The organism is Kitasatospora sp. NPDC127067 (assembly GCF_042724755.1).
In the GTDB taxonomy this organism is placed as follows: Bacteria; Actinomycetota; Actinomycetes; order Streptomycetales; family Streptomycetaceae; genus Kitasatospora; species Kitasatospora lactacystinica.
Genome location: NZ_JBHXEM010000030.1, coordinates 2,156 through 59,826 on the forward strand (window position 1 = coordinate 2,156; position 57,671 = coordinate 59,826).

General features: G+C 75.1%; 18 protein-coding genes (1 of these 18 cut by a window edge). 8 read left to right on the forward strand and 10 right to left on the reverse strand.

Annotated elements, in window-relative coordinates:
- Nucleotides 1–101 precede the first annotated feature (101 nt).
- Genes ACFWJ4_RS15545 through ACFWJ4_RS15570 form a run of 6 tightly spaced genes read right to left on the reverse strand, consistent with a single transcriptional unit; the run spans nt 102 to nt 8,759 of the window.
- Nucleotides 102–3,266, reverse strand: coding sequence for an amidohydrolase family protein (locus ACFWJ4_RS15545; RefSeq protein WP_380543850.1), 3,165 nt, complete (start codon nt 3,264–3,266; stop codon nt 102–104).
- Nucleotides 3,267–3,277: 11 nt separating this feature from the next.
- Entirely contained in the window at nt 3,278–4,153 is an 876-nt protein-coding gene (locus tag ACFWJ4_RS15550; RefSeq protein WP_380543853.1) for a N5-glutamine methyltransferase family protein, read from the reverse strand.
- A complete protein-coding gene (locus ACFWJ4_RS15555; protein ID WP_359898889.1) occupies nt 4,150–5,400 on the reverse strand; it encodes an aminotransferase class I/II-fold pyridoxal phosphate-dependent enzyme in 1,251 nt (416 codons plus the stop codon). Before ACFWJ4_RS15555 ends, ACFWJ4_RS15550 begins: the two co-directional genes overlap by 4 nt.
- Nucleotides 5,397–6,293 carry a prephenate dehydrogenase/arogenate dehydrogenase family protein gene (locus ACFWJ4_RS15560; protein ID WP_380543855.1) on the reverse strand — a complete coding sequence of 299 codons (897 nt, stop codon included), beginning with the start codon at nt 6,291–6,293 and terminating at the stop codon, nt 5,397–5,399. The genes ACFWJ4_RS15555 and ACFWJ4_RS15560 overlap by 4 nt, the downstream gene beginning before the upstream one ends.
- A complete protein-coding gene (pabB, locus tag ACFWJ4_RS15565; RefSeq protein WP_380543858.1) occupies nt 6,290–8,401 on the reverse strand; it encodes an aminodeoxychorismate synthase component I in 2,112 nt (703 codons plus the stop codon). Before pabB ends, ACFWJ4_RS15560 begins: the two co-directional genes overlap by 4 nt.
- 37 nt (nt 8,402–8,438) lie before the next feature.
- Nucleotides 8,439–8,759 (reverse strand): chorismate mutase family protein, encoded by a 321-nt coding sequence (locus ACFWJ4_RS15570; protein ID WP_359899017.1) that lies wholly within the window; start codon nt 8,757–8,759, stop codon nt 8,439–8,441.
- A 214-nt stretch (nt 8,760–8,973) separates the two neighbouring features.
- Between ACFWJ4_RS15570 and ACFWJ4_RS15575 the strand changes: the two genes are divergently transcribed.
- Nucleotides 8,974–10,644 (forward strand): class I adenylate-forming enzyme family protein, encoded by a 1,671-nt coding sequence (locus ACFWJ4_RS15575; protein WP_380543860.1) that lies wholly within the window; start codon nt 8,974–8,976, stop codon nt 10,642–10,644.
- 27 nt (nt 10,645–10,671) lie between these two features.
- On the opposite strand, the gene ACFWJ4_RS15580 is transcribed toward ACFWJ4_RS15575, so the two are convergent.
- Nucleotides 10,672–11,253 carry a GNAT family N-acetyltransferase gene (locus ACFWJ4_RS15580; protein ID WP_380543862.1) on the reverse strand — a complete coding sequence of 194 codons (582 nt, stop codon included), beginning with the start codon at nt 11,251–11,253 and terminating at the stop codon, nt 10,672–10,674.
- A gap of 107 nt (nt 11,254–11,360) precedes the next feature.
- On the opposite strand from ACFWJ4_RS15580, the gene ACFWJ4_RS15585 reads away from it, so the two are divergent.
- The 7 genes from ACFWJ4_RS15585 to ACFWJ4_RS15615 all read left to right on the forward strand — a co-directional run bounded on the left by ACFWJ4_RS15585 (nt 11,361) and on the right by ACFWJ4_RS15615 (nt 19,726).
- On the forward strand, nt 11,361–12,599 hold the full coding sequence (locus tag ACFWJ4_RS15585; protein ID WP_380543865.1) for an MFS transporter: 1,239 nt from the start codon (nt 11,361–11,363) through the stop codon (nt 12,597–12,599).
- A 278-nt stretch (nt 12,600–12,877) separates the two neighbouring features.
- Entirely contained in the window at nt 12,878–14,191 is a 1,314-nt protein-coding gene (locus ACFWJ4_RS15590) for a phenylacetate--CoA ligase family protein (RefSeq protein WP_380543867.1), read from the forward strand.
- Complete coding sequence (locus tag ACFWJ4_RS15595) at nt 14,188–15,552, forward strand: hypothetical protein (RefSeq protein ID WP_380543870.1); 1,365 nt, start codon at nt 14,188–14,190, stop codon at nt 15,550–15,552. Before ACFWJ4_RS15590 ends, ACFWJ4_RS15595 begins: the two co-directional genes overlap by 4 nt.
- 204 nt (nt 15,553–15,756) lie before the next feature.
- Entirely contained in the window at nt 15,757–16,962 is a 1,206-nt protein-coding gene (locus tag ACFWJ4_RS15600) for a cytochrome P450 (protein ID WP_380543873.1), read from the forward strand.
- 15 nt (nt 16,963–16,977) lie between these two features.
- A complete protein-coding gene (locus ACFWJ4_RS15605; protein WP_380543876.1) occupies nt 16,978–17,190 on the forward strand; it encodes a ferredoxin in 213 nt (70 codons plus the stop codon).
- A 257-nt stretch (nt 17,191–17,447) separates the two neighbouring features.
- Nucleotides 17,448–18,686: an esterase/lipase family protein gene (locus tag ACFWJ4_RS15610; protein WP_380543879.1), complete on the forward strand. Its 1,239-nt coding sequence runs from the start codon at nt 17,448–17,450 to the stop codon at nt 18,684–18,686.
- An 11-nt stretch (nt 18,687–18,697) separates the two neighbouring features.
- A complete protein-coding gene (locus tag ACFWJ4_RS15615; RefSeq protein WP_380543882.1) occupies nt 18,698–19,726 on the forward strand; it encodes an alpha/beta fold hydrolase in 1,029 nt (342 codons plus the stop codon).
- 219 nt (nt 19,727–19,945) lie between these two features.
- On the opposite strand, the gene ACFWJ4_RS15620 is transcribed toward ACFWJ4_RS15615, so the two are convergent.
- The 3 genes from ACFWJ4_RS15620 to ACFWJ4_RS15630 form a co-directional block, all read right to left on the reverse strand.
- Entirely contained in the window at nt 19,946–44,167 is a 24,222-nt protein-coding gene (locus tag ACFWJ4_RS15620; protein ID WP_380543885.1) for a type I polyketide synthase, read from the reverse strand.
- Nucleotides 44,168–44,182: 15 nt separating this feature from the next.
- Nucleotides 44,183–55,282, reverse strand: a complete 11,100-nt coding sequence (locus tag ACFWJ4_RS15625) for a type I polyketide synthase (protein ID WP_380543888.1) — start codon at nt 55,280–55,282, stop codon at nt 44,183–44,185.
- A gap of 36 nt (nt 55,283–55,318) precedes the next feature.
- Nucleotides 55,319–57,671, reverse strand: part of the annotated coding region (locus ACFWJ4_RS15630; RefSeq protein ID WP_380543891.1) for a type I polyketide synthase (this coding region is incomplete at its 5' end). The annotated region continues 17,563 nt past the right edge of the window; 2,353 of its 19,916 annotated nt are in view.

Sequence of the window (57,671 nt, forward strand, 5' to 3'; positions counted from 1 at the left end):
CGTATATCAGTAACTTACTCCCTCCCCGCGCCCTTCAAGGTTGGGGGGGGCCCCCCCGGGGTGGGGCCCGGGGGGGGGGCCCGGGCCCCCCGACCGCACGGTCAGTGCTGGCAGCACTGGCGCATGCTCCACTCCGGACGGTGCCAGTAGTGAGCGGGGTCCTGCGAGGCCGACGGCGCGGCCGGGCGAACGGTCACGACGGCCGCCCCGGCCGCCCCGGCCGCCTCCGCCGCCTTGGCCGCCTTGGCCGGCCGGAACGGCGCGAGGATCTCCGGCACCGTGCGGGTGACACCGGCCACCATGACCGACCGCACCGCGGCCGCGGCGCGGATGTCGGTCAGCGGGTCGCCTTCGACCATGACCAGGTCGGCGATCCTCCCCGGCGCCACCGCGCCCAGCTGGTCGCCGTAGCCCAGCGCCCTGGCGGCGTTGCCGGTCGCGGTCATCAGCGCCTCGCGCGGGGTGAACCCGTACTTCACCAGCACGCGCAGGTTCTGGTGCGCGCTGACGCCGATGTCGTCCAGCGGCGCGTCGGTGCCGAAGACGACCAGGCCGCCGCCGCGGTGCACCCGCAGCAGCGCGTCCACCATGCCCTTGGTGATCCGCTGGTCGAGCTCGCTCTCCGGACCCGGCTGCGCGGCGCCGTCGGCCTTGGCCACCAGGCGCCGGTAGTCCCAGTCCGGGAACAGCACCTTGGTGCGCTCGTCCTCCACCAGCGACCGGTCGCCGGCGTACAGCTCGCTGGCGAAGATCATGGTCGACGACACCCACATGCCGCTGGCCACGAGCAGGTCCACCGCGTCCTGCGACATGCGGAAACCGGCGTAGCTCAGCGTGCGCGAGTAGTTCAGCCGGTGGCCGCCACCGGGGTGCTCCATGCCGTCCAGGCCGGTGTGCGCCGCCGGGTACAGATAGTGCGAGGTGACCGGCACGCCCATCGCGTGCGCCCTGGCCACGATGCGCTGCTCGAAGGCCACCGGCATCCGCATGTACGACTTGATCTGGTCGTAGTCCAGCCCTTCGGCGCGGTCCAGTTCCCGCTCCAGCTGCTGGGCGGTGTGGACCGGCCGCATGCAGTTGTAGAAGGCCCGACTGCCGTCCAGCGCCTGTCCCGAGCCGAGGTAGCGGGGGCCGACCCTGGTGCCGGCCTCCATCGCCTCCCGGTTCTCCACCATCTGGTACGCGAGGTCGCCGGGCGACTTGCTCGTGGTCACGCCGTAGGACAGCCACAGCCGCCCCTGCCGGTCGCCCCACTGCTTGCCGCGCATGTTCCAGTGGTTGTGGGTGTCGATCAGGCCGGGCATCACCGTCAGCCCGGAGGCGTCCACGATCCGCGCGCCGCTGGGCACGCCGCCGCCCCTGGGCAGCACCGCCTCGATCGTCGCGCCGCGCACGACGATGTCGACGTCGCGGCGCAGCTGCTCGCAGGTGCCGTCCCAGAGCGCGCCCGCGCGCACGACCGTGGGCTCGCTGACCCGTACCGGACGGTAGGTGAGGTCGGCGGTGATCGTGCGGGCCGCGCCGCCGTCGGGCCCGACGGTGCGCAGCACGCCGTTGCACAGGTAGACGACGGTGCCGTCCGCGCTGATCGACAGCGAGTCGGTGACCTCGTCGGTCAGCTGCTGCGGCTCGCCGGTGATGGTGCCGTCGGCGGCCACCGGGACCCGCCAGGCGAGGCTCTCCGCGCCGAACACCAGGTGCCGGCCGTCGGAGGTCCACAGCGGGCCGTCGTTGTCGCGGGTGCTGATCGACCGGTCCGGCGCGATCTCCTGGTACCGGACCTTGTTGTCGGCCAGGTCCACGGTCAGCACCTGGTTGTTGCCGTTCGAGGTGCGCTTGGAGTACGGCATCAGCGCGGCCAGCGCGATCCTGCCGCCGTCCGGCGACCAGGTCGGCCGGCCCGGCTGGTAGAGCGCGGGCAGCACCTGGCGCACCGAGCGGTCGGCGACGTCGAACACCCAGGTCTGACCGGACTCGTCCTGGTAGGCGATCTTCGCGCCGTCCGGGGAGAACCGCGGCGCGAGCTGGCCGCCGGGCAGATCGGTGAGCCGGTCGGAGCGCCCGGTCGCCAGGTCCAGCCGCCACAGGTTGGCGGTGCCGGCGCGGTCGCTGACGTAGACCAGGGACCTGCCGTCGGGCGCGAAGTCCGGATCGGCCGCGAAGAATCCGTCGTCCACGACCTTGCGGGGCCTGCCGCCGATCGGCAGCAGCCACAGCGCGTTCAGCGCGCGGAACGCCACCTGCTTGCCGTCCCGCGACACCGCGGGGTCGGCCATGCCCTTCGCCCGGCGCGACGCGTCCGACACGAGGTTCCGCCGCTTGCGCTGGTAGTTCCGCGCCGAGTACGGCAGTTCGGCGGTGAACGGGATCTCCCGCACGGCCCCGGAGAGCGAGCGGCGGCGCAGCCGGCCGCCGGAGCTGTAGACGAACTCCTGCGCCGACGTCCACGACACCGGCAGCGGCGGCAGGTCCTCGCCGGTCACGATCGCCTTGGCCCCGAGCATCACCGTGGTCCCGGTGCCGCCCACGCTCAGGTAGCTGACCTGGCCGTCCGGTGCGTAGACCGGCGAGTACACCATGGCGTCACCGGGTACGCCGGGCAGTTGCCTGCGCAGGCCCGAACCCAGGTCCAACTCCTCGATGGCGCCGTCACCGACGACGTAGGCCAGCTTCGTGCCGTCCGGGGACCACACCGGGGCGGCGTGCACCTCGTCGGCGTCGGTGACGGCGCGCTGCTGCCCGCTCGCGAGGTCCAGCACCCAGATCCGGCTGACGTGGTCGCGGTCGGAGGCGAACGCCACCTGCTTGCCGTCGGGCGAGAAGCGCGGCTCCAGGTCGAAGCCCCAGCCGGTGGTGAGCCGGGTGAGCCCGGTGCCGTCGGCGTTGATCATCCACACGTCGTAGGCGGTGTCGAGGAAGGACTGGAACACGATCCGGCGCCCGTCGGGCGACCAGTGCGGCCGGGTCGCGTCGTGCTCCTCCGGCGTGATCCGCTGGGCCCGGCCGCCCGCGGCCGGCAGCAGCCAGATGCCGCCGGCGATGTCCACCGCGAGCCGGCGGCCGTCGGGGGACACCGCGACCCCGACGTTGGCGCTGTCCCGCACGGTCACGCTGCTCTCACCGGGACGGCCGGTCGGCTGCGGCGTCTCCGCGGACGCGGGCACCGCGCCGGCGGTCAGCCACAGCGCGCCCGCGCCCGCGACGACCGCGCCGCCGCGCAGCACCTGCCGGCGGGAGAGCCTCTCGGATGGTGACGTGTGTTCCATGGTCTTCCTCGTTACTTTCTGCGCGCGGTGGTGTACCGGGGGGTGCCCCAGTGGTCCACGCCGTAGCTGATGCCGGTGAAGGCGTCCTGTTCCCGCAGCAGGGACATGACCACGTCGGCCTGCTCGTCGTCGTGCTCGATCGCGACACCGCCGCCGGAACGCAGCAGCCGGGTGGCGGCCGCCACCACCGCGCGGATCACGACCAGTCCGTCCTGGCCGCCGAACAGCGCGGGCCACGGCTGGTGCTCCTGCCATTCCGGCGGCAGCACGACGCCGTCCACCACGAACGGCGGATTGGCCAGCAGCAGGTCCACCGTGCCGTCCAGGTCGGCGAACATCGCGGTGTCGGTGACATTGCCGGCGTGCAGGATGATCGGGGTGTCGCCGAGTTCCGCCTGCCGCGCGGCGTTGCGGCGCGCCCAGGTCAGGGCCACCGGGTCGAGCTCGATGGCGTGCACGGTCGCGTCCGGCCGGGCGTGCGCGACCGCCAGGGCGATCGCCGCCGACCCGGTGCACAGGTCCACCGCGAGCGGCTTGGACACCCCGCTCACCACGTCCAGCCCCCAGGCCAGCAGCGGCTCGGTGTGCTTGCGGGGCACGAAGACGCCCGGACCCACCGCGACCTCGACACCGCCGAGCACGGCACGGCCGGTCAGGTACTCCACCGGCGTGCGGTCGGCCCGGCGGGCGACCAGCTCCCGCAGCCGGGCCAGATCCTCCCGGCCGAGCGTGGCGTCGAGGGGCAGCCGCTCCACGGCGCGGCCCAGCACGTACTCGGCCAGCTTCTCGGCGTCCCCGCGCGGCTGCCAGGCGCCGGCCTCGGCGAGGGTCTTCTCGGCGTCCGTCAGGAACGCACCCAGCGTCGGTTCACCAGTGTCGGCGGTCATCCGTTCCGGACTCCTTCCAGGATGTTCGCGGCCGTCTCCAGATGGCCGCGTTCGTGCAGCGAGGACAGGGCGAAGCGGATCAGACCGGTGCCCTTGGCCACGGTGGGGAAGAAGGCCGGCAGGATGAGCACCCCGGCCTCCTTCAGCGTGGTGGCCGCGCGGAAGGCCGCCTCCTCGGTGTCGAAGTGCGCACCGCGCACCGGGGACCGCAGACCGGCGTTGACGAGCCGGTTGCCGGTCAGCTCGTCGAACACCTCGGTGTTGCGCCACAGCCGCTCCTGCAACGCGGCGACCTCGCCGTCGAGGTGCAGCCGGGCCGAGGCGACGTTCGCGGCCAGCATCGGCAGCATGATCGAGTGCCCGAAGACCAACGGGTTCGCGAACTTGCGCAGCACACGCACGTCGTCCTCGCTCGGCACCACCGCGAACCCGCCGCAGCCGCCGAACGCCTTGGACAGCGAGCCGGCGATGACCACGTTGGGCGGCAGCCGGTCCCCGAGCGCCTCGAAGGCGTAGCCGGCGCCGTGCTTGCCCGCGACGGAGATGCCGTGCGCGTCGTCGATGTAGAGGTGTCCCCCGTGGGGCGCCAGCGCCTCCAGGATCCCGGCGACGTCGATCAGACCGCCCATCGAGCCGACGCCGTCGATCAGCACGATCGGCGTGCGCCCGTCGCGACGGGCGTCGCGCAGCGCGGACTCCAGCGAGTCGGGCGTCTCCAGGTCGAACCGGCGCGCGGGGCCGATCTGGTCGAGGACCCCCCGCAGCACCTGCATCGAGGAGTGCGCGGTCCGGTCCACCAGGAAGGTCGCGCCGCCGGGCGCGATCGGGTAGCTGGGCAGCGCGCCGGCGCCGAGCAGCGGCAGCAGTCCCAGGTGGACGGTCCCGACGGAGGTGAAGGGGACGACCTTGTTGCCGCGGTACACCGTGGAGAGCAGGTCCTCCAACTCGCCGAGGTAGTGCGGGCGCATCCGGTTGCGGGAGGTCGACAGGTGCACGCCGAAGCGGCGCAACGCCTCCTCGGCGGCCGTCACCAGCGCGGGGTGCTCCTCAAGACCCAGGTAGGAGCAGGACACGAACTCCAGTGCCTCGGTGCCGTCCGCCAGGCAGACCACCTTGCCGGGCTTGCGGCCGGTGACCACGTGCCCGGTCAGGCCTTGCTCGAACGCCACGTCCAGGGAGTCGGACGTCTTGTTGATGCGGGACTCGACCCAGTTGGCCGGCTGTGTCTCCTGCTGCGGATGGATCATGTCGCCTCGATTCGGGTGGACGCGGACAGGGCGTCGAACAGGTGGGCACAGGTGTCGCGGTGCTCGTCCAGGGCGGTGCCGAAGAGGTCGCGCAGCCGGCCCTGCGCCGCGGCGAACCCGGCTTCGTCGCCGCCGTCGATCAGGTCGGCCAGTCGGCGCACGGACGCGGCCAGCGCGCCGCGGGCCCGCGCGGCGTCGGGATTGGCGACCTGGATGTCCCAGTACACCTCCGGTGTCCCGGAGGCGATCCTGGCCAGCAGGGCCAACAGGGTCGCGTGCGGCGGCGGGGCGATCACGCCGAGTTCGCCGATGTCGGTGCCGAGTTCCTCCAGCGCCAGCCCGAAACCGAGCACGCTGGCGTGGGTGAGCACCTGCGCGGCGGCGGTGAGCCGGTCGTGCCGCTCGGCGTCGAGCAGCACCGGTCGGCCGCCCCACTCGGCGAGCAGCCGCAGCAGTTCGGCCGCGGCCGGGCCGTCGTGCACCACCACGGTGGCGACCGGCTTGCCGGGCATGCCCAGGGCCGGCGCGAACATCGGGTTCAGGCTGACGGCCTGCACGCCCTCGACGCCCTGGAGCGCGGTCACCACCGCGTCCTTCACGGACAGTGTGTCCACCAGCAGCGCACCTGGACGCAGGTGCGGAGCGATGAGCGGGATCGCGGCCAGCCCCGTGCGCTCGGGCACCGCCAGCAGCACCAGGTCCGCCTTGCCCAGCTCCGCGACCAGGGCGTCACCGGGCGAGGTGATGTCCCCGGCGATGTCGCCACCGGCCGGGTCCACCACGACGACCTCGGCGCCCGAACCGGCCAGCAGCGAGGCGAACATGCCGCCGACCGCGCCGGCGCCGCCCGCCACCAGACAACGCCGCAGCGACCGAACTCCGGCCCCGCTCATGCCAGTCCTCCCAGCGCGGGGCGCAGCGCCGTCGCCGCGACCGCGGTGAGCACCGCGCGCGATTTCACCACGGTCTCCTCGTACTCCTCGTCGGGGTCCGACAGCGCCACGATCGCGCCGCCGACGCCGAAGCTCATCCGTTCGTCGGTGGCGACCAGGGTCCGTATCACGATGCTCAGATCCGCGGCGCCGGACAGCGCGAACCAGCCCAGCGAACCGCTGTAGACGCCGCGCGGCCCCTCCTCCAGCCGGTCGATGATCTCCATGGTGCGCACCTTCGGCGCACCGGTCATGGAGCCGCCGGGGAACGCCGCGCGCACGCAGCCGACCGCGCTCTCCTCCGCCCGCAGCGTGCCGCGGACGGTGGAGACCAGCTGGTGCACCGGCGCGTACGTCTCCACGTCGAACAGCACCGGGACGTGCACCGAGCCGATCTCGCAGACCGTGTTCAGGTCGTTGCGCACCAGGTCGACGATCATCAGGTTCTCCGCGCGGTCCTTCTCGTGCGTGGAGAGGTCCAGCTTGAGCAGCTCGTCCTGGTCGGGGGTGCCGCCGCGGGGCCGGGTTCCCTTGATGGGCTTGGACTCCACGACGCCGTCGGCGCCGATCCGCAGGAACCGCTCCGGCGACGCGCTGAGCACCGCGACCTCGGCGAAGTCCAGGAAGGCCCCGTAGGGCACCGGGCTGATCCGGCGCAGCCGGGAGTAGGTGTGCCGGGGATCGATCTTCTCGTCCACGGTGACCGTGTTGGTCAGGCAGATCTCGTAGGACTCGCCGAGCCGGATCTCGTCGAGGCACTCCTCGATCCGCTTGAGGTAGCCCTCGCGGTCGTGGCGCGGACGGGCGGTCTCCCAGCCGGCCATGTCGGCGGCCTCGGCGCCGGCCAGCACACCCGTGCGGCCCGAATCGTCCACGGCGGACCCGTCGAGCCGGGACAGCCGAGCCGCCGTCCCGTCCAGCCAGTCGAGCGCGGCCGCCTCGTGCTCCGGCGTGCTCAACGCCAGCAGGTACGACCGGTGTTCCACGTGGTCGACGACCAGCGCGCGGTCGGCGAACAGCAGGGCGGCGTCGGGGGTGTCGGCCCGGTGCGCCCGGGAGCCACCGGTCTCGGCCTTCAACTCGTAGCCCAGGTAACCGACGTAGCCCAGGTTGAAGTCGAACGGCAGACCGTCCGGTGTCGGCAGCGACCGCGCGGCCAGACTGTCCTGGAGGTAGCCGAAGAAGTCCCGGTGGACCTCCTCGACCCGGCCGTCCGAGTGGGTGACGGTGACCAGCCGCCGGCCGACGTCGTAGGAGACGTACTCGGCCAGCGGTCCGCTGTCGTCGCCCATGATCGAGAACCGCGAGCGTTCGTGGCGGGTCTCGCTGCTGTCCAGCCAGAAGCTGCGGGTGGAGCCGGAGAACAGTTCCCGGTGCGCCGCGTCCGGGTCCGGCTCGTGCGCCGCCTCGCGCACGTGCAGGCGCAGATCCGGCGTGGCGTCAGCGGGCGCCGGCCGCACGGCCGGTGGAGGCGGGGCGACGGCCGGAGCGGGGCGCGCGTCCATCGCGAGGTCGCGGAAGTTCGCCAGCAGCAGCCTGCCGTGCTCGCTGCTGATGGATTCTGGGTGGAACTGGACGCCCCACAGCGGGTCCGTCCGGTGGCGCAGGCCCATCAGCACGCCGTCCTCGGTCCACGCGGTGCGTTCGAGCACCTCGGGCAGGTCGGTGACGGTCAGCGAGTGGTAGCGCACCACCGAGAACGGCGTGGGCAGCCCGGCGAAGACGCCGTCGCCGGTGTGGTGCACCAGCGAGCTGCGGCCGTGCATGGGTTCGGGCGCGAGGCCGACCTTGCCGCCGAACAGGTTCGCGATGCCCTGGTGGCCGAGGCACACGCCGAGCACCGGCCGTCCCGACTCGAGGACGGCGCGGGAGCTGATGCCGAAGTCACGGGCCCGGTCGGGCCGGCCGGGCCCGGGGGACACCACGATTCCGTCGAACTCGGCCATCCGCTCCGCCGGGAATTCGGCGTCGTTGCGCACCACGACCGGCGCCCGGCCGGTCACCTCGCCGAGCAGCTGGTACAGGTTGTAGGTGAACGAGTCGTAGTTGTCGATCAGCAACATCCGCATTGCCCGGTCTGTCCTTCCTTCAGTGTGGCCGTGGTGCCTAGCTCGCCGGGGTGTTGCCCATGACCAGGTCCTCGACCCGGCAGGTCTCGGCGATGATCAGGTCGTACAGCCGGCGCAGGAAGTCCTGGTCGATCCCGTTGCGCTCGCCGTACCGCGCGGCCCGCTCCTGCACGATGCCGATGCGGTGCGGCTGCATCATCGGGACGCCGTGCTCCCTCTTGTGGTGGGCGACGCGCACACAGACGTCGATCCGGTCGCGCAGCACGTCCAGCAGACGGGCGTCGATGCCGTCCAGTTCGCCCCGCAGTTCCTCGAGTTGACGGTCCGCTCCGCCGGATCGTGCCGCCGAATCCCCCATGGTCACCTGGAATCTCCTCGTGATCGTCTCGCCCACCGAAGGGCTCTTCCAGATGTACCTGCCAACGGCGGTCCGCAGGAGCCCGCGCGGCGGTTGCGGCAACAAACGCGGTCTCGCGCAACAACCGACGTCCACATGCGCAAGAAAGACCTTGTCGCTTCCGGCACGCCCACGGACGATCGGTTCCCGGAAACCATCACCGGAAGGCGCGCCGATGACCTTGTCCGCTCGAACCCTGCTGTCCGCCGAGTCACGTGCGAAGCTCGCCGCGGATCCCCGTCTCGGGGGCGGGAACGTCCTGGAGTCGGCGCTGGCCGTCAGCCCGAACCCGGACCTGCCGTTCATCGCCACCGGCCGGCCGGTCGCCACCTGCGACGGCGGGACGACGACCGAGTTCAGCCTCCGCGGGCTGGACCGGCTCGTGCAGAGCTGGTCGGTCTGGTATCTCGACCGGGGCGTGCGGCCCCGGGACCGGGTCGCGGTCCACATCGAGGACTCCTTCGCGTACTCGGTTCACCTGCACGCGCTGGCGACCATCGGCGCGATCGCGGTGCTGATCAACAGCAAGGCCCCCAAGGAGAACGCGCTCGAACTGATCCGGCGCACCGAGCCGGTCGGCGTGTACACGACCCGCGGCCGGCGCGACCTCCTCGGCCCCGAGCTCGCCGAACTGCCGGGCTCGCGCTGGGTCGTACTGGCCGAGGACGTGCCCGCGCCGCCCCCGGCCGAGCTGGACGCCGCCGCGCGGTTCCGGCACGCGCCCGACGACCCGGTCTCGATCCTGCATTCCTCGGGCACCACGGGCTTCCCCAAGCCGGTGGTGCAGACGCACGCGTCCAGCGTCGCCGGCCCGCGGTTCCGGCTCACGAACTACCTGGACTCGCCCGACGACCTGATGATGGCCGCGCAGCCGCAGTCGCACCTGGGCTCGGTGGTGTACGTCAACTACGCCGTCCTGGCCGGCACGCCCATGGTCGCCCACTACGACCCCACCGGCGCCGACCTGGTCGACGCCATCCGCCGGTACCGGCCGACCACGGTGATGGCCTTCGCGCACGCGTTCACGGAACTGGCCGACGTCGAGGTCACCGACGGCGCGGTCGACTCGGTGGACAGCTGGGTGACCATGGGCGACGCCATCCACGAGGCCCACCTCAAGGCCATCCTGGGCAAGCGCGACCCCGAGCTGCCCTCCGCGGTGTTCTACGACCGCTTCGGCGCCACCGAACTGGGCTGGGGCCTGATGGTGCAGCCGCGCTCGCTGGCCTCAGAGCGCAACGACCGCTGCATCGGCCGTCCCGACGCGCTGTCCGAGGTCGTCGTGCTGCGCCGGGACGGCACCGCGGCGGACCGCGGCGAGATCGGACTGCTGGGCGCCAAGGGCCCCACCATCACCGCGGGGTACTGGAACGACTCCGACACCACCTACCGCAGCCGGCTGTCCGGGTACTGGCTGTCCGGCGACCTGGCGTACCAGGACGAGGCCGGCGACTTCTACCAGGTGGACCGGGCGGTGGACACCATCGCGACCGCGGCGGGCCCCGCGCACTCGGTGCAGATGGAGGAACTCCTGCTCAACGAGCTGCCGGTGATCGTGGACTGCACGGTCGTGGCCGGCCGGCACGGCGGGAACACGGTCGCGGTGGCCCTGGTCGCCGCCCACGGCGAGCACCTTGACCCGTCGCAGCTGCTCGCCTCGGCCAACACCGTGCTCGGCGCGGCCGGCCACCCCACGCTGGCCGTGCTCGAACTGACCCGCTCCGTCACCGACATCCCGCAGGGCGTCACCGGCAAGGTGCTCAAGCGTCAGCTCCGTGAACGCTACGACACGCTCGCGGACTACCTCCGCGCGAGCGACCCCGCCGCGGTGGCCACCACCCTCTAGGGCGGCGACCACCACGACGTGCGGACGTCATCCCCGGGCGACCGGGGTTCCCTCGGCGATGACGTCCGCGCCGGCCCACTCGGTGCCCAGCATCGCGTACACGGCCAGGTCCGCCCGCTGCCCCTTGAGCATCTCGCCCTGCACGAAGAACGCCTCCCGACGCATGCCGAGACGCTCCATCAGCCGCATCGACGAAACGTTGTTCCCGTTGCACATGCCGACCACCCGGTGGAAGCCGTACCGCTCGAACGCCAGCCGCAGCACCTCGCGGCCGGCTTCGGTGGCGTACCCGCGGCCGCCGTGGTCGGGGTTCATCACGAAACCGATCTCGGCGCGGCCCAGTTCGGCGCTCAGCCAGTCCAGGTTGAACTCGCCGATGAGCCGGCCGGACTCGCGCAGCTCCACCGCGACGGCCAGGTTGTCGCCCTCCCCGGCCAGCTCGGACTCCGAGATCCTGGTGGCCAGCGCGGTGCGCGTCTCCTCGCGGGTGCGGGCGTCCCACAGCAGGTACCGGGTCACGTCCGGACGGCGCTGGATGTCGTGCAGGTCGTCGATATCCGCCTCGGTGAAGGAACGCAGCACCAGCCGGTCAGTGACAACAGGATCCACGGGTGAGACTCCGAATTGGATTATTCGATGAATGGTCCAGCGGATACTAGCATCCGAAAATCGGCATTTAGGGGAATCGTGAACACTTTGTTCCGCGGAGTACGCCGGTGATCCGTCGACTGCCGTTGATCGCACTCGTCGCCGCGTGCGGCGTGTCCTCGTGCGGCGCGACGATGACGATGATCGCCCTTCCCTGGTTCGTGCTGTCCAGAACCGGCAGCGGCCTCCAGACCGGGGCCGTGGCCGCCGCCGAAACGCTCGGGCTGGTCCTCTCGGTGGTACTGGTCGGCCCGCTGCTGGACCGGTACGGCGCGTGGCGCGGCAGCATCATGGCCGACCTGGCGGCCTCCGTCGCGGTGATCGCGATCCCGGCCGCGGAGGCACTGGACCTGCTGTCGCTGCCGGTGCTCGTGGTCCTGGTGTTCGGGATCGGCGCCGGTCGAGCGCCCTCCCGCAGCGCCAAACAGGTGCTGCTGCCCGCCGTGCTGGCCGCGACCGGCGTCCGCGTCGAGCGGGGCACCAGCGCGGAGGAGTCCGCGTTGCGCACCGGAGACCTGCTCGGCGCGCCGCTCGGCGGCATTCTGATCGGGCTGATCGGACCCACCTGGGTCCTGCTGGCCGACGGCGCGGCGCTGCTCACCGCGGCGGCGCTGGTGGGCCTCCTGGTCCGGCCCGCGGCCGCCGCCGGGCCCGAGCCGGCCGGCGGCGCGCACGGCTACCTGCGGGAGCTGAGGCAGGCCGCCGAGCACTTCCGGCGCGACCGGTTGCTGCTGGTCATCGGCGTGCAGTGCGCGGCCTTGAACGCCCTCACCGTCGGGCTGCTCTCGGTGCTGCTGCCCGCCTACGGACTGACCGTGTGGCACGACAGCACGCTGGTCGGCGTGCTGATCGCCGCCTCCAGCGGCGCCAGCATCCTGGGCACGGCGCTGTACGGCTGGCTGGGCGACGGCGGCCGTCGGTGGCGGGTGTTCGCGATCTGCTCCCTGGTCTCCGGCGCGCCCGTCTTCCTGGCCGTGGCGGCCGACCCGCACCCGGTGCTGCTGGTGCTGGTGGTCTCGGCCTGCATGATGGCGAACGGCCCGATCAACCCGGTGATCGCCGCGGTCAAGTACGCCCGGGTGCCCGAGGGGCTGCGCGGCCGGGTGTTCGCGGCGTTCCACGCCTCGGCCAACGCGGCCATGCCGCTGGGCCTGCTGCTGGCCGGGGTGCTGCTGGACGCGGTCGGGCCGACCGCCGCGGTGCTCGTGCTCGGCGGGCTCTGCCTGCTCGTTTCGCTGTGGCCGTTCGTGTTCCGGGTTTGGCGCGAGTTGGACGAACCGGAACGTCTCCCGTCGAGGGTCGGATAATTCGCGCAACAAATGCGGCCCTCAGCAAGAAATACCGCCCCATAACGCAAAGAAGCCGGTCGTCCGGTCGTCCGCCGGAATCTAGTGTTCGGGCGTCGACGGAATGGGAATGGGACCACGCGGACGCCCGGTGCGGCCGGCCCGTCGGCGCCGGGGCCGCGCCGGAATCGCACGGCCGGCAGCGGCCGCCCGAGCCAGGACGCGTTGCGCCGCGCGGAGCCGTCCGGGCAGGCACGGCGATCGTGCGCGACGAGATCAGCACACAACGGAGGTTCCCGATGAACACCGGCATTCGGCTCGCCGCCGACCTGGACGCCATCAGCCGGGAGGAGATCGAGCGACTGCGGGCGCACAACTTCACGCGGTTGGTGACCGCGGCCCGGCGCACGCCCGCGGTGCTGCGCCGCTGGCCCGGGCTCGACTCCGTGCACAGCCTGGACCGGTTGCCGGAGCTGCCCGTGCTGACCCCGTCCGCGCTGGCCGACGGCTGTCCGCCGCACTCGGTGGAGTTCCTGATCGACGGCGACCAGCCCGGCATGGTGCTTCGTTCCAGCGGGACCTCCAGCAAGGTCAAGATGATGTACCACTCCTGGGCGTTCAACGAGCAGGTGTCCGCGCTCGGCGCGCGCGGGCTGCGCGCGACCCTGCCCGAGCCGCCCCGCCGGGTGGCGAACTGCCTCTACGGGGCCGAACTCAACGGATCCTTCCTGTTCACCCAGGAGGTCGCTCGGCTGCTCGGCGCGCGGGTGTACCCCCTGGGCAACGTCACCAGCGTCGCGGAGACGGCGAAGATGATCTCCGAGCACGCGATCGACACCTTGGCCGCGCCGCCGGGGTACGGGGTGGACCTGCTCACCGGAACGCCCCCGGACCTGCTCGCCTCGATGCGGACCTACCTCTACATCGGGGAGAGCCTCGGCGCCGGCCGCACCGCGGCGCTCACCGCCGCCCTGCCCGGACTGACGGTCCGCTCGCTGGCCTACTCCACCACCGAGACCGGGCCCATCGGCTACCAGTGCCAGTGGCTGTCCGGCAACGACCACCACGTGCACGAGGACGCGATGGTGGTGGAGATCGTCGACGAGGGGACCGGGCTCGCCGTGGCCGACGGCGAGGAGGGCGAGGTCCTGGTCACGCCGCTGAGCGACACCGGCATGGCCCTGTTCCGCTACGCCATCGGCGACCGGGGCCGGCTGAGCACCCAGCCGTGCCGCTGCGGCAGCCGTGCCTCCGTGCTCACCCTGCTCGGCCGGGCCCGGCAGTCGCTGAACGTGGACTCCGAGACCGTCTCCGCCGACCAGTTGATGTCGCGGCTCGCCCGGTTGGGCATCACCGATCCCGCCGACTGCCAGTTTCAGGTGCTCTGGACCGTCAACCGGTACCGGGTGCGGCTGCTGCTGTCACCGAGCACGCCCGGGGACATCACCGTCGACGCGGTGGTCGCGGCCTTCGCGGACACCGTCGAGCTCAACCAGATCGTCACCGGCCCGCGCTGCCTGGGGTTCACCGTGGAGCACGTCGAGCGCGGCGACTTCGAGCGCACCGAGCGCGGCAAGGTGCCCACCCTCTACCAGCGAACGGTCACCGCATGAACCGGAACCCCTGCCCCGTCACCCGGTCCTACCTGGACGAATGCGCCGCCGAGGGGCGCGACGGCCTGCGCGGGGTCGTCGACCACCTGCGGTTCCCGCCGCACTTCACCGCGGCCTTCGACGGGCGGGTGCTCGGCCGGCCGCTGTTCGTCGAGGAGACCGCGATCCGCGGCGTCGCCGACCGGCTCATGCGGTTCCACGACCTGATCGTCTCGCTGCCCGGCAGGCTCCACGGTGGCGACGTGTTCGCCTACGGCGAGGCGCTCGGGCTCGACCGCCGGTCGGTGGAGATCGTCCGCCGGAACGGACTCGTGCCGCCGATCCCGTACGGCCGGGCCGACCTGCACCGTGACGGCGACTCCTGGCGGCTGCTGGAGTTCAACATCGGCGCCGACCTCGGCGGCATGGAGCGGACCGGCGACATCCCGCGGGCGCTGATGGACGTGCCCAGGTTCCGGGAGTTCGCCGAGAAGCACCGGCTGACCTACCCCGACATCGGGGCGAGCATCGCCCGCATGCTCACCCGCTGCGCCGAGAGCGTGTCCGCCGCCGGCACGCCGGTGGTCGTGATGCTGGAGAGCAACGGCCGGGTGGCCCAGTACCGGAAGTACATGCTGCCCTTCCAGGAGTACATGCGGGGCAAGGGAATCGACCTCCGACTGGCCGAGGTGGGCGAGTTGAGCTCGCCGGGCGGGAAGATCCACCTGGACGGCACCCCGGTGGACGTGATCCTCCGCTACGTGTCGGTGGACCAGATCCTCGCCGACCCCGGGGTCGCCGCGGCCATGGAGCCGGTCTTCCGCGCCCACGAGGAGGGCCGGACCGTGCAGCTGACCCCGATCTGTACCGACCTGCACGGCAACAAGGGCATCCTGCCGATGCTGCACGACCCCCGGTTCCGGGCCGCCCTGGCCGAGGACGAGCTGACCCTGGTCGACGGAATGCTGCCGTGGACGCGGTCGATGGCCGAGGGCACGGTCGAGGTGGACGGCGACGTGGTCGATCTGATCGATTACTGCCGCGCCCATCGGAAGGAACTGATCCTCAAGCCGAACAACGACGCGCGTGGCGGCGGCATCGTCGCCGGCTGGGAGACGTCCGACGGGGACTGGCGGCGGGCCCTGACGGAGTGCGACCGGCGACGGTTCCTGGTGCAGCGCAAGGCCCCGGCGCAGCCGGAGCCGGTGCAGGACGCGGAGACCGGTGAGGTGCGGGACTGGCTCGCGACCTGGGGTGTCTACCTGACCGACGAGGGGTACGCGGGCACCTACATCCGTGCACTGTCCGAGTCCGCCGGCAGCGCGGTCGTCGGTTGGGACGCGCTGCCGCAGCTCACCGCCGTGTTCAGCTACCCGGCCTGATCCGTACTCGTGAGCGAGCCCGGGCGCGGCATTGCCTTAACCTTCATCCATTGCAACGACCCATTGCGTTCGAGTTCAGCGTCATTGCATCAATTTACCGTCACTGAGCTGGGAAGACGTGTTTCATCCGATTGACGTCAAGTCAGAAACAGCCGTAGCTTTCCAGTAATCCGAACGTTCGGCAACGCGAAACGAGGAACGGCCATGGGTGAATCCCCGCACACCGTCACGACCATGCCGGTGGCGCGCCGCCCCGGCTGTCCCTTCGACCCGCCCGCCGAGCTGATCGACGCCCGCCGGCACGCGCCGATGAGCCGCTACACCTTCCCCGGCGGACAGCCCGGCTGGCTGGTCACCGGATACGACCTGGTCAGGGCGGTGCTGGCCGACACGAGGTTCAGCTCGCGCAAGGACCTGATGCTCCACCCGACCATCGACTACGGCGACTTCCAGATCCCGCCGGCGCCGCCCGGGGAGTTCGTCCTCATGGACGAGCCCCAGCACGGCCGCTACCGCAAGCCCCTGACGGGCAAGTTCACCGTACGGCGGATGCGGCTGCTCACCGAGCGCATCGAGCAGGTCACCACCGCCCGCCTGGACGCCATGGAGGCGGCCGGGCCCCCGACGGACCTGGTGACCGCGTTCGCCAAGCCCATCCCCGCCATCGTGATCTGCGAGCTGCTCGGGGTGCCGTACGAGGACCGGGGCTCCTTCCAGGAGCAGGTCGACTCGTTCATGAACGGGGAGACGAGCGACGAGGACATGATGGCGGCCTACGCCTCGACCCAGGAGTACCTGGCCGAGCTGGTGGCCGCCAAGCGCGCCGACCCCACCGACGACGTGCTCAGCGACCTCACCGACAGCGATCTGACCGACGAGGAACTGAAGGGGATCAGCCTGATCCTGCTCGCGGCCGGTCTCGACACCACCGCGAACATGCTGGCCCTCGGAACCTTCGCGCTGCTGCGCAACCCGGACCAACTGGCCGCACTGCGGGGCGATCCCGCGCTCGCCGACCGGGCCGTGGAGGAACTGCTGCGGTACCTGAGCGTCGCCAAGACCTTCATGCGGACGGCCCTGGAGGACGTCGAACTCGGCGGCCGGACCGTCAGGGCCGGTGAGCGGGTGATCCTCTCGTTCAACACCGCCAACCGCGATCCCGAGCGCTTCCCCGATCCCCATGTGCTCGACCTGCGCAGGCAGGACGGCGGACACCTGGCCTTCGGCCACGGCATCCACCAGTGCCTGGGCCAACAGCTGGCCCGCATCGAGATGCGGGTCGCCTTCCCCGCGCTGCTCGACCGCTTCCCCACGCTGCGCCTGGCCGTACCGCCCGAGGAGGTCGCCCTGCGCCCGGAGCTCGCGGACATCTACGGGGTGAAGAGCCTCCCCGTCACCTGGGACGCGTGATCGATGAGGATCACCGTGGACGCCGAACGCTGCATCGGCTCCGGAATGTGCGTCCTGACGGCCGGCGAGGTCTTCGACCAGCGCGAGGACGACGGCACGTCGGTCGTGCGGCAACCCGAGCCTCCGGCCGGGGCGTTGGACGCGGTTCGCGAGGCGGTCGCCCTGTGCCCCGCCTCGGCGATCAGCCTGTCGGCCGACCCGCGGCATCAGGGCGCGTCCGACGCGTGACCGTCCGGTGGAGGAACGGCGAGGTCCTCCGCCCGGCGGGAGCGGACCTCGGCGGCGACCGGTCTCCGTGAAGAGTGGAGCCGGGTCCCGCCTCCGGCCAGGTGGTGGACACCCATACCGGAACGCCGGAGGTATGTGACGCCTCCATAGGGACGGCACTGCGGCGTCCGTAGCGTGTCGCGCACTTGGCCCCCGGTGTGGAGGAGTGAACGCGTATGCGAAGGAACGGGCGTGGCAGGCGAAGAGGATTGGGCTGGGTGCTCGCGGGCGTCCTGGCGCTGATCGGTGCGGCCGTCCCGGCGGGGCCGGCCGCGGCCGCGGTGCCGGCCAACCTGACCCTGGAGGCGACCTACAGCACCGTCGCCAACGGCTGGGACCGGGTCGAGCGCTACCTCGACACCACCACCGGCTTCCGGCAGGAGCAGTACCCGCCGGACGGCCGCGGCGACCAGGACGGCCAGCGGCTCACCTTCTTCGGCGGCGTCAAGCAGCCCTTCTCCGGCCGTTTCCTGCTCTACTCGGCCCCGGGCTGGAACACCGGCTCGCACCAGGTGCCGGTGCTGCTGGTGCACGGCGCCAACGACAACCCGGACCGGGCCTGGGCCAACCCCGGCGAGTCCGGCGGCTACGGCTGCGGCTCCATGTCCTGCCCGAACACCGGGCTGATGCAGAACCTGGCCGGGCGGGGCTACCGGGTCTTCGCGATCGGCTTCGCGCACAAGCAGGGCGACAACCTGATGCAGGCCCAGGAGGTCGGCGACGCCGTCGCGCTGATCCGTGCCAAGCTCGGCGTCCCGCAGGTGGACGTGGTCGGCTGGAGCAAGGGCGAGATGTCCTCGCGGGCCTACGTGTCCTCGGTGAAGCCCTCCTGGGGCCGCCCGTACGCGGGCGACGTGCGCAAGCTGATCACCCTCGGCGGCCCGAACGGCGGCTACGACTACCCGTTCGCGCACGGGTGGGCGCACGACTTCTCGATCTGGCCGCAGTGCGGCGGTGCCGTCAACGCCCCGTCCCCGCACCTGCGCATGACCTGCTACGGCACCTACACCGCGCACCCGGAGTTCTCCTTCACCCCCTCGGGCGGCTACGACAACTACCCGGGGCAGCGGCAGATGCTGGCCCGCTGGGACTCGGTGTTCGGCATCGACCAGACCCAGCAGGACTGGTACACGACCTACTACGGCGGGCAGGGCTTCTACACCGACGGCGGCGGCATCCAGGCCGCGATCAACGCCGGCTCACTGATCGCCCCGCTGCACCAGGCCGGGGTGCCCTCCTCGGTGACGGCCTACCTCCTGGCCGGCGGCACGCCCAGCATCGTCGGGATCTTCAACGAGAACCGCGGGCCCAGCGACGGCGTGGTCTTCGTGGCCAGCGCGCTGGACAAGACCGGCTACGGCACCGTCGGCGGCACCGCGCTGATCGCCCTCGCCAACCACCTGCAACTCGGCTGGGACAGCGCGGCGAGCGCGCAGGTCGCCGGCTGGCTGAACTGAGGACATTCCGGATGATCACCGATCGACTGATCGCCACCGACCGGCTCACCGTGGGCTACGCCGAGATCGCGGGCCGCACCGGGGAACCCGTGGTCCTGGTGCACGGCAACGTCTCCTCCGGCGTCTTCTGGCACTCGACCATGACCGGGCTCCCCGCCCGCTACCGCCCGCTCGCCCCCGACCTGCGCGGCTTCGGCCGCACCGAGCCGCTGCCGGTGGACGCCACCCGGGGCCTGCGCGACCACAGCGAGGACCTGCTCTCCTACCTCCGGGCGCTGGCCCTGGGCCCGGTCCACCTGGTCGGCTGGAGCATGGGCGGCGGTGTGGTGCTGCAACTGCTGCGCGACCACCCGGAGCTGGTCCGCTCGCTCACCCTGGTCAACCCGGTCTCCCCGTACGGCTTCGGCGGCACCCACGGGGTGGACGGGCGGCTCAACTCGCCCGACGGGGCGGGCTCCGGCGCCGGCGGCGCGGCCCCCGATTTCGTCCGGCTGCTGCGCGAGGGCGAGACGGGCGCCGAGTCGCCGTTCGCGCCGCTCTCGGTGCTGAACACCACCTACGTCAGCGAGCCGCTGGCGGAGCCGGACCACTACGTGGCGGCGATGCTGACCACCCGGACCGGGGAGGACCACTACCCGGGCGACAGCCGCACGAGCGACGCCTGGCCGGGCTTCGGTCCCGGCGAACGCGGGGTGCTCAACTCGATGGCGCCGACCCACTTCCGGATCGACGACCTGGAACTGGTCGAGCCGAAGCCGCCGATCCTGTGGATCCGCGGCACGGCCGACGTGATCGTCTCCGACACCTCGCTCTTCGACCTGGCCCACCTGGGCGCCATCGGTGCCGTCCCCGGCTGGCCCGGCGCGGACACCTGCCCGGCCCAGCCGATGGTGGCCCAGACCCGCGCCGTACTGGACCGCTACACCGCCGCCGGCGGGCGGGTGCGCGAGGTCGCGGTCGAAGGCGCCGGGCACAGCGTGCAGTTGGAACGGCCGAAGGAGTTCCTGACCGCGCTGGTGGAGACGCTGGACGGGGCCTGACGGCGGGACGGCCCCCGGCGGGTCGAGCAGTCCTGACGGACGGGGAAGGGCGGCCGGAGCGAACTGCTCCGGCCGCCCTCTTCGTGTTCCGGCCGCCCTCTTCGTGCTCGGGCCGCTCTCCTCCTGCGCCGTTCGACGGGTCCGGCGCGGCGCGGTGCCACCGATCGACTCGGTGGCACCGCGTTCCGGCACGTCCGCGGGCCCTCCGAGCGGGACCGCTCAGTCCAGGTCGCTGTTGCCCAGCTCCTCCCGGACCAGGTTGAGCAGTTCCTCGTCGTCCGCGGCGTCGAGGAGGTCCGCGATGGTGTCCTCCTCCGCCGAGGCACCGGCGGACCAGCGGGCCAGGAAGGCCTGGAGCCGCACGGTGACCCTGGAGCGGGAGAGCTCGTCCAGCGGGTTGACGGTCATCGCCGCCTCCAGCCCGTCGAGCATCCCGAGCAGCGGCTCGACGTCCGCGACCGACTCGGCGCCGCCCGGGAGCGCGCCGTGCAGGTGGCCTGCCAGCGCGACCGGGGTCGGGTGGTCGAAGACGATCGTCGCCGGGAGCGCGACGCCGCACTCCCGCGCCAGCCGGTTGCGGAACTCGACGGCCGTGAGCGAGTCGAAGCCGAGGTCGCGGAACGGCCTGGTCTCGTCGATCTGTTCGGCCGCGGAGTAGCGGAGCACCTCGACCAGCACGTCCCGGACCAGCTCCAGCAGGACGGCCGTCCGCTCCTTGGCGTCCAGCCCGGCCAGCCGGGCGCGCAGCGCCCCGCCGTCCGCCCCGCCGTCCGCCGCCGGAGTCCCGGCCGAAGCCGCGGCCCCGGCCGGGGACAGGCCGTCGGCCGCCTCGGGCAGGTCGCCCAGCAGCGGGCTCGGCCGGCCCGAGGTGAAGGCGGGTGCGAACCGGGTCCAGTCCACGTCGGCGACGGTCAGCGCGCTCACGCCGCCGTCCACGGCCGCCGCCAGGGCGGTGAGCGCGAACTGCGGTTCGAGCGGCGTCAGTCCGCGGCGGCGCAGGTACTCCTCCGCCCCGTCGGCCGCCATCCCGGCGCCCGCCCACGGGCCCCACGCGACCGACGTCCCGACGAGACCGCGGTCCCGCCGGTTCCGGGCCAGGGCGTCCAGGTAGGCGTTGCCCGCCGCGTAGAGGGCCTGCCCGCCGCTGCCCCAGGTGGCGGCGATGGAGGAGAAGACCAGGAACAGCTCCAGGTCCGCCTCCGCGGTGAGCTCGTCCAGGTGGGCGGCGCCGTCGACCTTGCCTCCGGTGATCCTCGCGATGTCCTCGACGCCGGTCTGCGCCAGCATCGCCGACTGGGCGACACCGGCCGCGTGCACGACACCGATCAGCGGGCGGTCGGCCGGGACCGCGGCCAGCGTCGCCGCCAGCGCCTCCCGGTCGGCGGCGTCGCACGCGGCCACCGTCACCCGGGCGCCGGCCGCCGTCAGTTCGGCGGTCAGCTCCTCGGCGCCCGGGGTCCGGGAGCCGCGGCGGCCGGTGAGGACCAGGTCGGTGACGCCCCGGCCGACCAGCCAGCGGGCGACGACCGCGCCCAGCGCGCCGGTACCGCCGGTGACCAGCACCGTGCCGGGCCGCGACGGCCGCCAGGGCTCCGCCGGGGCCACTCCCGCATCGGTGCGGACCAGGCGGCGGGCGAGCACCCGCTCACCGCGCAGGGCGAGCTGGTCCTCCCCGGTCGCCCCGTCGAGCACCGCCGCGAGCGCCGCGAGGGTGCCGGCGTCCGGCTCGGCGGGCAGGTCGACCAGCCCGCCCCAGCTCCGCGGGTGCTCCAGCGCCGCGGCCTGGCCGAAGCCCCACAGCTGCGCCTGCTCGGGGCGGGTGACCCGGTCCGCCGCGTCCACGGCCACCGCGCCCCGGGTGACCATCCACAGCGGCGCCTCCAGCTCCGCGTCGCCGAGGGCGTGCAGCAGCACGAGACCGCGGTCCAGCCCGGTGGGCAGGTAGGCGATCCCGCGGGCCTTCTCGGCCAGCTCGCGCAGCCGCTCCGCCAGTTGCTCCCGGTCGAGGTCGCCGACGGCGAGTCGGACCGGGGCGGTGTCGGCGGGCAGTCGCGTGAGCAGGGTGTCCGCGAACGCGCCGTCGTCCTCGGTGTCGGTGACCAGCAGCCAGCCGCCGTCGAGCCGCGCCGGCGGGACCTCGACCGGCTTCCAGTCGATCCGGTAGAGGCAGTCGTCCAGGACCGCGGCGGCACCGTCGGCCCGGCCGGCCGCCGCGAGCGGCAACCGCGGCCAGTACCGGTCCCGCTGGAAGGCGTACGTCGGCAGGTCCACCCGGCGGCCCTCCGGCAGCACGGCCGACCAGTCGACCTCGGCGCCCGCCGTCCAGAGCCGGGCGAGTGCCTCCAGGGCGGTGTCCCGCTCCTCGCGGCCCTTGCGCAGCAGCGGAGCGAAGGTGCCCGCCGCGACCGACTGCTGTGCCAGCCCGCAGAGCACGCCGTCGGGGCCGAGCTCCAAGTACCGGGTGACGCCCTGCTCCGCCAGGCGGGTGACGCCCTCGGCGAAGCGGACGGCCTCGCGGACCTGGCGGACCCAGTAGTCCGGTGTGGTGAGCAGCCCGGGTTCGGCGAGCATCCCGGTCAGGTTGGAGACGATCGGAATGCTCGGCTCGGCGAAGGTCAACCCGGCCAGCACCGAGGCGAATTCGGCGAGCATCGGCTCCATCAGGGCCGAGTGGAAGGCGTGCGAGACGGTCAGCCGGCGGATCCGGCGGCCCTCGGCCTTCCACCCGGCGGCGAACTCCTCCACCGCCTCGACCGAGCCGGAGACCACCACCGAGGTCGGGCCGTTGACGGCCGCCACGTCCAGCCGGTCGCCGATCGCCTCGCGGACCTCGGCCTCGGCGGCCTCGACCGCCAGCATCGCCCCGCCGCTCGGCAGCGCCTGCATCAGCCGGCCCCGTGCCGCCACCAGCGCACAGGCGTCCGCCAGCGAGAACACGCCCGCCGCATGGGCGGCGGCGATCTCACCGATCGAGTGCCCGAGCAGGAAGTCGGGCGTCACGCCCCAGGATTCGAGCAACCGGAAGGACGCCACCTCGACCGCGAACAGCCCGGCCTGCGCCCACACCGTACGGTCCGGATCCTCCGCCCCCTCGAACACCACCTCCTTCACCGGCCGGTCCAGCAGCAGGTCCAGCTCCCCGCAGACCGCGTCGAAGGCGTCCGCGAAGGCGGGGAAGGCCTCGTACAGCTCCCGGCCCATCCCGACGCGCTGCGCGCCCTGACCGGTGAACAGGAACGCCGTCCGCCCCTCGGCCATGACGCCCGACACCAGAGCACCGGACGGTCGGCCCGCGGCCAGGGCCGCCAGCGGGGCGTCCCGGTCGGCGCCGAGCACCACCGCGCGGTGTTCCAGCCCGGCGCGGGAGAGCAGCGACCGGGCCACGTCCTGCGGCCGCAGCTCGGCCCGCCGCGCCGCGAAGGAGCGCAGTCGTCCGGCCTGGGCGGCGAGCGCCGCGGCCGAGCGCCCGGACAGCAGCCAGGGCAGCGCGCCCGACTCGGCGGCGGAAGCAGCCTCCACCGCGTCAGGCTCGACAACGGCCGTGGCCTCCACCGCGTCCGGCTCGACGGCTGCCTCCAGGATGACGTGGGCGTTGGTGCCGCTGATCCCGAAGGAGGACACACCGGCGCGGGCCGGCCGGTCCACGGCGGGCCACGCCCGGCGCTCCGTCACCAGCTCCACCGCGCCCGCCGACCAGTCCACCTGCGGGGTCGGCTCGCCGACGTGCAGGGTCGGCGGCACGATGCCGTGCCGCAGGGCGAGCACCATCTTGATCACCCCGGCGACGCCGGCGGCGGCCTGGGTGTGGCCGAGGTTGGACTTCACCGAGCCCAGCAGCAGGGGCTCAGCGGTGCGCTCCCGGCCGTAGGTGGCCAGCAGCGCCTGCGCCTCGATCGGGTCGCCGAGCCGGGTGCCGGTGCCGTGCGCCTCGACCACGTCCACGTCGGCGGCCGACAGCCCGGCGTCCGCCAGCGCCTGGCGGATCACCCGCTCCTGCGACGGGCCGTTGGGGGCGGTGAGGCCGTTGGACGCGCCGTCCTGGTTGACCGCGCTGCCCCGCACCACCGCGAGCACCCGGTGGCCGTTGCGCCGCGCGTCGGACAGCCGCTCCAGCAGCAGCACGCCCACGCCCTCGCCCCAGCCCGTACCGTCCGCCTCCGCCGAGAAGGCCTTGCAGCGGCCGTCCGCCGCGAGGCCGCCCTGGCGGTCGAACTCCGCGAACACCACCGGGGTCGACATCACCGAGACGCCGCCCGCGAAGGCCAGTTCGCACTCACCGCGGCGCAGCGCCTGGGCCGCGAGGTGCAGGGCGACCAGCGAGGAGGAGCAGGCGGTGTCCACGGTCATCGCCGGGCCCTCCAGCCCGAACGCGTAGGAGATCCGGCCGGAGAGCACGGAGGCGGCGTTGCCGGTGGCCACGTGGCCGTCCACGTCCTCCTCCGAGGCGGCGAGCACCAGCGGGTAGTCCTGGCCGTTGGTGCCCGCGAAGACGCCGACCGGCCGGCCGCGCATCGCCCTCGGGTCCACTCCGGCGGACTCGAAGGCCTCCCAGGAGGCCTCCAGCAGCAGGCGCTGCTGCGGGTCCATCGCCAGCGCCTCGCGCGGCGAGATCCCGAACAGGCCCGCGTCGAACTCGGCCACGCCCTCCAGGAATCCACCCCGGGCGGCCGCGTCCACGCCGGTCCAGCCGGCCTCCCAGCCGCGGTCGGCCGGGATGCCGGTCATCGCGTCGACGCCGTCGGACAGCAGCTCCCAGAGCGCGTCCGGGGAGCCGGCGCCGCCCGGGAAGCGGCAGGCCATGCCGACGATCACGATCGGCTCGTCCTCGGCCCGGGTGCGGTCCGCGACCTCGGCGGCCACGGCCGGTTCGGCCGCGCCGAACAGCTGCTCGCCGAGGTGGCGCGCCAGCGCGGCCGGGGTCGGACGGTCGAAGACCAGGGTGGCCGGCAGCGCCAGCCCCGTCCGGGCGCTCGCCAGGTTCCGGAACTCCACCGCCGTCACCGAGTCGAATCCGAGGTCGCGGAACGCCTGCTCGGCGCCGACCGCGTCCGGCGAGCCGTGGCCGAGCACCGCCGCGGTCCAGGACCGCACGGCGTCCAGCAGCAGCCCGGAGCGCCTGTTCCCGGGTGCCGCCGCCAGCCCGGCCCGGAACTCCTCGGCCGGTCCGGCGCCGCGGGTGCCGGCCGTGGCCGAGGCGGCCTCCGGCAGGTCGGCCAGCAGGGCGCTGGGCCGCAGCCCGCCCGCACCGGCCGCGAACAGCGACCAGTCGACGTCGGCGACCACCAGGGCGGCCCCGTCGTGACCGATCGCCCGGGCGAGTGCCGTCACGGCGAGCGCCGGGTCCATCGGCGGCAGGCCGCCGCGCCGCAGCCGCTGCACCAGGGCCGGGTCGGCCGCCATGCCCTCGTTCGCCCACGGGCCCCACGCGACCGAGACGCCCGGCAGGCCGCGCTCGCGCCGCCCCTCCATCCAGGCGTCCACGAAGGCGTTGGCGGCGGCGTAGTTGCCCTGGCCGGCGCTGCCGACGGCGCCCGCCAGCGAGGAGAAGGCGACGAAGAACTCCGGCTCGTGGCCCCGCGTCAGCTCGTCCAGGACGACCAGGCCGGCCGCCTTCGCGGCCAGCACCGTCCTCAGGCGCTCCGGCGTGAGCGCGTCCAGCGCCCCGTCGTCCAGTACGCCGGCGGCGTGCACCACGCCGATCAGCGGGCGGTCCGCCGGCACCGCGGCGAGCACCGCGGCCAGTGCGGTCCGGTCGGTCGCGTCGCAGGCGGCGACCACGGCCTCGGTGCCGCGCGCCGCGAGCTCCGCGACCAGGTCCGCCGTGCCCGGCGCGGCCGCCCCGCGACGGCCGGTCAGCACCACCCGGGCGACGCCGTGGTCGGCGAGCCAGCGGGCGACCTCGGCGCCCAGTGCGCCGGTCCCGCCGGTGACCAGGACGGTCCCCCCGGCGGTCGGCGACCAGGCCGGCGCGCCCGCGCCGGCCGTCGCCCGGACCAGTCGGCGGCCGTACGTGCCGGAGCCGCGCACGGCCACCTGGTCCTCGCCGCCACCGGCCAGCACGGCGGCCAGCCGGGTGCCGGCCCGGGCGTCCGGCGTGGACGGCAGGTCGATCAGACCGCCCCAGCGGTCCGGGGACTCCAGCGCCGCGACCCGGCCGAGGCCCCACACCTGCGCCTGTCCGGCGTCGGCGGCCCGGTCCGAGCGGCCGACGGAGACCGCGTGCGCGGTCAGCGCCCAGAACGGGGCGGTGACGCCCGCGTCGCCGAGCGCCTGGAACAGGGCCAGGGTCAGTTCCAGGCCCGGCGAGACCGCCGAGTCCGGGTCCGGTTCACCGGCGAGCGCGGCCAGCGACACCACACCGGCGAACGTGCCCGGGCCCGCCTCGGCGAGCTGCGCGGCCAGGGCCGCCCGGTCGGTGCCGACGGGCTCGAAGCGGACCACCTCGGCGCCCGCCGAGCGGATCGCCGCCGCCACGGCCTCGGTCAGCGGGTGCTCGGCGGCCGCCCGCGGGACGGCCAGCAGCCACCGGCCGGTCAGCGCCGGGGCGCCGGCCGGGGTGCCGAGCGGCCGCCACATCACCCGGTAGCGCCAGGAGTCCACCACCGAGTCGACCTTGCGCCGCTGCCGCCACGAGGAGAGCACCGGCAGGGCCGCGCCGAGCAGTTCGGCGGGGTCCGGGGTGTCGAGGAGGTCGGCCAGATCGCCGAAGTCCTCGCGCTCCACCGCGTCCCAGAACCTGGCCTCCACCACGTCGCCGACGGGCTCGGTGGCACCGGCCTGCGGCCAGAACCGCTGCCGCTGGAAGGCGTACGTCGGCAGCTCCACCCGTCGGCCCTCGGGCAGCACCGCGGACCAGTCGGCCTCGGCGCCGTCCGCCCACAGCCGGGCCAAGGCCCGCAGCGCGGTCCGGGAGTCCTCCCGGCCGCGGCGCAGCAGCGGCGCGAACACGCCGTCCGCCACGCTCTGCTGCGCCAGCCCGCTCAGCACGCCGTCGGGGCCGAGCTCGGCGAAGCGGGTGACGCCCTCGCGGTGCAGGGTCTCGACGCCGTCGGCGAAGCGGACGGCCTCGCGGACCTGGCGGACCCAGTAGTCGGGGGTGGTGAGCAGGCCGGGCCCGGCGATCCCGCCGGTCAGGTTGGAGACGATCGGGATGCGCGGCTCGGCGAAGGTCAACCCGCCGAGCACGGCGGCGAATTCGGCGAGCATCGGCTCCATCAGCGCCGAGTGGAAGGCGTGCGAGACCGTCAGCCGGCTGGTCTTGCTCCCCTCGGCCTTCCAGCGGGCCGCGAACTCCTCGACCACCTCGGTCGAACCCGAAACCACCACGGAGGTCGGGCCGTTGACGGCCGCCACGTCCAGGCGGCCGCCGATCGCGTCGCGGACCTCGGCCTCGGTGGCCCGGACCGCCAGCATCGCGCCGCCGCTCGGCAGCGCGTCCATCAGCCGGCCACGTGCCGCCACCAGGGCGCACGCGTCCGCCAGCGAGAACACGCCCGCCGCGTGGGCGGCCGCGATCTCGCCGATCGAGTGGCCGAGCAGGAAGTCGGGGGTCACGCCCCAGGATTCGAGCAGCCGGAACGAGGCCACCTCGACCGCGAACAGGCCGGCCTGCGCCCACACCGTCCGGTCGATGCCGATGCCCTCGAACACCGCGTCGGTGAGCGGCCGGTCGAGCCGGAGGTCCAGCTCCGCGCGGACCGCGTCGAAGGCCTCCGCGAACACCGGGAAGGCCTCGTACAGCCCCCGCCCCATGGCGGCGTACTGGGATCCCTGGCCGGTGAAGAGGAAGGCGGTCCGACGGTCGGCGACCGCACCGCGGACCACCGCCGCGTCGGGTGCGTCGTCCGCCAACGCGCCCAGACCGCGCAGGAGTTCGGCGTGGTCCGCGCCGACGATCACGGCCCGGTGGTCGAGCGCCGCCCGGGTGCCGGCCAGCGACCAGGCGACGTCCCGGACGTCCGCGCCGGGCTCGGCGAACGCCCGCAGGCGCCGCGCCTGGTCCCGCAGGCCCTCGGCGGTCTTCGCCGAGACGGCCCAGACGGGCAGCACCGGTGTCGCCTTCGGCTCCTCCACCGGGGCCGACGGCGCACTCTCCAGGATGACGTGGGCGTTGGTGCCGCTGATGCCGAAGGAGGACACCGCCGCGCGGCGCGGCCGGTCCAGCTCGGGCCAGGGGCGCGCCTCGGTGAGCAGTTCCACCGCGCCGGCCGACCAGTCCACCTTCGGGCTGGGCCGCTGCGCGTGCAGGGTTGCCGGGAGCAGGCCGTGGCGCATCGCCTGCACCATCTTGATCACGCCCGCGACGCCCGCCGCGGCCTGGGTGTGGCCGATGTTGGACTTGATCGAGCCGAGCCAGAGCGGCTCGCCGGCGCGGTCCCGGCCGTAGGTCGCCAGCAGCGCCTGCGCCTCGATCGGGTCGCCCAGCACGGTGCCCGTGCCGTGCGCCTCGACGGCGTCCACCTCGGCGGCCGACAGCCCGGCACTCGCCAGCGCCTGCCGGATCACCCGCTGCTGAGCCGGACCGTTCGGAGCGGTCAGGCCGTTGGAGGCGCCGTCCTGGTTGACCGCGCTGCCGCGCAGCATGGCCAGGACCCGGTGCCCGTGGCGGCGGGCGGTGGAGAGGCGCTCGACCACCAGGACGCCGACGCCCTCGCCCCAGCCCGTACCGTCCGCCTCCGCGGCGAAGGACCTGCAGCGGCCGTCCGAGGACAGCCCGCCCTGGCGGTCGAACTCGGCGAAGGCGGCCGGGGACACCATCACCGTCACACCGCCGACCAGCGCCGTCTCGCAGTCGCCCTCGCGCAGCGCCTGCGCCGCCCAGTGCAGGGCCACCAGCGAGGAGGAGCAGGCCGTGTCCACGGTGACGGCCGGGCCCTCCAGCCCGAAGACGTACGACACCCGGCCGGAGATCACGCTGTTCGCCGAGCCGGCCAGGACGTGGCTCTTCGCCTCCTCCAGGCCGCCGACCGCGTTGTAGCCGGAGTTGGAGGCTCCGACGAAGACGCCGATCTGCTCGCCCCGCACCGAACGCGGGTCGATCCCGGCGTCCTCGAAGGCCTCCCAGGACGCCTCCAGCAGGATCCGCTGCTGCGGGTCCATCGCCAGCGCCTCGCGCGGCGAGATCCCGAACAGGGCCGCGTCGAACTCCGTCACACCTTCCACGAAGCCGCCGCGCGCCGCCTCGGCCGCGATGCCCTCGACCGACCAGGCGCGGTCCACCGGGAAGCCGGTGACCCCGTCCGCCCCGGCGGCCACCAGGTCCCACAGCCCGGCGGCCGACCGCACCCCGCCCGGGTAGCGGGCGCTCATGCCCACGATCACCACCGGGTCGTCCGAGACGGCCACCGCCGCACCGGTCTCCTCCGCGGCCGCCACCGTCACCGGTACCGACTCCAGCAGTTCCCCGGCCAGATGGGCCGCCAGCACCGCCGGCGTCGGGTAGTCGAAGGCCAGCGTCGCCGGAAGGGCGAGCCCGGTCTCCTTCACCAGCAGGTTCCGCAGGGCCACCGCCGTCAACGAGTCGAAGCCGAGGTCCCGGAACGCCTGCCCGGCGTCCACCGCCTCCACCGACGTGTGGCCCAGCGCCGCCGCCGCGGACGACCGGACCAGGTCCAGCAGCATCCGCTCCCGGCGCCCGGCCGCGGCCGCCGCCAAGGTGTCCAGGAAGGCCGAGGCCCCCTCGACCGCCGCCACCGGCGCCGACCCGCGGCCGGCCTCCGGCAGCTCCGCCAGCAACCGGCTGGTGCGGACGGCGGTGAAGGCCGGCGCGAACCGCTGCCAGTCCACGTCCGCGACCGTCACACAGCCCTCGTCCCCGTCCACCGCGCGGGCCAGCGCCAGCACCGCGAGCCGCGGGTCCATCACCGCCAGACCACGGCGGCGCAGCTGCTCGGCGGCCTCGCCCTGGGCGGCCATGCCCTCGCCGGCCCACGGCCCCCAGGCCACCGACGTGCCCCGCAGACCGTGCGCACGGCGCCGCAGCACCAGCGCGTCCAGGTGGGCGTTGGCCGCCGCGTAGACGCCCTGACCACCACTGCCCCAGGTCGCCGCGACCGAGGAGAAGACCACGAACAGATCGAGGTCCAGACCGGCGGTCAGCTCGTCGAGCAGTTCGGCGCCGGCGGCCTTGCCGTCGAGCACCCGGGCGATCTCCGCCTCGTCGGTGTCCGCCAGCGGCGCGGCGCCCTGGCCCACCCCGGCCGCGTGCACCACGCCGGTCGGCCTGTGCTCGGCGAGCAGCGCGGCCAGCGCCTCCCGGTCGGTCGTCGCGCAGGCGGCCACCACGACCTCGGCGCCCGCCTCGGTCAGCTCGGCGGCCAACGCGGCGGCGCCCGGCGCGTCCGCGCCCCGGCGGCTGGTCAGCACCAGCTTCGGCACCCCCCGGCCGACCAGCCAGCGGGCCGTCTCCGCGCCCAGCGCGCCGGTGCCGCCGGTGATCAGGACCGGACCGGACGGCGTCCACGGCGCGGCGGGTGCGGCACCGGAGGCGGCGCGCGCCAGGCGGCAGCCGTACGCCCCGGCGCCGCGCACGGCCACCTGGTCCTCGCCGGTGCCGCCGCCGAGGACGGCGACGGCACGCTCGGCCGACTGCGGGTCGAGGACGGCCGGGAGGTCGATCAGACCGCCCCAGCGCTGCGGGTGTTCGAGCGCCGCGACCCGTCCCAGGCCCCAGAGCTGGGCCTGGACGGGATCCCGCAGCGGGTCGGAGCGGCCGATCGACACGGCACCGCTGGTGACCAGCCAGAGCGGGGCGTCGACGCCCGCCTCGCCCAGCGCCCGCAGCAGCGCGACCGCACCGGACACCGGGGCGTCCGAGGGAAGCAGCGCCACGACGCCGGCGATTCCGGCCGCCCCGGCCGGGACGGCGTCGAGGGCGAACGGGAGCACCTCGGCGCCGGCCTCCCCCAGCGCGGCGGCCAGCGCGGCCCCGGGCTCGGAGCCCTCCGGCGCGGCCAGCAGCCACGTCCCGGAGAGGCCGGTCCCGACGAGCCCGGCGAGCGGCTTCCAGGTCGCCCGGTAGCGCCACGAGTCGATCACCGCGTCCTGACGGCGCGACCGCCGCCAGGCGGTGAGCACCGGCAGGACGGAGTCCAGACCCTCGGGCGCCCGGTCGGCGTCCAGGGTGGAGGCGAGGCCCGCCAGGTCCTCGTTCTCGACCGCCGCCCAGAACCGGGCCTCCGCCGGGTCGGCCGCGACGCTCGTCGGCTCGGCCGCCTCCGGCCAGTAGCGCTCGCGCTGGAAGGCGTAGGTCGGCAGCGGCACGCGCCGGGAGGCGGGCAGCAGCGCGGACCAGTCGATCGCGGCGCCCGCCGTCCACAGCGCGGACAGCGCGGTCAGGACGGTCTCGCGGCCGTCCCGGTCCTTGCGCAGCAGCGGCACGCCGACCACGTCCGGGGCGCTCTGCGCGGCGAGTGCGGTCAGCACACCGTCCGGACCGAGCTCGACGAGACGGGTGACGCCCTCGCGGTGCAGGGTCTCGACGCCGTCGGCGAAGCGGACGGCCTCCCGAACCTGCCGCACCCAGTACTCGGGGGTGGCGAGCAGGCCCGGCTCGGCGATCCCGCCGGTCAGGTTCGACACGATCGGGAACTGCGGCTCGGCGAAGGTCAACCCGCCGAGGACGGCGGCGAATTCGGCGAGCATCGGCTCCATCAGGGCCGAGTGGAAGGCGTGCGAGACCGCCAGCCGGCTGGTCTTGCGACCCTCGGCCTTCCAGCGCGCGGCGTACTCCTCGATCGTTTCGACCGGTCCGGAAACCACCACGGAGGTCGGGCCGTTGACGGCCGCGACATCCAGCCGGTCGCCGATCGCGTCGCGGACCTCGGCCTCGGCGGCCTGGACGGCGAGCATCGCCCCGCCGCTCGGCAGCGCGTCCATCAGCCGACCGCGCGCCGCCACCAGAGCGCACGCGTCCGCCAGCGAGAGGACGCCCGCCACATGGGCGGCCGCCACCTCGCCGATCGAGTGGCCGAGCAGCACGTCCGGGACCACGCCCCAGGACTCCAGCAGCCGGAAGGAGGCCACCTCGACCGCGAACAGCCCGGCCTGCGCCCACACCGTCCGGTCCAGGTCCTCGACGCCGTCGAGGACGACCTCGCGCACCGACCGCCCGAGCTTCCCGTCCAGCTTCGCGCAGACCGCGTCGAAGGCCGCCGCGAAGGCGGGGAAGGCCTCGTACAGCTCCCGGCCCATGCCGACCCGCTGCGCGCCCTGACCGGTGAACAGGAACGCCGTCCGCCCCTCGGTCGCGATCCCGGCGACGACCCCGCCCGAGGGGCGGCCGTCCGCCAGCGCGAGCAGGCCGTCCAGCAGCGCGGCCCGGTCGTCGCCGAGCACCACCGCACGGTGGGCCAGTCCGGTCCGCCCGGTGGCCAGCGACCACGCCACGTCCTGCGCACGGGCCCCTGACTCCGGCGCCCCGGACTCCAACTCCCCGGCCAGCCGGGCCGCCTGGGCCTTCAGGGCCCCGGCGCTCTGCGCCGACACCACCCACGGCGTCGGCCCGGTCGCGTCTCCGACCGACGCCGGCTCCTCGGCCGGCGCCTGCTCCAGCACCACATGGGCGTTGGTGCCGCTGATCCCGAAGGACGACACACCCGCCCGGCGCGGACGGTCCGCCTCCGGCCACGGCCGGGCCTCGGTCAGCAGCTCGACCGCACCCTCCGACCAGTCCACCTCGGAGGTCCGCTGCTCGGCGTGCAGGGTGGCCGGGAGCGTCCCGTGCCGCATCGCCTGCACCATCTTGATCACCCCGGCCACACCGGCCGCCGCCTGGGTGTGCCCGATGTTCGACTTGATCGAGCCCAGCCAGAGCGGCTCGTCGCCGCGGCCCCGGCCGTAGGTGGCCAGCAGCGCCTGCGCCTCGATCGGGTCCCCGAGCCGGGTCCCCGTCCCGTGCGCCTCCACCGCGTCCACCTCGGCCGCCTCCAGGCGGGCGTCGGCCAGCGCCTGGCGGATCACCCGCTCCTGCGCGGGCCCGTTCGGCGCGGTGAGGCCGTTGGACGCACCGTCCTGGTTGACGGCGCTGCCGCGCACCACCGCGAGCACCTGGTGCCCGTTGCGACGGGCGTCCGACAGCCGCTCGACCAGCAGCAGGCCGACCCCTTCGGACATACCGGTGCCGTCGGCGTCGGCCGAGAAGGCCTTGCAGCGACCGTCCGAGGCCAGGCCGCCCTGCCGGTCGAACTCCGTGATCACGCCGGGCGTGGCGAGGGTGGTCACGCCACCCGCCAGCGCCAGGTCGCACTCGCCGCCGCGCAGCGCCCGCACCGCGAGGTGCAGCGCCACCAGCGAGGAGGAGCAGGCGGTGTCGACCGTCATGGCCGGGCCCTCCAGCCCGAACACGTAGGCCAGTCGGCCGGAGGCGATGCTGGTCGCGCTGCCGGTCATCAGGTGGCCGAGCGCGCTGTCCGGGATCTGCATGCCGAGGCCGTAGTGGGACGCCGCCGCGCCGACGAAGACGCCGGTGGAGCGGTTGCCGAGGTCGGCGGTCACGATGCCGGCGTCCTCGAAGGCCTCCCAGGCGGTCTCCAGCAGCAGGCGCTGCTGCGGGTCCATCGCCAGCGCCTCGCGCGGCGAGATCCCGAACAGGCCCGCGTCGAACTCGGTGGCGCCGTCCACGAATCCGCCCCGGGCGGCCTGTCCGTGCGCCACGTCGAGGGGCCAGCCGCGGTCGGTCGGGAAGGCGGCGGTGCCGTCCTCGCCGGCGGCCACCAGCCGCCACAGGTCGGCCGGGGAGGCGACGCCGCCGGGCAGGCGGCAGGCCATGCCGACGATCGCGATCGGCTCGCCGGGGTCGGCCGTCGGCGCCGGCGTGGCGACGGCGGGGGCCGGTGCGCTCTCGCCCAGCAGCCTGGCGGCCAGGTGGTCGGCGAGCGCGGTCGGGTTCGGGTGGTCGAACACCGTGGTGGCGGGCAGCCGCAGGCCGGTCGCGGTGTTGAGCCGGTTGCGCAGTTCGACCGCGGTCAGCGAGTCGAAGCCGAGGTCGCGGAAGGCCTGCCGGGCGCCGATCGCTTCGGCGTCCGCGTAGCCGAGCACGGTGCCGGCGTTGCCGCGGACCAGGTCGAGCAGGATCTGCCGGCGCCGGCTCGCGGAGGCGTTGCGCAGCTGTCCGGCCAGGGTGCCGGTGTCGCCGGCCTCGCGCTCGGCGGCGCGGCGCACCGCGGGCCGGATCAGGCCGCGCAGCAGGGCCGGGACCTCGCCGCCGCCGGTGCGGTCCAGGGCGACCGGCACCAGGTGCGGGGCGGGCAGGGCGGTGGCCGCGTCGAAGAGGGCGAGGCCCTGTCCGCTGTCCAGGGCGGTGCCGAGCTTGTCGGTCCGCGCGTCGGCGCCCGGGTTCAGGTGCCGGGTCATCTCGCTGGCCTCCTGCCACAGGCCCCAGGCCAGTGACTGGGCGGGCAGCCCGAGGGCGCGCCGGTGGGAGGCGAGGGCGTCCAGGAAGGCGTTGGCCGCCGCGTAGTTGGCCTGGCCGCCGGTGCCGAAGGTGGCGGAGGCGGAGGAGTACAGCACGAACAGGGCGAGGTCGCGGTCGGCGGTCAGCTCGTGCAGGTTGACGGCGGCGTCGACCTTGGGCCGCAGGACGGCCTCGACCCGCTCGGGGGTCATCGCGTCGAACACGCCGTCGTCCAGGGTACCGGCCGCGTGGATCACGCCGGTGAGCGGGTGCTCGGCGGGGATCGCGGCGAGCACCGCGGCCAGCGCCTCGCGGTCGGCGGCGTCGCAGGCCGCGAGGGTCGTCTCGGCGCCCAGGTCCCGCAGCTCGTCGGCGAGTTCGGCAGCTCCCGGGCCGTCGGCACCGCGCCGGCTGAGCAGCAGCAGGTGCCGCACGCCGTGCTCGGCGACCAGGTGGCGGGCCAGCAGCCCGCCCAGGGTGCCGGTGCCGCCGGTGATCAGCACGGTGCCCTCGGGGTCGAGCGGCACCGGGACGGTGACCACGTTCTTGCCGACGTGCTTGGCCTGGCTGATGTGCCGGAACACGGCGGGCGCCTCACGGACGTCCCACGCGGTGATCGGCAGCAACCGCAGCGCACCGGACTCGAACAGTCCGATGATCTCCGCGGTGATCTCCCGGACCCGCTCCGGGCCCTCCTCCGCGGGGTTGAACGCCCGGTAGCGCACGCCGTGGTCGGCGGCGACCTGCTCGGCGTCGCGCGGGTCGGCCTTGCCCATGTCGGCGAAGCGCCCGCCCTCGGCGAGCAGCCGCAGTGAGGCGTCCGTGAACTCGCCGGCCAGCGAGTTCAGCACCACGTCCACGCCGCGTCCGCCGGTGGCGGTACGGAACGACTCCTCGAAGGCGAGGTCGCGGGAGGAGGCGATGTGGGCGTCGTCCAGACCGGCGGCGCGCAGCGCGTCCCACTTGCCGGGGTTGGCGGTGCCGTACACCTCCAGGCCCAGGTGCCGGGCCAGTTGGACGGCGGCCATGCCGACGCCACCGGCCGCCGCGTGCACCAGCACCGACTCGCCGGGCCGGGCGGCGGCCACGTCCACCAGACCGTAGTAGGCGGTCAGGAAGGCGACGGGCACCGAGGCGGCCTCGGCGAAGGTCCAGCCGGCCGGGATCCGGGCCAGCAGCCGCCGGTCGGTGACCGCCCGGTCGGCGAGGCCGCCGCCGTCGAAGTGGCCGAACACCCGGTCGCCGACGGCCAGATCGGTGACGTCCGCGCCGACCTCGGTCACCACACCGGCGGCCTCGGCGCCCATCACGGCCCGGTCGGGGTACATGCCGAGCGCGAGCAGCACGTCGCGGAAGTTCACGCCGGCCGCGCGGACGGCGACCCGCACCTGGTCGGCGCCCAGCGGGGCGTCGGCCTCGGCGGCGGGCACCAGGGCGAGGGCCTCCAGGGTGCCCTCCTCGGTGACGTCCAGGCGCCAGGCGCCGGGCCCGTCGGGGGCGGTGAGGCCGTGGGCGGCGCTCTGCCGGACGAGCCTGGGGGCGCGGGCCCCGCCCTCGCGCAGGGCGAGCTGCGGTTCGTCCTGGACGGTGGCCCAGGCCTGCCAGTCGGCGTCCTGGCCGGCCGGGTCGCGGTCCAGCAGCAGCACGCGGCCGGGGTGCTCCGACTGGGCGGAGCGCAGCAGGCCCCACACGGCCGCGCCGACCAGGTCGGTCACCGGCTGCCCGGGGGCGGCCGGGACGGCGCCGCGGGTGACGACCACCAGCCGGGTGTCGGCGAAGCGGTCGGCGGCGAGGAACTCCTGCACGGTGCGCAGGACTTCGGTGGTGGTCCGGCGGACGGCCAGGGCCGGCCCGCCGTCGGATGCGGCGGGCGGCAGGGTCAGCACGACCACCGGGGGCGTCGCGCCGTCCTCGACGGCGTCGATCCCCCGCCAGTGCGAGGTGTCGGGCCGGGCCGGGGCCGGCTGCGCCAGCGGGGTCCAGTCGACGGTGAACAGGGCGTCGTGGACGGCGCGTTCGCCGGCCCGCCGCAGCGTCGCGGCGGCGACCTCGCGCAGGGTCAGCGAGGCGATGTCGATCACCGGCGCGCCGGTGGGGTCGGCGGCGCGCAGGGCGACGCCGTCCGCGCGGACGGTCAACGCGACCCGGAGCACGGTGGCCCCGGTGGCCCGGAGGTGGACGCCGTCGAAGGAGAACGGCAGCCGGGTGCCGGCGGCGGGGTCGGCGGCGAGGCCGATGGCGTGCAGGGCGGCGTCCAGCAGTGCCGGGTGCATGCCGTAGCCGTCGGCCCGGACGTCCTGGGGCAGGGCGACCTCGGCGTAGACGGTGCTGCCGTCGCGCCAGGCGGCGCGCAGGCCCTGGAAGGCGGGGCCGTAGCCGTAGCCGGCCTCGGTGAGCGCCTGGTAGAAGCCCTCGACCTCGACCGGCCGGGCCCCGACGGGCGGCCAGACCGCGAGGTCGGGGCCGTCCTGCGGGGCGGTGGCGGCCGGGGCGAGGACGCCGGTGGCGTGGCGGACCAGCTCGGTGCCGGCGGCGTCCGGGCGGGAGAACACCTCGAAGGTCCGGCTGCCGGTCTCGTCGGCGGTGCCCACGCTCACCTGGACCGCGACGCCGCCCTGGGCGGGCAGCACCAGCGGCGCCTGGAGCACCAGTTCGGACAGCAGGGCGCAGTCGGCCCGCTCACCGGCGGTCAGCGCCATCTCCACGAAGGCGGTGCCCGGCACCAGCACGTCGCCGTGCACCGCGTGGTCGGCCAGCCAGTCCTGGCCGACCGCGCTCAGCCGTCCGGTCAGGACCAGGGCTCCGCCGGGCAGCGGGACGGCGGCGCCCAGCAGGGCGTGCTCGGTGACGACCTGGCCGACCGTACTCAGGTCGCCCGCGGCGACCACGGCCCGCGGCCAGTACCGCTCCCGCTGGAAGGCGTAGCTGGGCAGCTCGACCCGGCGGCCCGCGGGCACGACCGGGGTGAAGTCGACGGACGCGCCGGCGATCCAGGCCTCGGCCAGGGCGGTCAGCAGTTGCTCGGGGCCGCCCCGGTCGCGCCGCAGCGTGCCCAGCGCGGCCGCGTCGGCGCCGGCGGCGTCGGCGCTCTCCTGCACGCCGACGGTCAGCACCGGGTGGGGGCTGCACTCGACGAACACCGAGCGGCCGTCGGCGAGCAGGGCGCGGGTGGCCTGCTCGAACAGGACGGTGGAACGCAGGTTGTCGTACCAGTACCCGGCGTCCATCCGCGCGGTGTCAATGGGCTCACCGGTCAGCGTCGAGTAGAGCGGGACCCGGGAGGCGGTCGGGCTGATCCCGGCCAGCTCCGTCAGGACCCGTTCACGCACCCGCTCCACCTGGGCGGAGTGCGAGGCGTAGTCCACCGGGATCCGGCGGGCCCGCACCCCGTTCTCCTCGCAGAGCACCATCAGCGCGTCCAGCGCACCGGGCTCGCCCGAAACCACCGTCGAGGACGGGCCGTTGAACGCGGCCACCGAGATCCGGCCGTCGAAGCCGGCGATCAGCCCCACGGTGGTCTCCTGGCCGACCGCCAACGACACCATGCCGCCGTCACCGGCCAGTTCGATCAGCGCCCGGCTGCGCAGCGCGACCACCCGGGCACCGTCCTCGACGGACAGCGCACCCGCCACCACCGCGGCGGCGATCTCGCCCTGCGAGTGACCGATCACGGCCGAGGGCTCCACACCGTGCGCCCGCCAGACCTCGGCCAGCGACACCATCACGGCCCACAGCACCGGCTGGACCACGTCCACCCGGGACAGCAGCTCCTCGTCGTCCAGGGCCTCGGTGAGCGACCAGTCGGTGTACGGCGCCAGCGCCGCCTCGCACTCGGCCAGCCGGGACGCGAACACCGGTGCGGCGGCGGCCAGTTCACGCCCCATGCCGAGCCACTGCGAACCCTGGCCGGGGAAGACGAACACCACGTCGCCGGGAACCGCCCGGCCCTTCACGACGCCCTCGCCGTCGAGGGTGCCCAGGCCGTCCAGCAGGGCGGCCCGGTCGGCGCCCAGCACCACGGCGCGGTGCTCCAGGGCGGCCCGGGACAGCAGCGAGCGGGCCACCTCCGGCCCCGCGAGCTCGGGGCGCGCGGCCGCGAACTCCCGCAGCCGCTCGGCCTGCTCGGTGAGCGCGGCCGGGGTGCGGCCCGACAGCAGCCAGGGCTGCGGGCCCTCGGCGGCCTCGGGCTCGACGGTCCCGACGACCGGCACGGACTCCAGGATGACGTGGGCGTTGGTGCCGCTGATCCCGAAGGAGGACACCGCCGCCCGGCGCGGCCGGTCGAGCTCCGGCCACGGCCGGGCCTCGGTGAGCAGTTCCACCGCCCCGGCCGACCAGTCCACGTGCGGGGACGGCCGGTCCACGTGCAGGGTCGCGGGCAGCAGGCCGTTGCGCAGCGCCTGCACCATCTTGATCACGCCCGCCACGCCGGCGGCGGCCTGGGCGTGGCCGATGTTGGTCTTCACCGAGCCGAGCCAGAGCGGCTCACCGGCGCGCTCCTGGCCGTAGGTCGCGAGCAGTGCCTGCGCCTCGATCGGGTCGCCGAGCCGGGTGCCGGTGCCGTGCGCCTCGACGGCGTCCACCTCGGCGGCGGTCAGTCCGGCGTTGGCCAGGGCCTGCCGGATCACCCGCTGCTGGGCGGGCCCGTTGGGCGCGGCGAGGCCGTTGGAGGCGCCGTCCTGGTTGATGGCGCTGCCGCGGATCACCGCGAGCACCTGGTGGCCGTTGCGGCGCGCCGCGGACAGCCGCTCCAGCACCAGGATGCCGACGCCCTCGGCCCAGGAGGTGCCGTCGGCGGCGGCCGCGAAGGCCTTGCACCGGCCGTCGGCCGCCAGGCCGTTCTGCTTGTCGAACTCGGCGAACACCCCCGGGGAGACCATCACGGCGACACCGCCGGCGAGCGCCAGCTCGCACTCGCCGCGGCGCAGCGACTGGGCGGCCAGGTGCAGGGCGACCAGCGAGGAGGAGCAGGCCGTGTCCACGGTGACCGCGGGGCCCTCCAGGCCGAAGGTGTACGCGATCCGGCCGGACAGCACGCTGCTGACGGTTCCGGTGAGCAGGTGGCCCTCGACGTTGGCGGGCATCTCCATGCCGAGGCCGTAGCCGGAGGCGGAGGCGCCGATCACCACGCCGGTGGACGAGTGGCCGAGGGAGTACGGGTCGATGCCGGCGTTCTCGAACGCCTCCCAGGCCGTCTCCAGCACCAGGCGCTGCTGCGGGTCCATCGCGAGGGCCTCGCGCGGCGAGATGCCGAACATGCCGGCGTCGAAGTCGGTGGCGTTCTCGACGAAGCCGCCGCGCCGGACGTAGCCGCCGCCCTCGGGCCAGCCGCGGTCGGTGGGGAAGCCGGTGACGCCGTCCCGGCCCTCGGTGACCATCGCCCACAGCTGCTCGGCCGAGCGGACGCCGCCCGGGTAGCGGCAGCTCATGCCGACGATCGCGATCGGCTCGTCGTCCGCCGCGGCCGCCACCGGGCGCGTCGGCCGGGCCTCGTCGGGGGTGCCGAACAGCTCGCCGAGCAGGAACTCGGTCAGCGCGGCCGGCGTCGGGTGGTCGAAGACCAGCGTCGCCGCCAGCTTCAGGCCGGTCTCCGCGCCGAGCCGGTTGCGCAGCTCCACGGCGGTCAGCGAGTCGAAGCCCAGGTCGCGGAAGGCGCGTCGCGGCGCCACCGCCTCGGTCGACGGGCGTCCCAGCACCAGCGCGGTGCGGTCCCGGACCACCTCCAGCAGCAGCCGGGACCGCTCGCCCTCGGGCGCGGCGGCGAGCGAGTCCCGCAACTCCGAGGAGGGGGCGGACGATCCGGTGTCCCCGGCCGCGTCGGCCCGGTCGGCCAGGCCGCTCAGCAGCGGGCTGGGCCGGCCGGAGACGAAGGCGGGCCCGAACCGCTCCCAGTCGACGTCCGCGACGGCCACGCAGCCCTCGTCCCGGTCGACGACCCCGGCCAGCGCCCGGATCGCCGCCGTACGGTCCAGCGCGGACAGGCCACGGCGGCGCAGGTAGTCCTCGAAGCCGGCGTCCGCGGCCATGCCGGCCTCGGCCCACGGGCCCCAGGCGACCGAGGTCCCGGCCAGGCCGCGGGCCCTCCGGGCCTCCACCAGCGCGTCCAGGAAGGCGTTCCCGGCCGCGTAGGCGCCCTGGCCGCCGCTGCCCCAGGTGGCGGCGATGGAGGAGAAGACCACGAACAGGTCGACGTCGCCGGCCAGTTCGTCCAGGAGCGCGGCCCCGGCGGCCTTGCCGCCGATCACCTCGGCGACGGCCTCGGCGTCGGTCTCCATCAACGGGCCCGGCGCGCCGACCCCGGCGGTGTGCACCACGCCGCTCAGCGGGTGCTCGGCCGGGATCCCGGCCAGCAGCCCGGACAGCGCCTCCCGGTCGGTCACGTCGCAGGCGGCGACGGTCACCCGGGTGCCCAGCGCGGTCAGTTCGGCCACCAGCTCGTCCGCTCCCGGCGCGGCCGGGCCGCGGCGGCTGGTCAGCAGCAGGTGCGGCACGCCCCGCCCGGCCAGCCAGCGCGCCACGTCCCCGCCGAGGGCACCCGTGCCGCCGGTGATCAGGACGGTGCCGTCGGTGCTCCACTCCGCCGCGGGGGCCCCGGGCAGCGGTGCCCGGACCACCCGGCGGCCGAGCACCCGCGCCCCGCGCAGGGCCAGCTGGTCCTCCCCGCCCGCACCCGCGAGCAGCGCCGCCAGCCGGCGGCCCTCCTCGGCGGTGACGGTCTCCGGCAGGTCGACCAACCCGCCCCAGCGGCCGGGGTGTTCGAGCGCCGCGACCCGGCCGAGGCCCCACAGCAGGGACTGCTCGGGGGCCGCCGACCGGTCCTCGTCCCCGGTCGACACCGCGCCCCGGGTCAGGCACCAGAGCGGAGCCTGCGAGCCCGCGTCCCCGAGTGCCTGGACCAGCAGCAGCAGGGCGCCGAGGTCGGCGGGCACCGGAAGGCCCGCGGCGGCCGAACCGGCCACGAACACCACGCCGGCGAAGTCCTCGGCGGCCAGCCGCCCGGCGAGGGCGGGCCGGTCCCCGGTCAGCGGCAGCCGGGTGACCCGCGCACCGGCGGCCAGCAGCGCGGCGGCCACGTCCTCGGCGGCCGCGGACTCGTCCGCGGTGGCGAGCAGCCAGGTGCCGTTCGGCCCTGCGGTGTCCGGCAGCGGCAGCGGCTGCCACTCCACCCGGTAGCGCCAGGAGTCGACCACGGCCTCCTGGCGGCGCGAGCGCCGCCACGCGGAGAGCGCCGGGACGACGCCGTCCAGCACCTCCGGGGTGTCCGACAGCCGCAGGGTGGCGGCCAGTTCCGGGACGTCGGCGCGCTCCACGGCCGCCCAGAAGCGGGCGTCCTCGGCCGAGCCGGGCGCGTCGAGCGGGACGTCGGGCCAGTAGCGTTCGCGCTGGAAGGCGTACGTCGGCAGGTCGAGGCGGCGCCCGGCCGACAGCACGGACCGCCAGTCGAGTTCGGCGCCGGTCGTCCACAGGGTGGCGAGCGCGGTCAGCGCGGTCTCGGACTCCACGCGGTCACGGCGCATCAGCGGGGCGACCACGCCCTCGGCGAGCTGCTGCCCGACCAGACCCGACAGCACGGCGTCCGGGCCCAGCTCCACGAACCGGGTCACGCCCTCGCGGTGCAGGGCCTCGACGCCGTCGGCGAAACGGACGGCCTCACGGACCTGACGCACCCAGTACTCGGGGGTGGCGAGCAGCCCCGGCTCGGCGATCCCGCCGGTCAGGTTCGACACGATCGGGACCTGCGGCTCGGCGAAGGTCAACTTCGCCAGAACGGCGGCGAATTCGGCGAGCATCGGCTCCATCAACGCCGAGTGGAAGGCGTGCGAGACCGTCAGCCGGCGGATCTTGCGGCCCTCGGCCGACCAACGCGCGGCGAACTCCTCCACCACCTCCGCCGATCCGGAAACCACCACGGAGGTCGGGCCGTTGACGGCCGCGACGTCCAGGCGGCCGCCGATCGCGTCACGGATCTCGGCCTCGGTGGCCTGCACGGCGAGCATCGCGCCGCCGCTCGGCAGCGCGTCCATCAGCCGGCCGCGCGCCGCCACCAGCGCACAGGCGTCGGCCAGCGAGAGGACGCCCGCCGCGTGGGCGGCGGCGATCTCACCGATCGAGTGGCCGAGCAGGAAGTCGGGGGTCACACCCCAGGATTCGAGCAACCGGAAGGACGCCACCTCGACCGCGAACAGCCCGGCCTGCGCCCACACCGTACGGTCCGGATCCTCGACGCCGTCGAGGACGACCTCACGCACCGACCGCCCGAGCCTCCCGTCCAGCTCCGCACAGACCGCGTCGAACGCCGACGCGAACACCGGGAACGCCTCGTAGAGGTCCCGGCCCATCCCGACCCGCTGCGCACCCTGCCCCGTGAACAGGAACGCCGTCCGGCCCTCCATCGCGACACCCGCGACCACGCCGCCCGTCGGACGCCCGTCCGCCAGCGCGCCGAGGCCGTCCAGCAGCCCCTCACCGCCACCGGTGCCCAGCACCACCGCGCGGTGGGCCAGCGCGGCCCGGGTCGTCGCCAGGGACCACGCCGCGTCGCCCGCGTCCACGTCCGGACCGAACCGCTCGGCCAGCCGCGCCGCCTGGCCCCGCAGCGCCTGCGCGCTCTGCGCCGACACCGGCCACGCCACCGGGCGGACGCCCTGCCCGGGCGCCTCCGGTTCCGTCCGCGGCTCGGCCTCGGCCGGGCTCTCCTCGATGAGCACATGGGCGTTGGTACCGCTGACGCCGAACGCGGAGACGCCGATCCGTCGGGTCCGCTCCGCCTGCGGCCAGGGCCGTGCCTCGGTCAGCAGCTCGACGCCGCCGCCCGTCCACTCGACGTGCGGGGTGGGCGCGTCCACGTGCAGAGTGGCCGGGAGCACGCCGTTGCGCAGCGCCAGCACGCTCTTGATCACGCCGACCGCGCCGGCGGCGGCCTGGGTGTGTCCGACGTTGGACTTCAGCGAGCCGAGCAGCAGCGGCCGGTCGGCCGTGCGGCCCCGGCCGTAGACGGCCTGCAGCGCCTCTGCCTCGATCGGGTCGCCGAGGCGGGTGCCGGTGCCGTGCGCCTCCACGGCGTCCACGTCGGCCGCCTCCAGCCGGGCGTTGGCCAGCGCCTGCCGGATCACCCGCTCCTGCGAGGGACCGTTCGGCGCCGTCAGACCGTTCGAGGCGCCGTCCTGGTTGACCGCGCTGCCCCGCACCACCGCCAGCACCTCGTGCCCGTTGCGGCGGGCGTCGGAGAGCCGTTCCAGCAGCAGGACGCCGACGCCCTCGGACCAGCCGGTGCCGTCCGCCGCCGCCGCGAAGGACTTGCAGCGGCCGTCGGCGGCCAGGCCGCCCTGCTTGCCGAACTCGGCGAAGGCGGCCGGGGTGCTGATCACCGCGACGCCGCCGACGAGGGCCAGGCCGCACTCTCCCTGGCGCAGCGACTGGACCGCCAGGTGCAGTGCCACCAGCGCGGAGGAGCACGCGGTGTCCACGGTGACGGCCGGGCCCTCCAGCCCGAACACGTACGAGAGCCGGCCGGAGAGCACCCCGCTCGCGGTGCCGGTCAGGTGGTATCCCGCGGTGTTCTCCGGGAGCCGGCCGGCTCCGTCGTAGCCGGACGGGGAGGCGCCGACGAAGACGCCGGTCGCCGTGCCGGCCACCGAGTGGGGATCGATGCCCGCCCGTTCGAAGGTCTCCCAGGCGACCTCCAGCAGCAGTCGCTGCTGCGGGTCCATCGCCAGCGCCTCGCGCGGGTTGATGCCGAACAGCTCGGCGTCGAACCCGGTCGCGTCGCCGAGGAAGCCGCCCCGGCGGGCGTAGTCGCGGCTGCCGGGGAAGGACTCCTCCCAGCCGCGGTCGGTCGGGAACCCGCCGATCGCGTCGGTGCCGTCCGCGACCAGCCGCCACAGGTCCTCCGGGCCGGTGACGCCGCCCGGCAGCCGGCAGCCCAGCGCGACGATCGCGATCGGCTCGCGGGCCGCCGCCTGGATCTCCCGGTTCTGCCTGCGCAGGCGCTCGACCTCCTTGAGGGAGGCCCGAAGTGCTTCGACCGCCTTGTCACCGCGGGTGTTCATCGATTTCTCCATGGCTCAGGCGTCGTCTCGTTCGGTGTTCAGGGCCATCTCGATCAGCGCGTCGGCGTCCAGATCGTCCAGGTCGTCCAGATCATCAAGGTCGTCCGGCACGTCCGGACCGTCCGGCTGCTCCGGGCCGTCGGGCCGGTCGGGTGTGCCGGGTGTGCCCGACGGCGCCGGGTCCGCCAGGCTCAGCAGGGTGTCCATCAGTCCGGCCTCCCGCAGCCGCTCGATCGGGATGGCCGCCAGCGCCGCGCGGACCGCCGCCTCGTCCGGGCCGGCGGGCCGCTCCTCGACCAGGACGCCCAGCTCCTCGCCGAGGAAGGCGGCCACCCGCTGGGGGGTGCGGTGGTTGAACACCAGGCTCGGCGGCAGGCGCAGGCCGGTCACCCGGCTCAGCCGGTTGCGCAGCTCGACCGCGGTCAAGGAGTCGAAGCCGAGGTCCTTGAACGCCTGGCCGGCCGCGACGGAGCGGCCGTCCTGGTAGCGCAGCACGGTGGCCGCCTCGGCCCGCACCACGTCGACCAGGATCTGCGGGCGCCGGCGCGGCGGCGCCGCCGCCAGCCGGGCGGCGAGGGCGGACGCCTCGTCGACGTCTCCCGTCGCGGCCGGCTCCGCGCCCGCGGCCGCCGTCGGCTCGTCCAGCAACTCGTGCAGCAGCGGGCTGGGCCGGACGGAGGTGAACGCCGCGCCGAAGACCTCCCAGTCCACGTCGGCCACGGTCAGACCGCTCTCCGCCCGGTCGACGGCCTGGGCGAGGGCCTGAACGCCGACTTCGGGATCCATCGGGGTGACGCCGCGGCGCAGCAGGCCGCCGGTGTCCCCGCTGACGGCCAGTCCGGCGCCCGCCCACGCTCCCCAGGCCACCGAGGTGCCGGCCAGGCCGCGGGCCCGGCGGTGCTCCACCAGGGCGTCCAGGAAGGCGTTGCCCGCCGCGTACGCGCCCTGTCCGCCGCCGCCCCAGACCGCGGCGATCGAGGAGAAGACGACGAACTGCTCAAGGTCGAGCCCGGCGGTCAGCTCGTGCAGGTGCACCGCTCCCCCGAGCTTCGCGGCCAGCACCGCGTCGAGCCCGTCGGTGTCGGCCTCGTCCAGCCGGCCCAGGCCGTCGACCCCGGCGGCGTGCAGCACCGCGGTCAGCGGCAGGTCCTGCGGCACGGCGGCCAGCACGCGGGCCAGGGCGTCGCGGTCGGCCACGTCGCACGCGGCGAGGGTGACCCGGCTGCCGTACCCGGCCAGTTCGGCCGCGAGCTCCCGCGCACCGGGGGTGTCCGCCCCACGCCGGCCGAGCAGCACCAGGTGCGCGGCGCCGCGCCGGGCCAACCACCGGGCGGAGTCGGCGCCGAGCGCGCCCAGCCCGCCGGTCACCAGGACCGTTCCGGTGGGCCGCCAGCCCTCGGGCGCCGGAACGGCGGTGTCCAGCGGGGCGCGCACCAGTCGGCGGGCCAGCAGGCCCGTCCCGCGGATCGCGACCTGGTCCTCGCCGGGGTCCTCGCCGAGCAGGACGGTCAGCAGGTCGCCGGCACGGGCGTCCACGGTGACCGGCAGGTCGACCAGGCCGCCCCAGCGCTCCGGGTTCTCCAGCGCGGCCACCCGGCCGAGGCCCCAGACCGACGCCTGGGCCGGGCTGTCCAGCGGATCGTCCCCGCCGGTGCGGACGGCGCCCCGGGTGGCCACCCAGAGCGGCGCCTCGATCCCCGCGCGGCCGAGCGCCTGGAGCAGGGCCACGGTGGCGGCGGTGCCCTCGGGCAGCGCCGATCCGGGCAGCGCGGAGCCGACGGCGGCGGTCAGCGACAGGACGCCGGAGACCTCACCCGCCGCTCCGGCCGCCTCGGCGAGCCGGGCGGCCAGCGCGTCCCGGCCGGTGCCGGGGTCGACCACGACGGTGACCTCGGCCCCGGCGGACCGGAGCGCGGCGGTGGCCCACTCGGTCAGCTCGGAGTCCTGCGGCGCGACGACCAGCCAGCCGCCGTCCAGCAGCCCCGTGGCGGGCAGGCCGGTCAGCGGCGTCCAGTCGACGCGGTAGCGCCAGCCGTCGATCGTCGCGTCCCGGCGGCGCCGGGTCCGCCACGCGGCGAGCGCGGGCACGACCGGGTCCAGCGCCTGCGGGCCGAGGTCCAGCGTGTCGGCCAGCTCCGCCAGGTCCCCGCGTTCCACGGCGGCCCAGAACCCGGCCTCCGCCGGGTCGGCGTCCTGCGGCTTGCCGGCCGGGGCCGGGGCCTGGTCCGGCCAGTAGCGGTCCCGTTGGAAGGCGTAGGTCGGCAGCGGAAGGTGACGGGCCGTGGGCAGCAGCGCGGACCAGTCGATTCCGGCGCCAGCCGTCCAGAGCACGGCCAGCGCGGTCAGGACGGTCTCGCGGCCGTCCCGGTCCTTGCGCAGCAGCGGCACGCCGACCGCGTCGGGGGCGCTCTGCGCGGCGAGCGCGGTCAGCACACCGTCCGGGCCCAGCTCGACGAGGCGGGTGACGCCCTCGCGGTGCAGGGCCTCGACGCCGTCGGCGAAGCGAACGGCCTCCCGGACCTGCCGCACCCAGTACTCGGGGGTGGTGAGGAGGCCGGGATCGGCGATCCCGCCGGTCAGGTTGGAGACGACCGGGATCCGCGGCTCGGCGAAGGTCAACCCGCCGAGCACGGCGGCGAATTCGGCGAGCATCGGCTCCATCAGGGCCGAGTGGAAGGCGTGCGAGACCGTCAGCCGGCTGGTCTTGCGACCCTCGGCCTTCCAGCGGGCCGCGAACTCCTCCACCACCTCGACGGGGCCGGAGGCCACGAGGGAGGTGGGGCCGTTGACGGCCGCGACGTCCAGGCGGTCGCCGATCGCGTCGCGGACCTCGGCCTCGGTGGCCTGCACCGCCAGCATCGCCCCGCCGCTCGGCAGCGCGTCCATCAGCCGGCCCCGCGCCGCCACCAGGGCGCACGCGTCGGCGAGCGAGAACACGCCCGCCACATGGGCGGCCGCGATCTCACCGATCGAGTGCCCGAGCAGGAACTCCGGTGCCACGCCCCAGGATTCGAGCAACCGGAACGAGGCCACCTCGACCGCGAACAGCCCGGCCTGCGCCCACACCGTCCGGTCCAGATCCTCGACGCCCTCGAACACCACGTCCTTCACCGGACGGTCCAGCAGCAGGTCGAACTCCGCGCAGACCGCGTCGAAAGCCGCCGCGAAGGCGGGGAACTCCTCGTACAACTCCCGCCCCATGCCGACCCGCTGCGCACCCTGACCGGTGAACAGGAACGCCGTCCGCCCCTCCGTCGCGACACCGGAGACGACCCCGCCCGACGGGCGGCCGTCCGCCAGCGCGGCCAGACCGTCCAGCAGCGCCGCCCGGCCGTCGCCGAGCAGCACCGCTCGGTGCTCCAGCGCGGCCCGGGAGAGCAGCGTCCCCGCCACCTCAACCGGCGCGAACTCCGGCTCCCCGCCGAGGAATTCGGCGAGCCGCCCGGCCTGCGCCGCCAGCGCGCCGGCCGAGCGTCCCGACACGATCCAGGGCAGCACGCCCTGTGTGGTCTCCGTCTCCTCGACCGCCACCGCCGGAGCGGCCTCCAGGATCACGTGGGCGTTGGTGCCGCTGATCCCGAAGGAGGACACGCCCGCGCGACGCGGGCGACCGGCCTCCGGCCACGGCCGGGCCTCGGTCAGCAGCTCGACCGCGCCCGCCGACCAGTCCACCTCGAAGGTCCGCTGCTCCGCGTGCAGGGTGGCCGGGAGCACGCCGTGCCGCAGCGCCTGCACCATCTTGATGACGCCCGCCACACCGGCCGCGGCCTGGGTGTGGCCGATGTTGGACTTGATCGAGCCCAGCCACAGCGGCTCGTCACCGCGGCCCTGGCCGTAGGTGGCCAGCAGCGCCTGGGCCTCGATCGGGTCGCCCAGGCTGGTGCCGGTGCCGTGCGCCTCCACCGCGTCCACCTCGGCGGCCGACAGCCCGGCACTCGCCAGCGCCTGCCGGATCACCCGCTGCTGGGCCGGGCCGTTGGGCGCCGTCAGACCGTTGGACGCGCCGTCCTGGTTGACCGCGCTGCCGCGCACCACCGCCAGCACCTGGTGCCCGAGCCGCCGGGCGTCCGACAGCCGCTCGACCACCAGCACGCCGACGCCCTCGCCCCAGCCCGTACCGTCCGCGTCCGCCGCGAAGGGCTTGCAGCGGCCGTCCGCCGCCAGCCCGCCCTGCCGGGCGAACTCGGTGAACACCCCGGAGCCGGTCATCACCGTCACACCGCTCGCGAGGGCCAGGTCGCACTCGCCGGAGCGCAGCGCCTGCGCCGCGAGGTGCAGCGCGACCAGCGAGGACGAGCAGGCCGTGTCCACGGTCATCGCCGGGCCCTCCAGCCCGAACGCGTACGCCACCCGGCCGGACAGGACGCTGGTCGCGCCACCGGTCAGCCGGTGCCCCTCGGTGTCCTGGGGCAGGTCCACGTCGACGCCGTAGTAGGAGGGCGCGGCGCCGGCGAAGACGCCGATCGGCTCGCCCTTGAGCGCCCGGGGATCGAGGCCGGCGGATTCGAAGGCCTCCCAGGAGGCCTCCAGCAGCAGCCGCTGCTGCGGGTCCATCGCCAGCGCCTCGCGCGGCGAGATCCCGAACAGGCCGGCGTCGAAGTCCGCGACGCCGTCGACGAAGCCCCCGAGGGTGGCGTAGGCGCCGGACTGCCCGGTGAGGTCCCAGCCGCGGTCGGCCGGGAACCGCACGATCCCGTCCCCGCCCGTGGAGACCAGTCGCCACAGGTCGGCCGGGGAGGCCACGTGGCCGGGGAAGCGGCAGGACATGCCGACGATGGCGATCGGCTCGCCGGGGTCCGCGACGGCAGCCGTCGCGCGGGGCCGGTCGGCCTCCTCGGCCGCGCCGAGCAGCAGGGTGGCGAGGAAGTCCGCGAGGGCCGCGGCCGTCGGGTAGTCGAACACCAGGGTGGCGGGCAGCCGCCGGCCGGTGGCGGTGTTCAGCCGGTTGCGCAGTTCCACCGCGGCCAGCGAGTCGACGCCGAGGTCCTTGAACGCCTGCTGCGGCCCGACCGCCTCGGCACCCGCGTGGCCGAGCACGGTGGCCGTGTTCGTCCGGACCAGGTCGAGCAGCAGTTGCCGCCGCTCGCCGTCCTCCAGGCCCCGGAGGCGGCGTTCCAGCGTGGCCTGCCCGCCCGTCACCGGGCCGTCGGCGGCCTGCCGCAGGGTGGGGCGGACCAGGCCGCGCAGCAGGGACGGCGGCTCGGCGCCCGAGGCGCGGGCGGCCGCGAGGTCGAGCGGGACCGGCAGCAGGTGCGCGGCGGGCAGGGCGGCCGCGCGATCGTGGAGGGCCAGTCCGAGCTCGGCGGTCAGCGTGCCGGAGAGCCGGTCGCCGCTGGTCACGGTGGAACCCTCGGCGAGGTGCCCGGTGAGGGCGCTGGCCTTCGCCCACAGGCCCCAGCCGAGCGACTGCGCGGGCAGGCCGTGCGCCCGGCGGTGCGCGGCGAGGGCGTCCAGGAAGGCGTTCGCGGCCGCGTAGTTGGCCTGGCCGCCGGTGCCGAAGGTCCCCGCGGCGGAGGAGTAGAGCACGAACGCGGCCAGGTCGGCGTCGGCGGTGAGCTCGTGCAGGTTGACGGCCGCGTCCACCTTGGGGCGCAGCACCGCGTCGAGCCGGGCCGGGGTGAGCGCGCCGAACACGCCGTCGTCCAGGACGCCCGCGGTGTGCACGACGCCGGTGAGCGGGTGCTCGGCGGGGATCGAGGCGAGCACCGCGGCCAGCGCCTCGCGGTCGGCGGCGTCGCAGGCCGCGACGGTCGCCTCGGCGCCCAGTTCCCGCAGTTCGGCGACCAGCTCCGCGGCGCCGGCGGCGGCCGGGCCCTGACGGCTCAGCAGGAGCAGGTGCCGTACGCCGTGCCCGGAGACCAGGTGGCGGGCCAGCAGACCGCCCAGGGTGCCGGTGCCGCCGGTGATCAGGACGGTGCCCTCGGGGTCGAGCGGCGCCGGGACGGTGAGGACGTTCTTGCCGATGTGCCGGGCCTGGCCGATGTGCCGGAAGGCCTCGACGGCGTTGCGCACGTCCCAGGCCGTGGTCGGCAGGTCGTGCAGCGCGCCGGCGTCGAACAGGGCGATGACCTCGGCGAGGATCTCGCCCATCCGCACCGGTCCGGCCTCGCCGAGGTCGAAGGCGCGGTAGCGGACGTCCTCGCGCGGGAGGTCGGTGCGGACGTCGGCCTTGCCCATCTCCAGGAAGCGGCCGCCGGGCGCGAGCAGGCGCAGCGAGGCGTCGACGAACTCGCCGGCCAGCGCGTTGAGCACGACGTCCACACCGCGTCCGCCGGTGGCGGCCCGGAAGGACTCCTCGAAGTCCAGGTCGCGGGAGGAGGCGATGCGGGTGTCGTCGAGGCCCTGGGCGCGCAGCACGTCCCACTTGCCGGTACTGGCCGTGCCGTAGACGTCGAGGCCCAGGTGCCGGCCGAGCTGGACGGCGGCCATGCCGACGCCCCCGGCCGCGGCGTGCACCAGCACGGACTCGCCGGGCCGGACGTCGGCCAGGTCGCGCAGCCCGTAGTAGGCCGTCGCGAACACCAGCGGGACGGCGGCGGCCCGGCCGAAGGTCCAGCCGTCGGGGATGCGGGCCAGCAGGTCGCGGGCCGTGACCGCGGTGGCGGCGATGCCGCCGGAGAAGAAGCCGAACACCCGGTCGCCGGGGGCGAGGTCGGTGACGCCGGGGCCGGTCCCGACCACCACGCCGGACGCCTCGGCGCCCATCGGCGCGCGCTCCGGGTACATGCCGAGCGCGAGCAGCACGTCGCGGAAGTTCACGCCGGCGGCGCGGACGGCGACCCGCACCTCGCCGGGGCCGAGCGGCCGGTCGGCGTCCGGCGCGGGGACCAGGGCGAGGTTCTCCAGCGTCCCCGGGCCGAGGGTGTCCAGGCGCCAGGCCTCCCGGCCGGACGGCACGGCGAGCGTGTCCGAGGGCCGGGCCAGCCGGGCGGCGAGGACGGCGCCGTCGCGGACGGCCAGCACCGGCTCGTCGCCGTGGGCGGCCACCGGGCACCAGTCGTCGGCCGGGGCCTCGCCCTCCAGGTCGACCAGCACGATCCGGCCGGGGTTCTCGGTCTGCGCGGAGCGGACCAGGCCCCGGACCGCGGCGGCGACCAGGTCGACGGGCTCCTGACCGACGGCGACGGCGCCGCGGGTCACGACCACCAGCCGGGTGTCCGCCAGCCGATCCTCGGCCAGCCAGGCCTGGAGGTCCGTCAGGAGGCGGCCGGCCGTCTCCCGCACCCTGGCGGGCAGGTCGACGGCCTCGGCAGCGGTCGTGGGGACGGGCAGCACGACGGCCCGCGGCACCGGGCGTCCGTCGTCGAGCGCGGCGACCAGCTCGGCGAGCCCGGTGTACCGGGGCGCGTCGAGCGGCGGGACGGCGGGCGCGGGGGTGTCCGCGCCGCCCGGGGCGGGCGCACCGAGCACGGCCCAGGTCGCGGGCCCGGAACCGGCGGCGCCCGACGGCGTGACCGGGGTCCAGTCCAGCGCGAACAGCGCCTCGGCGACGGCCGGGCCGACGGCGGGGCGCAGCTGCTCGGCCTCGACCTCCCGCAGTACCAGGGACTCGATGGTCATGACGGGCGCCCCGGTGCCGTCGGCGACACTCAGCGCCACGCCGTCGGCGGTCACGGTCAGGGTGACCCGCAGCACGGCGGCACCGGCCGCGTGCAGCCGGACGCCGGTCCAGGCGAACGGCATCCGGGCGGCCCGGTGGGCGTCCACGGCGGCGGAGAAGCCGACCGCGTGCAGCGCGGCGTCCAGCAGCGCGGGGTGCAGCCCGTACGCCTGCGCCTGGCCGGCGGCGGCCTCGGGGAGCAGCACCTCGGCGTGGACGCTGTCGCCGTCGCTCCAGGCCGCGTGCAGCCCCTGGAACACCGGTCCGTAGCCGTAGCCGACGGCCGTCAGGCGGTCGTAGAAGCCGTCGAGGTCGACGGGCTCGGCCCCCACGGGCGGCCAGGTCCCGGCAACGGCGGAGCCGTCGGCAGCCGGGGTGGCGGAGCCGTCGGCGGCCGAGGCGGCGGCGCCCGCCGGGGAGAGCACCCCGGTCGCGTGGCACACCCACGCGGAGTCCTCCGCCTCGGAGCGCGACAGGACCTGCACGGTACGCTCCCCGGCCTCGTCGGCCTCGGAGACGCTCACCTGGACGGCGACGCCGCCCTGCTGCGGCAGCACCAGCGGCGACTGGATCACCAGCTCGCGCAGCACCTCGCAGCCGGCCTCGCGGCCCGCCCTCAGCGCCATCTCCACCAGGGCGGTGCCGGGGACGAGCACGGTGTCCAGGACGGCGTGGTCGGCGAGCCAGGGGTGCACGGCCAGGCTCAGCCGCCCGGTCAGCACCAGTCCCCCGCCGTGCAGGGCGACGACCGCGCCCAGCAGCGGGTGCCGGGCCCCGGTCTGGCCGAGGGCCTTCACGTCGCCCGCCCCGGCGGTCGGCTTCGGCCAGTACCGCTGCCGCTGGAAGGCGTAGGTCGGCAGGTCGAGCCGGCGTCCACCGGTGACGACCAGGGACCAGTCGAGTTCGGTGCCGCTCGTCCACAGGGTGGCGAGCGCGGTCAGCGCGGTCTCGGACTCCGCGCGGTCACGGCGCATCAGCGGGGCGACCACGCCCTCGGCGAGCTGCTGCCCGACCAGGCCCGACAGCACGGCGTCCGGGCCCAGCTCGACGTAGCGGGTCACGCCCAGGCCGTGCAGGGCCTCGACGCCGTCGGCGAAGCGGACGGCCTCGCGGACCTGGCGGACCCAGTAGTCGGGGGTGGTGAGCAGGCCGGGATCGGCGAGCGTCCCGGTCAGGTTGGAGACGACCGGGATGATCGGCTCGGCGAAGGTCAACCCGCCGAGCACAGCGGCGAATTCGGCGAGCATCGGCTCCATCAGCGCCGAGTGGAAGGCGTGCGAGACCGTCAGTCGACGGGTCTTGCGGCCCTCGGCCGACCAACGGGCGGCGAACTCCTCCACCACCTCGGTCGGACCGGAAACCACCAGCGCGGTCGGGCCGTTGACGGCCGCGACATCCAGGCGGTCGCCGATCTCCGAACGCACCTCCGGCTCGGCGGCCTGCACCGCCAGCATCGCCCCGCCCTCGGGCAGCGCGTCCATCAGCCGACCGCGCGCCGCCACCAGGGCGCACGCGTCGGCGAGGGAGAACACGCCCGCCACATGGGCGGCGGCGATCTCACCGATCGAGTGCCCGAGCAGGAACTCCGGTGCCACGCCCCAGGATTCGAGCAGCCGGAACGAGGCCACCTCGACCGCGAACAGCCCGGCCTGCGCCCACACCGTCCGGTCCAGATCCTCCGCACCCGCGAAGACGACCGCGCGCACCGACCGCCCGAGCTTCCCGTCCAGCTCCGCACAGACCGCGTCGAAGGCCGCCGCGAAGGCGGGGAAGGCCTCGTACAACTCCCGCCCCATGCCGACCCGCTGCGCACCCTGACCCGTGAACAGGAACGCCGTCCGCCCCTCCGTCGCGACACCGGAGACGACCCCGCCCGAGGGACGACCGTCCGCCAGTGCGCCGAGGCCGTCCAGCAGCGCCGCCCGGTCGGACCCGAGCAGCACCGCTCGGTGCTCCAGCGCGGCCCGGGAGAGCAGCGTCCCCGCCACCTCCACTGGCGCGAACTCCGGCTCGCCGCCGAGGAATTCGGCCAGTCGCCCGGCCTGCGCCGCCAGTGCCTCGGACGATCCGCCCGACACCGGCCACGGCGCCACGCCGTTCGGCGCCGGGGGCTCCTCCAACGGAGCCCCCTCCCCCGAAGCCCCCTCCGCCGAAATCTCCGGCGCCGACTCCAGGATGACGTGGGCGTTGGTGCCGCTGATCCCGAAGGAGGACACACCCGCGCGACGCGGACGGTCCGCCGCCGGCCACGGCCGGGCCTCGGTCAGCAGCTCGACCGCGCCGGTCGTCCAGTCGACGTGCGGGGACGGCGCGTCCGCGTGCAGGGTGGCCGGCAGGACGCCCTGCCGCATCGCCTGCACCATCTTGATCACCCCGGCCACACCGGCCGCCGCCTGGGTGTGCCCGATGTTCGACTTGATCGAGCCGAGCCACAGCGGCCGCCCCTCGGGGCGCTCCTGCCCGTAGGTGGCCAGCAGCGCCTGCGCCTCGATCGGGTCGCCCAGGCTGGTTCCGGTGCCGTGCGCCTCGACGGCGTCCACCTCGGCCGCCTCCAGGCGGGCGTTGGCCAGCGCCTGCCGGATCACCCGCTCCTGCGAGGGACCGTTCGGGGCGGTCAGACCGTTCGACGCACCGTCCTGGTTGACCGCGCTCCCCCGGACCACCGCCAGCACCTCGTGCCCGAGCCGCTGCGCGTCCGACAGCCGCTCCAGCACCAGCACGCCGACGCCCTCGCCCCAGCCCGTGCCGTCCGCGTCCGCCGCGAAGGCCTTGCAGCGGCCGTCCGCCGCCAGCCCGCCCTGCCGGTTGAAGCTGGCGTACCCGCCGGGGGTGGACATCACGGTGGCGCCGCCCGCGAGGGCCAGGTCGCACTCGCCGGAGCGCAGCGCGTGCGCCGCGAGGTGCATGGCGACCAGCGAGGACGAGCAGGCCGTGTCCACGGTGACCGCCGGGCCCTCCAGCCCGAACACGTACGAGAGCCGGCCGGACATCACGCTGGCGGTGGTGCCGGTGGCGATGTGCCCCTCCAGGCCCTCCGGGGAGGCGAGCGCGACCAGGCCGTAGTCCTGGCCGTTGGTGCCCGCGAACACCCCGGTCCGGCTGCCGCGCAGCGCGCGCGGGTTCAGGCCGGCGGCCTCGAAGGCCTCCCAGGAGGCCTCCAGCAGCAGGCGCTGCTGCGGGTCCATGGCGGTGGCCTCGCGCGGGCTGATGCCGAAGAACGCCGCGTCGAACTCGTCGGCGTCGTGGAGGAAGCCGCCCTGCCGGGCGTAGTCGTCGTCCTCGTCCTCGGCCCAGCCCCGGTTGGTCGGGAAGTCGCCGACCGCGTCGGTGCGTCCGGCCACCAGCCGCCACAGCTCGGCGGGCGTCCGCACCCCGCCGGGGAAGCGGCAGCCCATGCCGACGATGGCGATCGGCTCCTGCGCGCGGTCCTCGATGGTGCGGATCCGGCGGTGCGCCTGGCGGAGCTCGCCCGTCACCCACTTCAGATGGTCGAGCAGCTTCTGGTCATCCGCCATGGATCTTCCCCTTCACGAACGGTGCCTCGACGACGATCAAGCCGGGCCCCCGAATTCCTTCCGGATGAGGTCGAGGACCTCATCGGCGCTGGCGTCGTCCAGCGCGTCGTCCGATTGCGTCTCGCCCGTGCCCGCCAGGCGGGCCAGCAGGCCCTGGAGCCGGGCGGCGACGTCCGCCCGTTCCCGCTCGTCGGCGTCGAGCCGCAGCAGCCTGGCCTCCAGCCGGTCCAGGTCCGCCACCAGGTCGACCGTCCGGTCGGCCTCCTCCGGCAGCAGCAGGCTGCCGAGGTGGGCGCCGAGCGCGGTGGGCGTCGGGTGGTCGAACACCAGCGTGGCCGGCAGGTTGAGACCGGTCTCGTGGTGCAGCAGGTTGCGGAACTCCACCGCGATCAGCGAGTCGAACCCGATCGAGCGGAACGCCTGGTCCGGTGCGACGGCCTCGGCGCTGTCGCGGCCGAGGACCGCGGCGGCGCGGGCGCGGACCAGGTCGAGCAGCATCCGCTGCCGCTGCGGGGCGGGCAGCGCCGCCAGTTCCCGGCGCAGCCCGGCGGAGCCGTCGAGGACGACCGCCTCGGCCACCGACGGGACCAGCGCCGCGAACTCCGCCAGGTCGCGCATCAGCGGGTTCGGCCGCGTCCCGGCGAACCGGGGCGCGAAGGTGGGCCAGTCGATGTCCGCGACCACCAGGTTCGGCCGGTCCCCGCCGATCGCCCGGGCCAGGGCCCGGACCGCCGAACGCGGGTCCATCGCCGGGACCCCGCTGCGGCGCAGCCGGTCCGTCACCACCTGACCGGTGGCCATGCCGTCCTGCGCCCACGGGCCCCAGGCCACCGACACGCCGGGCAGGCCCCGGTCGTGCCGGTGCTCCATCCAGGCGTCCAGGAAGGCGTTCGCCGCGGCGTAGTTGCCCTGTCCGGCGCTGCCGACGGTGCCGGCCAACGAGGAGAACGCCACGAAGAAGTCCAGGTCACCGGTGAGTTCGTCCAGGTGCACCAGGCCGGACGCCTTCGCCGCCAGGACGGTCGCGAACCGCTCCGGGGTGAGGGCGTCGAGCGTGCCGTCGTCCAGGACCCCGGCCGCGTGCACCACGCCGATCAGCGGGGCGTCGGACGGGACCTGCGCCAGGACCGCCGCCAGCGCCTCGCGGTCGGCGGCGTCGCAGGCCGCGACGGTCGCCTCGGCGCCCAGTTCGGCGAGTTCGGCGACGAGTTCGGCGGCGCCGGGCGCCTCCGGGCCGCGGCGGCCGGTCAGCAGCAACCGGGTGACGCCGGACTCGGCGAGCCAGCGGGCGACCACCGCGCCCAGCGCGCCGGTTCCGCCGGTGACCAGCACCGTGCCGGGGCCGGACGGCGCCCACGAGGGCTCCGCCGTACCGTCGGTGGCGTCGACCCGGACGAGGCGCCGAACGAGGGCCTCGCCCGCGCCGCGCACCGCGACCTGGTCCTCGCCCGGTGTGCCGCCCAGCACGCCGGCCAGGGTCCGGCCGGCCGCCGCGTCCACGGTCTCCGGCAGGTCGACCAGGCCGCCCCAGCGCTGCGGGTGCTCCAGCGCGGCGACCCTGCCGAGGCCCCACACCTGCGCCTGCGCCGGGTCGGCGAGCAGGTCGCCGGGGCCGGTCCGGACGGCGCCGCGGGTGAGCGTCCAGAGCGGCGTCTTCAGGTTGGCGTCGCCGAGCGCCTGCACCGTCACCAGGGTGGCGGCCACGGCCGGCGACACGGCGCGGTCGGCGTCCGGGCCGTCGTGGGCGGCGGCCAGCAGCACCGCGCCGGCCACGTCGGGCACGCCCTCGACCGCGGCCAGGAGGCGGGCCGCGAGAGCGGCCCGGTCGAGGTCCGCCGGGTCCAGCCCGAGGTCGACGGTGCGCGCCCCGGCGGAGCGGATCGCCGTGCGCACGCCCTCGGCCAGGTCCCGGTCGGTCCCGTCGAGGACCAGCACCAGCCAGCTCCCGTCCAGTTCGGGCTCGGCGACCGGCGCCGGGACCGGCTTCCAGGTGACCTCGTAGCGCCAGCTGTCGAGCATCGAGTCCCGGCGGCGCAGTCGGCGCCAGGAGGAGAGCGCGGGCAGGATCTCGCCGAGCACCTCGGACCGCTCGCCGAGGCGCAGCGTGCCCGCCAGTTCGGCCAGGTCCTCGCGCTCGACGGCCTCCCAGAACCGGGACTCCACGGCGTCCCCGGACGGCAGCGGCGCGGGCGCCGGGGTCGGCCAGAACCGCTCGTGGTGGAAGGCGTACGTCGGCAGGTCGACCCGCCGGCCGCGCGGCAGGACCGCCGGCCAGTCCACCTCGGCGCCGGCCGTCCAGAGCCGGGCCAGCGCGTGCAGCGCCGTCCCGGCCTCGTTCCGGTCGCGCCGCATCACGGGGGCGAACACGGCCTCGGAGACGGACTGCTGG

Excerpts from the sequence above, each read along its gene's own strand:
- ACFWJ4_RS15590 (WP_380543867.1), top strand. The coding sequence starts at position 12,878 with ATGAACACCGGCATTCGGCTCGCCGCCGACCTGGACGCCATCAGCCGG.
- ACFWJ4_RS15555 (WP_359898889.1), bottom strand. The coding sequence starts at position 5,400 with ATGATCCATCCGCAGCAGGAGACACAGCCGGCCAACTGGGTCGAGTCC.
- ACFWJ4_RS15620 (WP_380543885.1), bottom strand. The coding sequence starts at position 44,167 with ATGAACACCCGCGGTGACAAGGCGGTCGAAGCACTTCGGGCCTCCCTC.
- ACFWJ4_RS15560 (WP_380543855.1), bottom strand. The coding sequence starts at position 6,293 with ATGAGCGGGGCCGGAGTTCGGTCGCTGCGGCGTTGTCTGGTGGCGGGC.
- ACFWJ4_RS15615 (WP_380543882.1), top strand. The coding sequence starts at position 18,698 with ATGATCACCGATCGACTGATCGCCACCGACCGGCTCACCGTGGGCTAC.
- ACFWJ4_RS15595 (WP_380543870.1), top strand. The coding sequence starts at position 14,188 with ATGAACCGGAACCCCTGCCCCGTCACCCGGTCCTACCTGGACGAATGC.
- ACFWJ4_RS15600 (WP_380543873.1), top strand. The coding sequence starts at position 15,757 with ATGGGTGAATCCCCGCACACCGTCACGACCATGCCGGTGGCGCGCCGC.
- ACFWJ4_RS15625 (WP_380543888.1), bottom strand. The coding sequence starts at position 55,282 with ATGGCGGATGACCAGAAGCTGCTCGACCATCTGAAGTGGGTGACGGGC.
- pabB (WP_380543858.1), bottom strand. The coding sequence starts at position 8,401 with ATGCGGATGTTGCTGATCGACAACTACGACTCGTTCACCTACAACCTG.
- ACFWJ4_RS15550 (WP_380543853.1), bottom strand. The coding sequence starts at position 4,153 with ATGACCGCCGACACTGGTGAACCGACGCTGGGTGCGTTCCTGACGGAC.
- ACFWJ4_RS15570 (WP_359899017.1), bottom strand. The coding sequence starts at position 8,759 with ATGGGGGATTCGGCGGCACGATCCGGCGGAGCGGACCGTCAACTCGAG.
- ACFWJ4_RS15545 (WP_380543850.1), bottom strand. The coding sequence starts at position 3,266 with ATGGAACACACGTCACCATCCGAGAGGCTCTCCCGCCGGCAGGTGCTG.
- ACFWJ4_RS15575 (WP_380543860.1), top strand. The coding sequence starts at position 8,974 with ATGACCTTGTCCGCTCGAACCCTGCTGTCCGCCGAGTCACGTGCGAAG.